We start from the raw sequence: 57,671 nt of genomic DNA, 5'->3' as shown, positions 1-57,671 counted from the left end.
TAGATATTGGGCATTGAAAATTGCTAACTCTTCCCCATTCCCAAAGCCCGATTTACCATACCCAAGAACTCTATCTACAAGAGATGGAGTTTTTTATGTATTTGGTTTCCTTGTTAAGAAGGATTATGATAAACATAATATTTTTATAATTGTTATATCTTATATTAGATTAATCTTATATTAACATAAAATTATAAGAAGTACATAGTAGAACCTATCGAGAAAATATCAATTATGGGAAAACCGTCTTAATGTCGTTAGCGTATGTAATTCTAGGTCTTCTTCAGCAGCAAGAAATGACCGGCTACGACCTGAAAACGAGCTGCTTTGATCAATGCATTGCCCATTTGTGGCCAGCAGATCAGGCACAAATTTACAGAACTCTCGATAAGCTAGTTGAGCAAGGCTGGATTACCTGTACCATTGAGATTCAGCACGATCGCCCCAACCGGAAAGTCTACAGTGTAACGGAGTCGGGAAAAGCTGAATTCGCCCGATGGCTGGGGATTCATCAGCCCTTACCGACTGTACGAGAACCCTTGCTAGTCCAGTTGCATTTTGCAGATCAGTTAGCGAATGAAACCATCATTCATTTACTGGAGCAACAATTGGCAGTTCGAAGCAAAAAGCTTGCTGAATGTGAAACCATTGATTTGCCATCACTCGGTGATGAATCTGCCAACCGTGAGCAGGTGATGCAAAGGCTGGTGCTAGAGTTGGTGATCCGAAGAGAAGAGACTTATATTGATTGGTTAAAGACAGCAATTGATGTTATTAGTCACCAAAAGCCATATCCATCACATTACCAGATTCTTTGACACTCCCTAGCACTAAAGCTCTTGTTATGATAATTCGTAATTATTGGGTTATTACCCTGCTCTAATATTTTCGTTCTGTCTTATTTCAGCAATCTTAGTCCACTCAGGGTAACTAACACTGTGGAACCTTCATGGCCAATAACACCGATGGGTAGGTTAATATTTCCGAGAAAGTTGCCCACTAAAAGCAACATAATGAAACCCAACGCTACAACTATATTTTGTTTTACTATTGCTTGCGATCGCCTACCTAAATGTATCGCTACAGCAATTTTTTCTAACCTGTCTGCCATCAGTACTATATCTGCGGTTTCTAATGCCACATCACTACCAGATACGCCCATCGCTATACCCACAGATGCTTGCGCTAACGCTGGTGCATCATTAATTCCATCGCCTACCATTGCCACAGTTTGATATTGTTGCTGTAGACGGCGGATAACATCTAGTTTATCTTCTGGCAGAAGTTGAGCATATACCCGATCAATTCCGACTGCTTTGGCGACACTGTGAGCAGTTTCCTGATTATCCCCGGTTAACATGACAATTTGTTCAACTCCCAATTTCTTTAACCGGGTAATGGTTGCAGCTGCTTGCGATCTTACTTCATCTGCGATCGCAATTACACCCATCACCTGAAATCCGGCTCCCCTCCTCGCTTGCGGGGAGGGGTTGGGGGTGGGGTTCTTCGCTACCCAAACGACAGTTTTACCCTCTTGCTCCCAAGATTGAACGATTTCTTGTAATTCTTCAGGTAAATTTGTTACATACTGCTGCACAAAAATGGCATTGCCGACAATTATTTGTTGTTCTTGAGAAATTCCGACAATTCCCTGTCCCGGTAACGCTTGCACTTGGACTGCACCAACCCAATTTAAATCACCGGCTGCCTGCACAATTGCCTTACCAATGGGATGTTCGGAAGATGATTCTACACTAGCAGCAATTTTTAATACATCTGATTCTGTGTATTCATTAACTGAAATTACCTGGAATACCTGCACCTGTCCTGTTGTTAGAGTACCAGTTTTATCAAATGCGATCGCTCGGACTTTGCCAATTTTCTCTAACTGCGCCCCATTCTTAAACAAAATCCCCTGTCTTGCACCATTGGCGATTCCCGAAAGCAGGGTGGGCATAATTGCAGCCATCAGCGCACAGGGAGAAGCCACCACAAGGAAAGTAAGGGCGCGATAAATTGTTGTTTCCCAATCCCAGCTCCAGAGAAATGGCGGTAAAATTGCCAGTAATATCCCAGCGACTACAATGACTTTGGCATATCCTTTCTCAAAGCGATCAATAAACTCTTGCGAAGGCGGTGCTTCTGTCTGTGCTTGTTCTACCAAGCGAATCACACGCTGAATTAAACTACTTTGGGCTGGTTTGTGTACCTTAATCTGCAATGCACCATAACCGTTAAGTGTTCCAGCAAATACTTCTTCGCCCACCGTTTTCTCTACAGGTAAAGACTCACCTGTAATTGCAGCTTGATTAAGGGTGCTGTAACCAGATAAAATTATTCCATCAGTAGGAATTAACTCTCCAGGTTTGACGACAATTTCATCACCGACTTTTAGCTGACTGATAGGAATTTCTTCTTCCCTTCCCTGAAGCAAAACCCTTGCTGTATCTGGCGTCAAACTCATCAAACTCCTGATACTCCGTTCAGTTCGCGCCATTGCATAGCCTTCTAATGCGCCACTGATAGCAAAAATCAGAATCAAAATTGCCCCATCAATAATTAGATGATATTCTCTTCGCCATAAACCAAGGCTAGCAGCACCAATGGCGGCGACAATCATCAGTAAATCTACATCGAGTTCTTTTTCTTTGAAAAGGGTAGTCAATCCTTCCCGCGCACTTTCGTAACCACCAATCACGTAAGCAGCAGGTAGCAGGAGGAATGCTAATCCCAACCAGCCGAGATGTAAGGCAAACCATCCGAGAAATAGTAGTAAGCCACACAAAAGGGCTGCTAAGGTATCTGTGTGTTCTTTGGTGAATTGGCTGAAGCGTTGGGGGTAGAGCATGAGAGGTGAATTAACAGGGACTCTCTCAGGCTAAACCTTGACATTAATGTTAATGTCAAGGTTTATAATGATTTTGAAACGCAAAGGGGCGCTGTAGAAGCTTTTGCGGCTTGCCGCAGGCTGGGAAGCGCAAAGGTACGCAGAGTTAAAGCTTTCTCTGTGTTTTTGGAGCGTTTTACAAAAGCGGGATGTGGGTAAATGGGACGATTTAACTGTTAGCTTTAAAATTGCACTAGGAGAAAAAAATCTATGCTGAAGCGAATTTATATTGATAACTTTCGCGGGTTGGTAAATTTTGAGATGCATTTTGACTCGATTAACCTGTTTCTTGGTGGTAATGGAGCAGGTAAATCAACAGTTTTTGAAGTTTTACGGAAAATTCAAATTTTTATAAGTGGTGACGAAAAAGTAGAAGGAATTTTTAAATCTTCTGACTGTACTCGTTGGCAGACTTTACAAATTCAGCGTTTTGAGCTAGAAATTTTTGGGAATGGTGGTAATTATAAATATGAATTTGCTATTAGACATAATCAAGATAAGAGTCATGTTGAATATGAGCGTCTCTGGTTTAATAACCAAGCTTTAATGAAGTCTGAGGAGGGCAAGTTTCAAATTTTTAGAGATGATTACGAAGAGGTTGCCAAAGCTACATTTCCTTCACCATTAGGATCTTTACTATGGTTATTTACGAGAGATAGTGACAGTACAAAGTTGGACTGGTTCATAAAACGTATGCAGCGATTCATTATTGTACAAATTATTCCTAGTCTTATGCTTGACGGTAGCGAAAAGGAAGAAATTCATCTAACTTCGAGTATGGAAAATTTTGTTTCTTGGTATCGCTATATTTCCCAATATCAAGGTAAAGTTGCTGAACTTATCAATGTTTTAAAAGATATATTAGATGGATTTTTAAGTTTTAAGTTTGAGCAGTTCAGTGAAAATTATCGAACTCTAAAATTAAGATTTTCAACAGATAAAGATAGGACAAAGATTATTGATTATCGCTTTAGTGAATTATCCGATGGTCAAAAAGTAGTGATTGCTCTATACACCATTCTCTATTGCACTGAATCTGAAGATTATACACTTTGCATTGATGAGCCAGAGAATTTTTTAGCTCTGCCAGAAATTCAACCTTGGCTAATTCAACTTTATGATTTCTGTATTGACGGAAAAATACAAGCTTTACTAATTTCGCATCATCCTGTATTAATTAATTATCTTCTAGCTTCACCTATAGGTTATTGGTTTGAGCGCCAAAGTAATGCACCTGTACGAGTAAAACCAATTAGTAATCAAGAAGCTGAAAATTCAGGATTACCAATTTCAGAACTGATTGCACGGGGCTGGCTGTATGACCCAGAATAGAGTACAGATAGTAATTTTGTGCGAGGATCTACAACAGCAAGTTTTTGCATATCATTTTTTGAAAAAGCGAGGCTTTAATATAAATCCAAAAAACGTCACAATTAGGACTTTCTCAGCAGGTAAAGGTGCAGGAGAGCAGTTTGTTAGAAAGCATTATGCAGCAGAGGTTAAAGAATACCGGAGAAAAAACTATCGTTCAGGAATGCTAGTAGTATTGATTGATGCAGATACTGCGACAGTAAAGGCAACACTGAAAGAATTAGATAATGCACTGATAAAAAATTCACAGGAACTTCGTAAGGCTGATGAGAAAATAGCAATCTTCGTGCCAAAAAGAAATATCGAAACTTGGATACATTATTTACGAACAGGAAAAGTTGTTGAAGAAGAAGGAGAAAAATCCAAATATCCAAAATTCCCTAAAAATGAGGCAATTTGTAAACCCGGCGTTGAACAATTAGCAAACCAGTGTTCTCAAGGGAGTTTGGATGAAAATGCACCGCCATCTCTTCAGACGGCTTGTGAAGAGTTACAAAGACTTTTGCCCTTGTTGGAGTAAATCATGAATGCTGGTTGCTTAACTATTAAAGAACTTACCGATGCAGTGGGTGGTGGTTTAACTCCGCGCATGGTACGCCACTACCATCAATTGGGGCTACTACCGCAACCAGTGCGATCGCCTAGCAATTACCGTCTCTATACCAAAAAAGATGTCCTCCGCTTGCAACGGATTGTCGCACTGAAGCAGCAAGGGTTTCAGCTAAACCATATCCGCAATATTTTGGAGGTGGAACCAGAGGCTGACACAACTGTTAACCTGATGGGACAACTTCAGCAGCAATATCGCGCGGTGATGCAACAAATTTCTCAACTGCGGCAAACTGCATCAGCATTAGAAGGATTATTGGGGCGCGATCGCCATTGTCAAATTATGCAGGCGGAAGTTTTGGCACAACTCAAGTTACTTGATGTCGAAACTCAAGCTGGATTGGGGGGATTGGAAAATCTCTGGAGTGGTTTGGATGCCGAAATTCATACCCATTCAGAAGCTTTTTCAGAATCGCTACAACGCTTATTACCCGATTTGTCTCACCGTTCGGAAATTGAACAACACTTAATTTCTCAGTTAGTTTTGACTTGTGGCGATGTGAGTTTAGTGTCCTTTGTGAAATTGAGCCGAGATGCGATCGCAGCTAGTCGAGAAGCCTTATCTTCAAGCTGTCAAATTGTTGTCGATACCCAAACGGTTGCTGCTGCCTTGGATCAAACCCGATTATCTCACTTGGGATGTCAGATTGAAACCTTGATTGATAATCCCCATATCACTACCGCCACAGAAGCAGAAGTTGCCTTTTGGCAGCATCGAGAATGGCGAGAAAAATTGCAGCAAGTAAGTCAGGGTTGTGTGCTGGTAGTTGGTTATGCTCCCTCAGTACTTGTAGAAGTTTGTGAGGCGATTGCCAACCAGAAAATTCAGCCTGCATTAATAATTGGAATGCCCATTGGTTTTAGCCATGCTCCGGCAGCCAAGCGGCAACTGATGCTACAAAAGATACCTTATATTACAGTTGAAGGCACTTTGGGAGGTGGCGCTTTAGCTGCTACTGCCCTAAATGCCTTGGTTGAGTCACTGATTGATAAACCAGATTGCCATTGTTATCTCAATTGACAGTGTTGCACCTAAGTGAGAATCGCTGCTATTTATTTTTACATTCCCCAAAACCAATGGCCTAGCGATCGCATATTAGAAAGTTCGGATCTTTACTGGCAATGGCAAAACTCTCTACGTTACGGTTAAGAACGATATAACTGGACTCTACAAACCTATCTTCACCTCAAACCAATACCTTAGCCAAAATAAAAGGATGAAAAGAGAGGAATGCTGTAATAAGCTGTTGCGCCTACAATTTGCATATAATAAGGATGAATATAACTTCGGGTACAGGTTGTTATGCCGGCTATTGGCTTTCAATACAAGCGATCGCTGAAAGATTAGATGTAGATGAATATAAAACTAAGGTAATTTTAGACAAGTGGCGAGAGTTTTTACATTTAGAATCAATAGCGGCAGAAATCCATTATAGTTGCAATTGGGAACCGCATTAACCAGTAGAAGTAACAAGGAATTATGCCTAAATATGTACTTTGGGGAACTTACTGCGAAGACGTTCTCGAAAAACGTGCCCCCCACCGTGAAGCTCATTTAGACGGATTAGCAAAACAAAAAGAATCCGGCGTGCTGATTACCATTGGCCCCACCAAAGATGTCACAAAAGTTTTTGGCATTTACGAAGCCGAAAATGAAGCCACCGTGCGCGAGTTAATTGAAAATGATCCCTACTGGAAAAATGGCATTTGGACTGAATATTCTGTTAAAGAATGGATTCAGGCTTTTTGAATTAGAGAGTGCTAGTTAATAAAATACCCCATCACTGCGGAACGCTTAGGCGAACGCGCAGCGCTAAATGTGCAATCTTATTTGCTTAACAGCTTATGTAGGGACGCAAAGACTTGCGCCCCTACAAATCCCCTACAATTCTATAAATAATTTGGGATAATTTATTTTTTGCAAGTCCCTTAGCCATTTGTTAAGAGTTATTTCCCTTGTCCCCAATCCCGAATCTCCCCACTTATGAAAATTTGGCAGGTTGATTTTTATCGTCGTCCATTGCAAGATGCATCTGGACAAATTTTATGGGAGTTGTTGATTTGTGACGCAACTCGCAGCTTTGAATACGAAGCCACCTGTCTCCAGTCAGCAGCGAATTCGAGTTGGGTGGCTGCTCAATTTGAATTCGCTGCTGGTGAAAAATTGCCAGATGTAATCCAGGTGTTTCGTCCGCAGTCACTAAGTTTAATTGAAGCGGCTGGACGTAATTTAAGTATAAATGTCGAACCTACCCGTCATACTTTGGCGTTAAAGCAGTGGTTACAAGAAAAGCAATATCCTTCAACGCTGGATAAACCACCCCCAGCACCATTGCCAGAAAACCTCTGGGGAGAACAATGGCGTTTTGCAAGTTTAGCTGCTAGTGATGTAGAAACGAGATTTAGCGATCGCCCCATTCCCATTTTGCACATCCCAGAACATCTCAAACCGATCAATTTAGGTTTGGCATCAACAGTCCCTGTTCCTGGTGTAGTAATTTATGGTGGACGGCAATCGATGCGCCTAGCACGGTGGTTGCAGAAAGCCCGTTCTGTAGCATTAAACTACATTTCTGGCGCACCGGATGGCTTAGTATTAGAAGCTGGTTTAGTGGACAGATGGATTGTTGCCACTTTTGAAGATCCAGAAGTTACAACAGCAGCCCAAACATTTGAACAACGCAAACAGCAAAGCCGAGGATTGCATTTTTTGTTAGTTCAACCCGATGATTCTGGGATGACTTATAGCGGCTTTTGGTTGTTGCAGGCAGAAAATTAGTATTAATTGTCAAAAATATTTTTCCGCTTAATTTCTACAACTAAAAAAGATGATAAAAGTCACAATTACCTTAGAAGAAGATATTCTGCGATTTGTAGATCAGTATGCACGGGGGAACCGTAGTGCATACATCAATACACTAAACTTTTTGTTTTTCTTTTAAGCTTTAACATCACTGATATAGGAATTGTATTTGATTTTTGAAATACAATTGGATAACAGCGATGCCGAATAGCCCGTCATAGACATTGCCTGTAGATTTACACTATAAACTAGAGCGATCGCCTCCATCGGAGCAAGCTGATTGCATTCTACACAATGACACTAATGGATTCAATGTTTTACCTGAAAGGCGATCGCCTGTAGATTTACACTATAAACTAGAGCGATCGCCTTTACAACACCATCATTTCACCTTGGAACACGAAACGTCGAGCTTAAAGCTAAAACATTGTCACTTGAAACAGGAACATTCTCGTTTGGAACAGAAATATTCTCACTGGGAACAGAAACGTTCTCGTTTAGAACAAAAACATTGTCACTTGAAACAAGAACGTTCTCGTTCAGAATACGAAAGACCGAGTTCGGAACACGAAAGACCGAGTTTAAGCGATACCTTTCCTACGGAACGCTACGCGAACGGTGAGCTAGCTTCGCTAACGCGCTTTTCAGTTTTATCACGGTACGCTTTGCACAAAACTAGCTTATTCTGGATTTGGGGGGAGGCGATCGCTTGTGGGTTTAAAATCAAAAATAGAGCGCTAGGCTTTACAATATCGTCAAACCCAAAAAAGCCATTTGATCGCATTCTATACAAACCAATATCTAAACCTACCATGAAAACTGATTTTTTTATTGATGAAAAGCTCATAGATGAAGCAATGAAAGTAACTGGGCTTCAGACTAAACAAGAAGTAATTGAACTTGGGTTAAAGACACTAATTAAACTAAAGCAACAAGAAAAAATAAAAGCTTATCGAGGTAATCTCCAATGGGAAGGCAACCTTGATGAGATCAGAACAAATTCATGATTATTGTAGATACAAGTGTATGGATAGACTATTTTAACGGTAGGAAAACCCCAGAAACAAATAAGCTAGATAGACTTTTGGGAGTAGAACCGCTTGCGATTGGTGATCTGATATTGACTGAGGTACTGCAAGGATTTCGTTCTGATGCCGATTATCAAACAGCAAAGGAACTACTGACTTCTTTGACAATTTTTGAAATGTTAGGTATTAATCTTGCTTTCAAGAGTGCTGATAACTATAGAAGTCTCCGAAAATATGGCATTACTATCCGCAAAACGGCTGATGTAATTATCGCTACTTTTTGCATTGAAAACCAAAACTCGCTTTTGTTCAGCGACAAAGATTTCTTGCCATTTGTTCAACATCTTGGTTTGTTTACAGTTTCAACAAAAATATAAAAATTCCAATTTAAGAACATAAAGTTTCCACCTTTAAGGTAGAGCGATCGCCTTGACAAGATCATCATTTACAATTGGATAACAGCGACGCCGAATAGCCTGTCATAGACATTGCCTGTAGATTTACACTATAAACTAGTGGTCTGTCAATTTTGATTTTGTGCGTGAGTAGCCCCAGAATATCTTGCTAGCAAACGATTTCAAAAGTTGGTCACACACAATTTTTAGCTTGACAGACCACTAGAGCGATCGCCTTTACAACACCATCATTCCACCTTGGAACACGAAACGTCGAGCTTAAAGCTAAAACATTGTCACTTGAAACAGGAACATTCTCGTTTGGAACAGAAATATTCTCACTGGGAACAGAAACGTTCTCGTTAAGAACAAAAACATTGTCACTTGAAACAAGAACGTTCTCGTTCAGAACACGAAAGACCGAGTTCGGAACACGAAAGACCGAGTTTAAGCGATACCTTCGGTGAGCTTCTCTACGAGACGCTCCGCGAACGCTAACGCGCGTTTCATTTTTATCACGGTACGCTTTGCATATAACTAGCTTATTCTGGATTTGGGGGGAGGCGATCGCGTAAATATGCTAAATTTTCACGGAAAGTAATTGTGTTGGGATGATTTACCCCTAAACTAAGTTCAGCAATTTCCAAAGCTTGTATGTAAAGGGGTTCGGCTTCGCTGTATCTGCCTTGGGAATAGTAGAGTAACGCTAGGTTGTTGAGGTTAAGTGCGACAGATGGATGTGATTCTCCCAGCAGCTTACGTGTGAGTGCTAAAGCTTGGATGAAAAGGGGTTCGGCTTCGCTGTATCTGCCTTGGGAGTCGTAGAGTGCCGCTAGGTTGTTGAGGCTAGTAGCAACTAATGGATGTTCTTCACCTAGCAGTTGACGGCAGAGTGCTAAAGCTTGGATGTAAAGGGGTTCGGCTTCGCTGTATCTGCCTTGGAAGTAGTAGAGTCTCGCTAGATTGTTGAGGCTAATGGCGATATCTGGATGTTCTTCTCCCAGCAGTTGACACCTGAGTGCCAAGGCTTGGATGTAAAGGGGTTCGGCTTTGCTGTATCTGCCTTGGGAGTCGTAGAGTGCCGCTAGGTTGTTGAGGCTTTGGGCGACAGATGGATGTTCTTCTCCCAGCAGTTGACACCAGAGTGCCAAAGCTTGGATGAAAAGGGGTTCGGCTTCGCTGTATCTGCCTTGAGAGTAGTAGAGTGCTGCTAGGTTGTTGAGGCTTTGGGCGACAGATGGATGTTCTTCTCCCAGCAGCTTGCGCTTGAGTGCTAAAGCTTGGATGTAAAGGGGTTCGGCTTCGCTGTATCTGCCTTGGGAGTAGTAGAGTGCTGCTAGGTTGTTGAGGCTTTGGGCGACAGATGGATGTTCTTCTCCCAGCAGCTTGCGCGTGAGTGCTAAAGCTTGGATGTGAAGGGCTTCGGCTTCGCTGTATCTGCCTTGGGAGTCGTAGAGTAACGCTAGGTTGTTGAGGCTAAGTGCGACAGATGGATGTTCTTCTCCCAACAGCTTGCGCTTGAGTGCTAAAGCTTGGATGTAAAGGGGTTCGGCTTCGCTGTATCTGCCTTGGGAACGGTAGAGTTCTGCTAGGTTGTTGAGGTTAATGGCGACAGATGGATGTTCTTCTCCCAGCAGCTTGCGCGTGAGTGCTAAAGCTTGAATGTAAAAGGGTTCGGCTTCGCTGTATCTGCCTTGGGAGTCGTAGAGTAACGCTAGGTTGTTGAGGCTAGTGGCGACATCTGGATGTTCTTCTCCCAGCAGCTTGCACGTGAGTGCTAAAACTTGGATGTGAAGGGGTTCGGCTTCGCTGTATCTGCCTTGGGAGGCGTAGAGTAACGCTAGGTTGTCGAGGCTAGTGGCGACATCTGGATGTTCTTCTCCCAAACGTTTTTTAGTGACTTCTAGACATTGTTTAGACCAGGGTAAAGCTTGGTTATATAAACCTTGACCATTGTAAAATCTAGCGTTACCGAGGAAAGGCCAAAGTAAATCTTCATTGCTGAGGTATTGAATGAAATGATTCGCTACTTCAGCTATATGAGGAATGGCGGGAGAAATTGCGGTGATTTGCTCAAGGGTGGGCAAGTCAGGAATATCTTTGGCGACTGCTACCATTACCCGACAAAGCGATCGCTTTAGTTCCTCCCCCTTATCTAAACCTGTAAGCTTATATTGGAAAAACTCTCTCAGCAGTGGATGTAATTGATAGATTCCCTCACCTTTGCGCTGGAGTAAATGCAGATTCAACAGCTTATCATCTCTGATTTCTTCTAAATCTTCTCCATCTTCTTCTGGTAAAGACTGTTCCACCAACTTCCAAGGTATAGGTGCGGCGGCAAATAAACTTAATAAACAACCCAGTTGTTTATCGCTGTCCTCTAATTCTTGCCAACTCAACTCAAAGGCTGCTAACACACCTCGTTGTGCTGTCATGTCAGCTTCCGACTTAGATTTAGACAGAGAACGCTCATCTAGTCGCTTGTTCTCCAGCCGCCGCAACATTTCTGCTAAAGATAAATCCTGTTTCCGCGCCAGATAGCGCCCCACTAATTCCACACCCAAAGGTAAATATCCCAGCCACTCACACAACTGATTTGCTAAAGCAAATTCTTTTTCAATTCGCCCCGGTGTTTCTTTGAGTAAAGACTTTAATAACTCCAGCGCCGCTTCTGGTTGCAGCACATCCAAAGATAACTGTGCGATGCGTCCCAAGTTCTGGCGGGTAGTTATCAGCACTTTAAACCGAGAAGGTAGCGACTGTAAGTAAGGCTTGACTTCTTCGTAGTCGCTGACATCATCCAACACTAGCAGCACATCACCTTCACGCCAACGCCGCCAACAATATTGCACTTGCGCGACTATATCAAAATCTTCTGGCGGTTTTAAATCAAGCTGCGTTCTAGCAAACTGCACAACTTGAATGCCTACATCTCCAGTTTTTGCCAGCAACCAGCAAAGCCCACCGTTGTAAGTGTTGCGTTGCTTGCTGGCATATTGTAAAGCCAGTTCTGTTTTACCAACTCCACCCATCCCTGCTATTGCTGCGATCGCAACTTGTTTATTATCCTGCAAAAGTTGGTGAAGATTTTGCAATTCTTCTTCACGTCCGACAAATTCCACTACCCCACTCAGGGGCAAATTTTGCGGTATTTCAGTAGAAACTATCGATTCCCCTTGGGGCGAATTTAGTCAGAAGTTTAAGGTGTTACCAGAAATGGTATTAGTTCCACCTTTAATATTTATCCCCTGCCAATTTTCAATAATAGTGTTCGTCAGTTGAGGTTGTGCTTCATTGGCTACAGCTTCCACAGCTTGAGCAATTTCAGGATCTTTCTTTGCCGCTTCCTCTACCTGCTGCCCAATGAGATAAGCTTGACCATAATCTAAAGATTGTGTTTTAGCCTGTTCGATAACCTTCGCCGTGCTAGGTTCCTTGCGTTTCAGCAGAACTAACAACTTTTCGCCTTCATTCCAAGCCTTTTCGCCGATGATTTCCCCAGTTTTTTCAAAGGCTTTGGTGATTACCAAAGTTGCGATCGCTGCTGCTGTCAGGGTTACAGGCTCCATATTTTACCCATTAACTACGAAATTGCACTGTGAGGTATCCTACCTTAGTGCATCTCCTTTGGAAATAAATAATACAAATTTATTAAGATTGATCTTAGAGGATGTTTTAAAAGTATTTGGCTGTGATTTTAAGCACTTAATGATCCCGGATTTCTCACCACACCTCTTAAAGCCTGTGCAAGTGCCGGGGAGAAGTAATGAGTAAGAAGTAAGAAGTTTTTACTCATTACTCATTACTTCTCTTAACAGGAGTCAGAATCAAGACGCGACGCTCGAATACTCGCTAACGCTCCGCTATCGTGGACTCGCTACCGCTACGCTATCCGCCACTCGTACAGAATTCATACTGAATTCTGACTCCTGACTCCTGAATTCTGTTTAGATAAAGGTATGAGATTAACTTTAAACATCTAACTAAAGGATGTTTACATTTGCCAAAATATAGCAATTCTTTAATATTAAATACTTCTTTAGTAGTAGTCTATTTGCTAAATAAATCGATTGAGAAATATTAAATTTTTCATACAGCTATAAATATTGAATATGCTGATTTATGCAAATGCTTTAAAGTGAAGACTTTTAGTTATATTAAGGAGATTGAAAAGCTTCTATTTTTGTAAAGTTCGATAAATAAAATTAATTTTGGCATCTTAGCGAGATAAGATGAAAAAAGTCAAAGAAAATGAAGATTTATAAGGTTAATAAAACTAATTTTTGGAAATTTAACTTAAAATACTTGTTCCTGTTTTTTAAACAATATATAGGTTCAAAATTTGGTGTATGTAAAAATGGCTTTTAGGAGATATATGAATGTGAAAAAGATTGTGTTTACCTCTGGTGTTATGTTTCGCGTAATCGCAACTAGCATACTAGGTATCATCGGTGGCAGTCTTGTCGGCTGTACAAATGGTTCTCCGAATGTCAATACAGCTATTAACACTAGTGCAGAAAGTAAGACTACCACTGGAAATTCAAAATTACGATCAGTTGCCTTTACCGTTGGTGATTTAAGTAATCCCTTCTTCGTTCTCATGGGACAAGCAGTTGAAGCAGAAGCGAAGAGAATTGGCGGAGAAGATGTCAATGTTATTGTAGCTTCCAGTGCATACGACCTCAACCAACAAGCCAATCAAATTGAAAATTTCACTGCTGCCAATACTGACATTATTGTTTTGAATGCTGCTGACAAAAGTGGAATTAGACCAATAGTTGAAAGAGCAAAACAAGCAGGCAGAATTGTCATAGCAGTAGATACAGGTGCAGAAGGAGGTGTAGATGCCACAATTACGACTAATAATGTTCAAGCTGGAGAAGTTAGTTGCAGATATAATTGCTGACCGTCTTAAAGGTAAAGGTAATGTAGTAATAGTTAACGGCCCGCCAGTGGACTCGGTGATTCAGCGAGTTAATGGCTGCGAGAATGTATTGTCTAAATATCCCGATATCAAAATACTCTCTAAAAACCAGAATGCAGATGGTAGCCGGGATGGAGGACTCAGAGTTATGACTGATTTGCTGACAACCTTTCCGAAAATTGATGCTGTTTTTGCCATCAATGATCCGAGTGGAGTAGGCGCAGAACTAGCAGCTAACCAAGCAAAACGTAAAGATTTCTTTATTGTAGGCGTTGATGGTGCGCCAGAAGCAATCACTGCGATCGCAGAAATAGATGGTTTATATGCCGCGACTGCTACCCAAAATCCACGAGGAATGGCCCAAAAAGCAGTTCAGGTTGGCAATGACATCTTAAATGGGAAGAAACCTAAATCACCTACCATTTTAATTCCAGTCAAGCTGATCACAAAAGATAACGTCAGCACAGAAAAAGGCTGGTAAATAATAATTGTCAATTTGAAATTAAAAGTTATGTCTAATCTGAATTGAGTCTTTCGATGCATTGACAGAGCTTTTGCAAATACCCATGATGTATATATGTGCGCGTGTAGAAAGTTTTGATATATCGCCTTTCGATATTCAGAAGTTTTCGAGATATTAATCACTTTTTAAAACATGATTTAGTGATGATTTCCATCTCATACATATTAAGTGTAATAAGTGTGAGTTGATTAATTTCTAACTCACAAATTCCGAATTTGAGATTATTTTTACAGGTTCTGCTCATGACAACAAATATTGAAACTTCATTTCCTGATGCACCAACCAGCACCCCTGTATTAGAAATGCAAGGAATTACAAAACGATTTCATGGTGTACCTGCGCTTCAAAATGTTAATTTGACGATTTATCCGGGAGAAGTTCACGCCCTCATGGTGAAAACGGAGCAGGCAAAAGCACATTGATGAAAATCCTGGCTGGGGCTTACATTGCAGATGAAGGAGAAATTCGCATCAATGGTCAACCCCTGAAAATTACCGATCCGGCGACAGCACGTAAGGCAGGTAATTAATCTCATTTATCAAGAACTGAATGTTGCACCGAATTTAACCGTTACCGAAAATATGTTTATGGGTAGCGAGTTGCGGCGAGGTCAGTTCTTAGACCGCAAAGGGATGCAACTGGAAGCAGAGAAAGTGTTAGAAAGCCGGGGAGCAAATTTTACCGGGCAGACTGTAGTTAGTACCTTATCGATCGCAGAACAACAGCAAGTAGAAATTGCCAGGGCGCTGAAGGACAAAAGCCGCGTTTTGGTGATGGATGAGCCAACAGCAGCCCTATCTGACCGCGAGAGTGAGCATTTATTTGAGGTAATTCGCAAACTGCGGCGTGATGGCATTGCGATTATTTACATCAGCCATCGGATGGAAGAAATCTATGCCTTAGCTGACCGGATTAGCGTGTTGCGTGATGGTCAATATATTGGCAGTCTGACACGCAGTGAGATTTCTCCCCAGCGATTAGTGCAGATGATGGTTGGTCGCTCCATGCAAGACTTTTACGAACATCAACGGCAAACTAATCCTGGCCCAGTCGTGCTGGAAGTCAGAAATATGAGCGATGCGCGGAAGAAGATTGAGCCAGCTAATTTTAAAGTTCATGCTGGAGAAATCGTCGGTTTAGCAGGGTTGGTTGGTGCAGGACGCACAGAACTATCCCGGCTGATTTTTGGTGCAGACCAGCAAAGCCAGTGGTGAAGTATTCTTGAATGGCAAAAAACTGGAAATTAATACGCCCAGTGATGCCATTTCAGCAGGAATTGGCTACGTCCCAGAAGACCGCAAAGATCAAGGTTTATTTCTAGAGATGAGCGCCCGTAAGAATATTGCCATCAACACACTCAAACAAGATGCCAAAGCTGGAATTGTTAACTGGGGTTCAGTTAATCGGCTCTCAACAGATGCAGTAGAAAACTTTAATATCCGCCTAGCCAATTTGGAAATTAGAGCATTGGATCTTTCTGGTGGTAATCAGCAGAAGCTACTGCTAGCGCGTTGGTTAGCCATTAAGCCGAGAGTATTAATGTTAGATGAGCCAACACGGGGCGTAGATATCGGTGCTAAAAGCGAAATTTACCGAATTATGAGCGAATTGGCAGCGCAAGGTGTAGCTATTTTAATGGTTTCCAGCGAACTGGCGGAGATTGTCGGCATGAGCGATCGCGTCTTGGTGATGCGAGAAGGACAGCTAGTAGGCGAACTGGATGGCAGTCTTGGCAAAGAAATCACTCAAGAAAAGATTATGCACTATGCAACTGGAGCATCGGAGGTATTAGCATCATGAGTCAGACAGTCAGACCACCTGCCAATAAAATACGCAACAATCCCGCATCCCGCAACCGGAAATCAATGAGTACCCTATTGGAAGTTGCGGGTATTCTGCCAATCCTGATAATTATCTGCATCTTATTTGCACTCCTTTCGCCCAACTTCCTCACAGGCGGTAACATCGTTAATATCTTGCGTCAGTCATCAATCAATATTGTGCTGGCGACAGGAATGACCTTTGTGATTCTCACCGGAGGTATTGACCTTTTCTGTTGGGTCAATCTTAGCTGTTTCTGCCGTAGTTGCCTTGTTAGTATCGCTACTGCCAGCTTTAAGTTGGGCAGCCGTGCCTGCTGCATTGCTAGCAGGATTGCTTTTAGGCTTAGTCAACGGCGCTCTCATCACCTTTTTTAGATGTGCCACCTTTTTATTGTTACCTTGGGTTCACTGACTGCCTTGCGGGGTGTAGCCTTCTTGGTTGCCAAAGGTACAACCGTGATTAACCGAGACATCAATTTTGCTTGGGTGGGTAATGATTATATCGGCCCCCTGCCGTGGCTAGTGATAATTGCGCTCCTGACTGTAATCGTTAGCTGGTTTGTGTTGCGGCAAACTGTTTTAGGAGTGCAGATATATGCCGTTGGTGGTAACGAGCGGGCAGCCAGATTAACAGGGATTAAAGTTAATCGGGTGTTGCTATTCGTCTATGGTATTAGCGGATTACTAGCAGGTTTAGCAGGAATCATGAGTGCTAGCCGTCTTTATAGTGCTAGTGGCGTAATCGGTCAAGGTTACGAATTACGATGGCGATCGCAGCTGTTATTCTTGGTGGAACTAAGCTTCACAGGTGGTATTGGTACCATTGCGGCACACTTCTAGGTGCATTAATTATTGGTATTCTCAACAACGGTTTAACCTTGTTGAACCTATCTTATTTCTGGCAACTAGTCGTCAAAGGACTAGTAATTATTTTGGCAGTAACCATTGATAGACTCCGCAGACGTTCTAGACGCTAAAGAATTTCTTTGGGAATTGGGCATTGGGCATTGGGCATGGGGCATTGGGCATTGAGAATAGGGATGAGTCTTTGCACTCCATTAATGAGCCTTTGCACTCCATTAATGAGCCTTTGAACTCCATTAATGAGCCTTTGAACTTCATTAATGAGCCTTTGAACTCCATTAATGAGTCTTTGAACTCCATTAATGAGCCTTTGAACTCCATTAATGAGCCTTTGAACTCCATTAATGAGCCTTTGAACTCCATTAATGAGCCTTTGAACTCCATTAATGAGTCTTTGGTTTCTACTCTCCTGCCCCACAATGCCCAATGCCCAATGCCCCATGCCCCATCCCCAATAATAAATATACAAACTATGACCTCTACTACTACTCGTCGTAAATCCAGCACATTTTATGTAATTTTGATTGCTGGTGCTGCTGCCCTCGGCGGCTTTCTGTTCGGTTTTGACACCGCAGTAATTAACGGCGCGGTTGGCGCTCTTTCTAATGCCTTTAACGCTAACAGTGTGTTAACGGGTCTTGCCGTGTCCCTAGCATTGTTAGGGTCTGCGGTAGGAGCCTTTTATGCAGGGAAAATCGCAGACCGTTATGGTCGAGTCAAGGCAATGGTAGCAGCTTCGGTGTTGTTTACCATCAGTGCCATTGGCTCCGGGATTGCCTTTGGAATCTGGGATTTTATCTTTTGGCGGCTATTGGGTGGCATTGCAGTTGGTACTGCTAGCGTTATCGCCCCAGCTTATATTGCTGAATGTTCTCCTAGCCATTTGCGGGGAAGATTAGGATCTCTGCAACAATTAGCGATCGTAGTTGGGATTTTTATTGCACTTATATGCGACTACTTTATTGCTATGTCAGCAGGTTCAGCCGAGTCGCCGTTTTTGTTTGGTATAGCCGCTTGGCGGTGGATGTTTTGGACAGAAATTCTCCAGCAATACTATATGGAATGTCAGCTTTAATGATTCCCGAATCTCCCCGGTACTTGGTTGCTCAAAGGCGGGAACCAGAAGCTGCTAACGTTCTGTCCAAGATTTTGGGCGGTGATGTGCTGGCAAAAATCGATGAAATTCGGCAGACAGTGCTTCGCGAACGCGAACCCAGATTTTCTGATCTCTTAAGCAGAAATGGTGGACTCCTTCGGATTGTTTGGATCGGAATAGGCTTATCTGTACTACAACAATTCGTTGGTATTAATGTAATCTTTTACTACAGCAGTGTTTTATGGCGTGCCGTCGGGTTCTCAGAACAAGATTCTCTAACAATCACGGTGATTACAGGAGCCGTCAATATTATTACAACACTGATTGCGATCGCCTTTGTAGATAAATTTGGTCGCAAGCCCTTACTTATAGTAGGTTCAATCGGGATGACCTTGACATTGGGGACGATGGCTTATCTTTTTGGCAATGCTCCCCTCGATGCTGCTGGAAATCCTAATCTTACCGGCAGCGCCGGGACTGTGGCTCTCATCGCAGCCAACCTCTATGTATTTTGCTTCGGTTTCTCCTGGGGGCCAGTAGTTTGGGTGCTGTTGGGAGAAATGTTTAATAACAAAATTCGAACTGCTGCACTTTCAATTGCTGCTGCCATGCAATGGGTTGCAAATTTCCTAATTTCCACAACGTTTCCTCCCATACTGCAATATTTCGGTCTAGGTTCTGCATACGGACTCTATACAATTGCGGCAGCTACCTCGTTATTTTTCATTCTCTTCTTTGTTAAAGAAACCAAAGGAATTGAGTTAGAAGATATGTAATTGGCATCCATTTACTACTCTGCCAAGGTACTTCCAAATAAAAAAATATCCCATCGTTTTAAGGGCAGGGGGGCAGGGAGCAGGGAGAGGAACAGTCGTGTTGAGTCCAGAAATTGGAATAATTTATTTCTTGGAAGTCCCCAAAACAACTTGATTGGGTTCGTAGTGAGCGCTCAAGCAAAAAACTAAAGTCCTTACTACGAACTTATCAAAATTAATCTGGTGTAGTAGTTGGGACATTTAAAGCACATAATAGACCAAGCTTTGCATTTATTTGGGATACCTGATGCTATTTTGCAGACATGGGCATAGCTAGCCTGCGATCGCAGGTAGAGGATTATTTTGAGTTGATATTAGACTACGACAAACTACGCGTCAAATTAAAAGCAGTGCCGATGCACAACCTGACTTTTCACGTTATATGGAAAAGCGCACGAAAAACCTAACCCCCTAACCCCCTTCCCTACAAGGGAAGGGGGAAAATTCAAAGTCTCTCTCCTAAAAGGAGAGAGATTTAGAGAGCAATACAGTTCAGTTAAGCAATTTTTTCCTTCTCATTCTTCTCTCTGCGTCGCGCCAGTTGCTTCAAGTCGGGAAACCCGCCCAACGCACTGGCTTCTCTGCGCCTTGGCGGTAGCCTGCGGCAAGCCGAAGCGTCTACGTTAAAAAGTTGACTTTGATAACAGAGTTTTAGCCTTAACTGAACGCGCAACCCAACAAAGCCCCGAAAATGTTGGGTTTCGTTCCTCAAACGCCACGTGCTACAAGTCGGCATAGCCGCCCAACGCAGTGGCTCCTCAACCTACACATTTCAAGGTTTTTGGCGCTAACCCAAGCGTATTGGAATATAACTTGCTTCATCCAGAAAAAGACACAAAATTAATTCGGTAAAAAGCAAAATTATTTCATCACGTAAAAGCTTTAGTTCGAGTGTAATATCTTTCGCTACCAAGTCAGAATTAAACCATTTTCAAGTAATAAGTCAATGCTAAAAATTATTTTTCAAAGCTTTTTTATCGTATTTTTGGCAATTCCAGCAGTTTGGGCAGCACCTCCAGAAGATGATCCTAATGTAGTAGATGCTAATAGGAATTTGCAGGGACAAGTCACTTCTGTTTCCCAGTTTTCTGATGTACAACCAACCGATTGGGCATTTGGTGCATTGCAATCGCTGGTGGAACGCTACGGCTGTATTGCAGGTTATCCCAATTCTACCTATCGCGGGAACCGTGCCTTAACCCGTTATGAGTTTGCCGCAGGTTTAAATGCTTGTTTAGATCGGATTAATGAGTTAATTTCCACAGCTACTAGCGATTTAGTTAATAAGCAAGATTTGGCAGTGATGCAAAAGTTGCAGCAAGACTTTGCCGCAGAACTGACAACTCTGCGCGGACGAGTAGATACTTTAGAGGCACATACAGCAACATTGGAGGCGCAGCAATTTTCTACTACTACCAGGTTGAATGCTCAAATTATTACCGCCGTTAGTGATACCTTTGGTAATAGAGTGGGTGGCGATCGCGATGAATCCAATCTCTACTTTGCAAATCGGGGTCGTCTCAACTTTGAGAGTAGTTTCACAGGCAAAGATTTGTTGAGAGTCCGGCTGGAGTTTGGCAACTTTGCGAATTCCAATGGTACAAGCCAAATAGCCGCAGCCACAGGCACAGGGATGACACGCCTGAACTTCGATTATGACAGCAACAATACACTTTTTGTCCCCCACATCCGTTATTACTTCCCAGTCAGTGAGTCCCTTAACTTCGTTGTTGGCCCTACAGGCATTGGTTACACCGACATTTCCACCACCGTCACTCCCGCCACAATCGCTGATGACGGCAATGGGGTTCCCTCACTTTTTGGATCATACAGTCCCTTATTCCGGCGAGGTGGCGGCGGTGCAGCCGCTAACTGGAACATTACCAAAGACCTGGTTCTCACCTTGGGTTATTTAGCCAGCACTCCCAATGTGCCATCACAGAGCAACGGATTATTTGATGGCGGCTACAACGCCCTAGCGCACTTAGCCTATTATGGTGAACAAGGAGCTATTGGTATTGCCTACTCTCATGGCTATAGCCCTGCTGGACTAGTCGATGTCACGGCTGGGACGGGTAGCGCCCTGTCAAACGCTCCCTTTGGCAATAACATTGCTACTTCCAACGATATTATCGGCGCACAGGGATTCTACCGTTTCTCCCCGAATTTCCAAATCCACGGTTGGGGTGGATATATTTGGGCAAATGCCAAGAGTTCTGGTTTGAGTGATATTTCCAATGGCAGGGGTGGAACAGATGCTCTATTTGTAAACAGTGGCGACAATGCCAATGTCTGGTTTGGCGCGATTGGTGTGTCGTTTCCTGATGTGGGGGGTGAGGGTAACTTGCCGGGAATTCTCTTTGGCATACCGCCGCGTGTCTCTAACAGTGATGTCCGTCAAGACCGAGATAACGCTTATCACATCGAAGCATTTTATCGTTATCGCCTGAACGACAACATCTCAGTGACTCCTGGTTTTTGGGTAATTCTCAACCCGGAAAACGACAGCAGAAATGATACGCAGTATGTGGGTGTGCTTCGGACAACCTTCGATTTTTAACTAAATGTCAGCACAATTCGCAATTCGCAATGACGCTCGCGGACTCGCTACCGCTACGCTAACGCAATTCGCAATTAATGCCCACGGATAAATCCGGGGGCTTAAACCCTGCATTGTTTAAAACTTATCTATCCATAAATGAATTTAGGGGCTTGTACCATCAAGGAAGAATTGGTCATGCTTGTTTTTGGAGAAAAATCATGGTCAAATTAACGTGAAAGCTAGCCTAGAACCGGCTTTTAGATATTGTAGATATTGTCTCCTTGTTTCGTTCCCAGTCTCCGACTGGGAATGCAGTCATAGAGGCTCCGCCTCCCTTGCTGGCGGCAGAGCCGCTTTCGAGTTGCATTTCCAGCCCAGAGGCTGGAAACGAGATTTGAAAAGGCTTTTAGCTTAAGTTGACACCAATGTACATCAACCCGGTGCGAACTCATTTGTTGCTTTTGCAAACCCATTTGTTACTTTAGCGAACTCATTTGTTACTTTTGCGAACTCATTTGTTACTTTTGCGAACTCATTTGTTGCTTTTGCGAACTCATTTGTTACTTTTGCGAACTCATTTGCTGCAAATGCAAACTCATTTGTTACTTTGGCGTATTTTAGCCAATACGCGCTACTTCTGTATATTCCGCTTCATTTGTTCTAACTCATCCTGAGTTTCCCAACTACGGAACTTTTCTTCTAAGTCATCAAACCCACCAGAAAAATTGCTAGTTTTATTCGACCAGCCAACGGTTTCAAAACGCTGCTGGGTTTGCGCTTTAGCACGGGCTGTCTGTGCTTCGGCGGCTTTAGCTTGCACCTCCTGTCGGCGCTGCTGAATTTTTTGCAGTAGTTCTTGAGATTGGTTAATGCGTTCTTTCAGCCCTTGCATATGTCCCCAACGCTGATTTCCTTCGCGTAACAAGGCTGCTTCTCGCTCACCCGCAGCACTCGCCAAATCTTCTCTATTGGCGTTTTTGGCTTTTTCAATACGGATATGCCAACGCTGAATTTCTTGAGCGGTAGACAGAATTTCTTCTTGCGATCGCTTCTCTTGTAATTTTAAATCTGCGATCAGTTTTAATGTGTCTTCCTCTTGCTCACGCAGCTGTTCTAGCAGCGCCTCTAACTCCAAATGTGGATTGTTACGCAAGAATTCTTCTAAACGGTTTTCAAGAAACCGACTCAAATCATCAAATAATCCCACTGCTAGAACTCCAGAGATCGGGTGCGTGACTATTTTATTGTAGTGATTATCTTGTACAGAGAGTCAACATTTTGTCTATTGCTGTGAATATCTCGGAACTTCCGCCGCCTTGTAAGCGGTCGAGTAATAGCATAATCTGGCGTTATTACCACGTTAGTTTGTTTGGGCGCTTGGGTAGTATAAATTACCGAAAAAACTAATTTGGTGTGTGGTAATGTTCAAAACTAATTTATCAGAATCCCGTGCTTGGGGAGCATTTTATACCTCGAAGTTAATGAATCGCCATATTGGGGCGATCGCAGCTTTAATTTTAATTAGCTTACTGAGTTCATTGAGTGGAACACCAATTGACCATACCATCTCTAACGCTTGGGAAGGCTTTCTCTGGGGATTAGCAGATCCAGTAATTAGCTTGGATTGTTTAGTTGGTATTATTGCTATTGGCTTACTCTCATCTGTGTTTGTTCGTGGCGCTGCGATCGCTGGATGTTTTGTTTTCGCAACAGTCTTGGGCATTGTAAGTCATCTATACCAGCTAAATTTACCAGGCACAGAAATAGCCATCGCCATTTCTACCATTGCTTTTGGTACTATGCTGATGATGCCAAATCAACCAAACTTTATAGTGTTTGCTCTGGTAAGCATTAGTGCTGGTTTATTTCAGGGTTACGCTAATGCTGAATCTATTATTGGGGTAGGAATGATGCCAGTAGTTGCCTATATACTAAGCATTACCTTAACTCTGTTTGTGGTTGCGATGAGTGCTAGAGAAATTGGTATTGCAATGGGGGTGGGAGAAATAAACCGAATTTTACCTTGGAAAATCAGCCTTGCTGGTTTCGCTTTATGTGCGATCGGTATCGTCTTTTTGAGCAATTCGATCATTTAAATCACACATTTCAATACAGTAGAATAGACATCTCCAGAAATTAAATATGCGTTAACCAGAACCCTTGTAGAGACGTAGCACTGCTAAGTCTCTACATTTATTTGTGGGGGCGTACAACTAGCTGTGCGCCCCCATTGCTTCTTCAGACGGGACAAAAGCAAGCGTTCTAGTGAATAAGTTGATCTCCCTCTGCGCTAATCTAGAGGCTATATATAGATAAAGGGTTATGACACCTGAAGAAATTGCGGGTACGTTAACAGAATTATTTGGCACATCGGCTGTTAGTGGCATTGCCCCTGGCGAGTGGCAAGTAGACACTTCTACTTTTCGGCTATTGGTGCTGCTTTCCGCAGATAATACTTGGCTGCGAGTTTTACTGCCTATTCTACCCATCCAAGAAGCCCAACCATTTTTAGAACAGTTCCTAGAAGCCAACTTCGATGACACTCAAGAAGTCCGTTACGCTTTGTATGAAGGGGTAATTTGGGGAGTATTTCAACATAACAGTGGCACTTTAGTGAGTGTAGATTTGTCTTATGCAATCAACCGACTTGTATCTCTCCATCAGGCTGGATTAGATAATGTCTTTAATCGACTAATTGAAAGCCGCATCCGGCAAATTATTCAGGCCGCAAAACAGCAAGGACAATCTCTACAAGCTACGATGCAAAGTTTAGAACGCTTTTACGCAGAAGGAATGATGGGCGAAATCAATCAAACCCCAGAGGCGCGAGAAGAAGTCTTAACTGCTTGGCGGCGTCAGTTAGAACGTTTATGGAATGAGGGTTAATTTCAATTTTTCAAATTAAACAAATTTACCGATATATTTATTTATCATGGATATCATTGAAATCCTCAAAGAAGACTATCAAAGATTCCCAGTAAATCAAACTTATAATATTTATGCCCCAGAGGTTTATTTTCAAGATCCTCTGAATAAATTTCGTGGCGTTAAACGTTACAAAGAAATGATTAATTTTATCCAAACTTGGTTTTTAAACCCCAAGATGGACTTACACAATATTCAACGTCTAGAAAATACAATAAAAACCGAGTGGACACTTAGCTGGAATACTCCTCTGCCCTGGAAGCCACGGATCTCTATTCCTGGTTGGAGTGAATTAGGTCTTAACTCTGATGGCTTGATTGTCTCCCATATCGATTATTGGAACTGTTCACGCCTAGATGTGGTGAAGCAGCATTTTTTCTCTTGAAAAAGTCAATAATTTAAATAACTGAATAGATAATTGCTATTAAACTAAAAATAATTAGGTAGTTTAACTGGAATATTTAGCCGGAATAATTATCATGGCTGCTCCCCACTCCGAGTGTGGTTTTGGAAATAGAGGTTTCAGGTTTCCGAAGCCAGCTAATGACAAGATCATATATCCATAGAATCTACTGAGAAAAATCATACTGTCTAATGATTTTTCCGTTTCTTCTTCTGATAAAGCGCCACCTTGGGTGAAAAGCCAGTCCGGATGAGCATTACGATCTCGTAGGTAAGTATGGGCTGTCATCACAGGAGTGTGAATATCATTCCATTCATCAGATAAGTATTGACTGATGAAATTTTTTAAACTACTACCCACATTAAATTTAGACTTACTCTTTTTAGCTTGGAAAGGTTGAGTATCAATATTCCTCAGAACAGCCTCAAGAATTGTAGATACAAGTAGTTCTCTAACTTGCCAGTTTGATTGGTGAGAAGCTTCTATAAGTTGGAAGAAAATATTGCGACAAATATCACTACCCCGTTCATTTCTGGCAATGAATTCAGTGAGTCTGATAAAATACTCTTTCCTTAGAGGAGAAATTTTATCTAAAAGTGATAATAAGTTAAGTGAATAAATAGGCTTTTTTCGTCTAATTTCTATGCGTTCTTTATATCTTAACTGTGCTGTATGCTGAAGTAGGCTAAGTTGTTGGGGAGCATCCACTTTTGGAAGATATACAGATTTTAGGAGAAAATAACAGACAGAAAGAAGCGTGAACCAGGAATCATGAACCAGGATAAACAAGAACGGCTCAAAGCGTGCTTACAAGAAGTGGCAACATTGTTGTATGAAGAAGCAGACAAAAGTAAGCTAACAGACCTGGAAGGCATAGAAAAAACAGTTCGCAGTCAAATATTAGAACTAGTTAGCCCAGAAATAGCCCTTTTTTTATCGAACAAAAAACTGGAACAAAAGTAGGTAAAACCAGGAAAATTAAAAGCTTGGTGGGGGAACTGACTCTTAAAGCCAAACAGTTACAGAAACTGGGTTTGAAGCCCAGAAGTCGGTTAAGCCCATTACTTCAAAAGTGTTGTTTGAGGCTGTCAGCTAACGAATCATACCAAAAAGCAGAAATTGAAGTTGAGGCATTGACAGGAGTGAAAGTGGGTCACTCAACGCAACAAAAATTAGTACTGTCACAAGATTTTGAATTACCACTTGCAAAACAAGCAGTTTCAGAAGTCAGTGTAGATGGGGGAAAAGTCCGACTCCGGGGTAAACCGAAAGCCGGGTGTCACTGGCGAGACTATAAAACCGTAAGACTACAAGGAATTTACTATAGTGCGTTTTTTGATGACAACCAATCATTAGTTGATTATGTCAATAGCCAGCGTCTGGTTAACCCATTAGTATGCTTGGGGGATGGTCATGATGGCGTGTGGAATTTAGTCAAAGAGTTTGGTAAAACAGAGCATTTTCAGCGTTGGGAAATATTGGATTGGTATCACCTCAAAGAAAATCTCTACAAAATTGGCGGTTCTTTAAAGCGGCTTAAAGTTGCTGAAACTCTTTTGTGGCAAGGTCAAGTCGAAGAAACTAAAGCTTTATTTCATAATCGTCGAGGCAAACAAGTTAAGAACTTCATCGCTTATCTTGAAAAACATCGCTCTCGCATTGTCAACTACAGCTATTACCAGGCTGAACAACTTTGTTCTATTGGTTCTGGTGCAGTCGAGTCTGCTATTAAACAGATTGGAGCTAGGATGAAAATTTCTGGCGCACAATGGAATGTTGATAGTGTTAATCAAATCCTCTCAGTTCGTTGTGCTTATCTCAATGGTTTACTGGCTATTTGAGTATTTCTGCCAAAACTGGATGCTCCCATACTATCTTAGTTATATTGAACAAATTTTAATATTTGGATAATATATATATAGTAATCCGGTTTGATTTCTGAAATGATCTATGTGGCAAGGGAACAGGGAACAGGGAACAAAAAAAAGGCTCTTTAAGGTGTACTGAGTTTTTTCAAAAATCAAATATGAAGACACTTCTATTTTATGTTCACGCGTTCCGAACTTGAAATCAAAACCATCCAAGAGTTACGTGACTTATGCCGACGCTACGGTATCAAGCCGACAGGGAACCCACGATACAAAGTTTCTTAGAGGATGTTTGAAAAGTCCTCTTCTTGGTAGCAAAACGTTCTAGATCCCCCTAAATCCCCCTTAAAAAGGGGGACTTTAACTCCGGTTCCCCCCTTTTTAAGGGGGGTTAGGGGGGATCTAAAAGTGTCTAAAAGCACAACGAAATACTTTTCAAACAACCTCTTACATCACTTCTCTGATGGCATTCCCGCAATTACCGCAATTAGCATTACATCAGATGCAAGAAGGAAGAGGGTTAAAGGCTCCCACTTTCACAACTTTTCAGTATATTGGCGCAGCAATAGATGAGATGAGTTCACCTACAGATGAGCAAATAGCACTGATTCGGCTAACGCTGGAAGGTAGGAAAATGAGTTACCCCGATAGATTTGAACAAGAAAAGCTGTTGAAGTAGCACAAAGCTAAGATGCTGGTTGAGCAAGCTTTTGCAATGTTGAGCCAGTAAACAGGCATTATCGTGCAGGATAGCACAACTGTACTGCCCTACGGGGGATTGAAACAAAATCCCTCAATACTTTAGAGTGAATAATAGACTCAACTTCAAAGTGCGATCGCAATGACTGATAAAGAACTCAAACATCTAATTGAGACTAATGCTAAAACAGTCCAAGCTATGTTAGATGAACTGGCGGAAACACGGCAGGAACGCCAAGAACTCCGAGAAGGAATGCTCCAAATTCAGAATGCAGTGTCACAATTAACGAACATACAAGAGAGAATAACCAATTTACTAATTTCTCTTGATGGCGATCGCCCCACAATTCTCAAAAAACTCTCAGCACTGGAAACTAAGCTCGATCAGTTATTGCAGCAAGACCCAACAGACGAGTTAGGTTGAAGAAAAATTCAGAAGTCAGAATTCAGGAGTCAGAATCAAGACGCGACGCTCGAATACTCGCTAACGCTCCGCTATCGCGGACTCGCTAACGCAACTCTTAGAGACGCTACGCGAACGCTATCAGTCGGAGATTCAGACCGCGCAGGAATTGAAGACCACCAAATTTTCAATTTGGTGGGGGTGCAAAAACGCCGATTATTCATCCACCAGTCGTACAGAATTCATTCTGAATTCTGACTCCTGACTCCTGAATTCTGTTCGGTAAACACTCATAATAATGCCTAGACGTGTCGAAACGACATTTATTTCCTTAACAGTCGATAATGTAAATAAATGTAAAAAATTCTCAGTCAGGACAAAAGTATCTATGCGTGTAATTTTAATGACCGGTAAAGGCGGCGTGGGCAAAACTTCCGTTGCTGCTGCAACTGGACTGCGTTGTGCGGAATTAGGGTATCAGACGTTGGTTTTAAGTACAGATCCCGCCCACTCCCTCGCAGATAGTTTCGACATGGAACTCGGACACGCACCCCAAAAAATTCGCCCAAATCTGTGGGGTGCTGAATTGGATGCACTGCAAGAACTGGAGGGAAACTGGGGTGCTGTGAAACGTTACATTACCCAAGTTTTACAGGCAAGGGGTTTAGACGGCGTACAGGCGGAAGAATTGGCAATTTTTACCAGGCATGGATGAGATTTTTGGCTTGGTAAGAATGAAACGCCATTACGATGAAGGTGAGTTTGATGTTTTAATTATCGACTCAGCCCCCACCGGTACAGCACTGCGCTTGTTGAGTTTACCTGAGGTCGGTGGCTGGTATATGCGCCGTTTTTACAAACCATTTCAAAACATCTCGGTGGCACTTCGGCCCCTAGTTGAACCTTTGTTTAGACCAATTGCTGGTTTTTCCCTACCTGATAAAGAGGTGATGGATGCACCTTATGAGTTTTATGAACAAATTGAAGCTCTGGAAAAAGTATTAACAGATAATACTCAAACCTCAGTGCGTCTTGTCACCAATCCCGAAAAGATGGTGATTAAAGAATCTCTCCGTGCCCATGCTTATCTGAGTTTGTATAATGTTGCTACAGATTTGGTAGTGGCTAATCGGATTATACCAAGTGAAGTCCAAGACCCATTTTTCCAACGTTGGAAGGAAAGTCAGGAGCAATATCGCCGGGAAATTCATGATGATTTTCACCCTCTGCCGGTGAAAGAAGTTCCCCTATTTTCTGAGGAAATGTGTGGATTAGCTTCATTAGAACGCCTGAAAGAAACTCTTTATAAAGATGAAGATCCAACTCAGGTTTATTATAAAGAAACAACTCTAAGAGTTGTACAAGAGGAAAACCAATACAGCTTAGAACTTTATTTACCGGGTATTCCTAAAGACCAAGTTCAACTCAGTAAAACTGGAGACGAATTAAACATTACTATTGGCAACCATCGTCGTAACTTAGTTTTGCCACAAGCCTTAGCAGCACTACAGCCATCAGGGGCAAAGATGGAAAACGACTATCTGAAAATCCGCTTTGCTGACAGCACAAAAGTTTAGTTTGTTGGATGTTTTTCTATCAACAAAAGGTTAAAACTGAAGAAGAATTCAGAAGTCAGAATTCAGGAGTCAGAATAAATCAGTGGGGGATTCAGACCCACCACTGATTTAAGACCACCAAATTGAGGAATGAGGATTAAATTAGATCCATAACTTTTTTCTGGGGGCATGGCACTGAAATGCTTTTATGCAGGAAATCTGGAAGTTAATAAATCCTTATTCCTGAAATTTGGTGGGAGTTTTAAACCCGTTTATTCATCCACCACTCGTACAGAATTCATACTGAATTCTGACTCCTGACTCCTGAATTCTGTTTAGATAAAAAGCAAGATTCTTTTCTTGCTAATGACACAGACGCTATTAAACTTGCGTCTTTTTTTATGATTTTTTGGTTAATTATTATAAAAGGTAAATAAATATTTATATTAATGATTTGACCGTAGTTTTACTGAAGACAAATTGATGAAATAAATCTCAAAATATCTTTAGATTTAGTTATGTCAATTTTCAAATTATTAATTTATTTTTCTATAAGCAATGACCTCCAATCCTGAACAAAATTCACCCTTATACCGTCATGAAGAAAGTTTACTGCGCCGCATTACAAACCGTATTCGACGCAGCTTAGAGTTGGAAGAAATTATCACAGTGACAACGGCAGAGGTGCGATCGCTACTAAAAACTGACCGAGTGATGATTTACAAATTTCATACTGATGGTAGCGGTCAAGTGATTGCTGAGTCAATTTACGAAAATCGGTTGCCATCGCTACTGGGGCTGAATTTTCCTGCTGACGATATTCCCCTTGCCGCCCGTGAACTCTTTATTAAATCACGAGTGCGTTCTGTTGTTAATCTTGATACTCAAGAGATTGGTCAAAGTCACCTGCGTGACTTGGAAAATGGAGAAACTATATCAGAGGAAATTCATTACCGCCCTGTAGAACCATGTCATATTAAATACTTGAGTGCGATGGGAGTCAAATCTTCTGTAGTAGCGCCCATTATTTATCAAGAGCAACTTTGGGGGTTACTGGTGTCTCATAATTCTGAAGCACGTCTGATTTCCGAATATGATCTAGAAGCAATACAGATGGTAGTCGAGCAGTTGTCAGTAGCGATCGCTCAAAAGTACCCTTCTCACACAAGTCCGTAAAACAGCCGAACGGGAAGCGATCGTTAACCGCATTGCGACCCTACTACATTCATTACCGACAATTGTATTACAACCAGCCCTAGAAGCGGCTGTTGCTGCCTTAATGGAGTTGGTGGCAGGCTTTGCATTAGAAATGCAGCTTTTGATTCCCATAACAGTAACGCGACCAGCTTAACAGAATGTTTAATACCAGGAAACAGTTGCGCCAAGCTTTATATCTGTGGACAGCAACCTGTGATGCCAGAACAAACCATATATCCACTCATAGAGCAGTATAGCGTCTGGCAGGAACACTACAAGTCTGGGAAATACGATACTTGGGCGATTTCAGATATATATCAAACTCCTAGTTTGCGAAGTTTGCAACCCGCTTTTCAACCAACTAAAATTCGCAGTATGTTGATGATCCCACTTCACTATCGTCAGCAATTGCTAGGTTATTTAAGTATTTTTCGCAACGAAATAGATACAGAAACGCTATGGGCGGGGCAGTATGACAGCGATCAAAGGCAACTGTACCCCCGGCAATCGTTTGAGGTTTGGCGCGAATATAAAAAAGCACAAGCTCAAAAATGGACAGTCGAAGAAATTGATCTAGCTACAAACATCGGTAAACATTTTGCTTCAGCAATTCAGCAGTATGAATTATACCAACAAGTACAAACCTTCAATGAAAATTTAGAAAAACAAGTTAAAAGACGCACAGTTGAGTTACAACGGACAGCTGAACAAGAACAGGCTGTGTTTAAAGTGATTACCGAAATTCGGGAATCTCTTGACACCGATACTATTTTTCAAACAACCACTAAAGAAGTTTGTCAATTAATCAAAGCCGATCGCGTTTCTGTTTATCGTTTCGATGCTAATTGGGGTGGTGAATTTGTCGGGGATTTTGAGGCTGCTAGTCCCTACTGGTCGAATGAGTCCGAACTAGGTATTAATACAATTTGGAATGACACCTACTTACAAGACACACAGGGAGGACGTTACCGCCACAATGAAACATTTGCAGTCGATGACATCTACAAGATGGGGTTTACCCAGTGTCATATCGACATTTTAGAGCAGTTTCAAATTAACGCTTTTGTCCTTGCGCCAATTTTTGTAGGGCAAAAACTTTGGGGTTTGCTAGCAACTTATCAACACACCGGCGCTCGGCAATGGAAAACTTCTGAAATTAACTTTCTCAGTCAGATTGCTGCCCAAATGGGCGTAGCACTCCAGCAAGCTGATTTACTTACTCAGACACGACAACAGACATTAGATTTGCAACAAGCAGCAGAACAACAACGGGTATTGTTTGAAGTTGTTGCCAAAGTTAGGGAATCTCTTGACTTAAATGCAATTTTTCAGACAACCACCCAAGAAATCTGTAAATCACTACAAGCCGATCGAGTTGCCGTCTACCGTTTCCAGGCTGATTGGAATGGTGAATATATCGCTGAGTTTGTGGGGGATGGCTGGGTAAAAGTAGTAGGTTCCAATACTAAGACAGTTTGGAAAGATAGCTATTTGCAGGAAACCCAAGGTGGGCGATATCGTCACAATGAAACCTTTGCAGTTGATGACATCTATAAAGCTGGTCACTCTCAATGCCACGTTACGGCTTTAGAGGAAATTCAAGCAAGAGCCTATGCGATCGCACCTATATTCACCGGGCAACAGCTATGGGGCTTGCTAGTAGCTTATCAGAATTCTGCACCCCGCCATTGGGAATCCTCGGAAATTAAGTTTATTACTCAAATTGCCAATCAACTTGGGGTTGCACTCCAGCAAGCTCAGTTGCATAATCAAACCAAAGAGCAGACAGAAAAACTAGCTCAAACTTTAAATGATTTACAGCAGACTCAAACCCAATTGATTCAAACTGAAAAAATGTCCTCATTGGGTCAACTGGTAGCTGGTGTTGCTCACGAAATTAATAACCCGGTGAACTTTATTTATGGCAACATCAATCATGTCAACGATTACACCCAAGATTTGCTGAGTATACTAGACCTCTATTTGCAAAATACCCCTAATCCCAGTCCTGAGATTCGCGATCGCTCTGAAGAAATAGACTTAGAGTTTATCATGGAAGATTTGCCCAAAACTCTGTCTTCCATGAAAGTTGGAATTGATCGCATCCGGCAAATTGTCTTGGGTTTACGGAATTTCTCCCGCCTTGACCACGCAGAAATGAAGCCGGTTGATATTCATGAGGGCATTGATAGCACCTTGCTAATTTTGCAGCATCGCTTGAAAGCAAAACCAGAAAGTCCGGCGATTAAATTAGTCAAAGAATATAGTAACCTTCCCTTAGTAGAGTGCTATGCTGGGCCACTAAATCAGGTATTCATGAATGTTTTAAGCAACGCGATCGATGCTTTAGAAGATTACAGAGAATCTCAATCAAAAACTCATAGCAGTCAAATTACCATTCGTACTGCTCTCGGGAGAACTCGAAGGTAATGTCAAGAGCATAGTAATTCGCATTACAGACAATGGGCCAGGAATATCTGAATCCTTGAAAGCTAGAATTTGCGATCCGTTTTTTACAACTAAGCCAGTGGGAAAAGGCACTGGCTTGGGGTTGTCAATTAGTTACCAGATTGTCGTAGATAAACATGGTGGTGTGTTGAAATGTGATTCTCAACCTGGGTTAGGTACAGAATTTTGGATTGAAATTCCAATTAGACAAATCAACTAATCATAGAAACAAAAAATCAACTTGCATAGTGCAGATTATCCCTGGTTTAGAAATGAAGAATGCAAAGTTATGTAATAATTTTGGTCTTCTGCAAAAAGTTTGAGTTTTGGAGTGAAAGCATAGTAGATTGATAAATGATAGATAGCTAGAAGCTGATTTATGCTTGACTAAGGTTTAACGCTTAGGAGGATACATGATTATGAATTCGATGAATCCCTCTGAAAACGTCATTAGTTGTTTGCAGACTATCTTGGATGCCACGGCTACAGGAAATTACGATCTTTTTCTTACAGTAGGTGATTCAGACTACAGAGTTGATATAACCAAAGAAAATTTTGACCAAGTTAGTTCCTCACTAATTCCCCGTATGTCTGAGGGCTATACAACTACTTACTTCGGTCATCTCAAACAAGGAGAAACTCAGACCTATTTGTGGAAGCTGAGTTTTGCTGATGATGGACATGAATATATAGTACGTATGGGGATGAAGGGGGACAAGTTAATCTGATATGGATTACTTAATATATATGCATATCTGCTGTGAAAACAAAAATACGCTGTAGGGTAGCAAAGATGTGCTACCCTACAATTCTTTTTAACAAAGTGTAGGGGTTTAAATCCCCGGGTTCTATCAAGCCGCAAGTGTAGTGGCGGGGTCTAAATCCCCGTTACAACACGTAATTGCGAATTGCGAATTGCCGAATTGCGAATTGGTTTAACTTCTAAGTTGCACCGGCATAGCTAAATAGGTCATTTTCAAACCACCCAATGGTGTAAAAATCACTGGAGTTAGGCTTTGATTCAAATGCATTTGAATTTCCGTAGATGGTAACTCTTTGAGTCCTTCCATCAAATATTTAATGTTAAAAGCAATTTCTATATTCTCCCCAGAAATTTGTGCCGGCATTGACTCTCTACCACTGCCCACATCTTGAGCTTCACAAGATAAGGTAATTTCTTGGGCATCGCTGTCAATACTCACCTTGACAATATTATTTTTCTGATCCGCTAGCACAGCAATCCGCTCCAAAGTGCTGACGAATTGTCGCCGTTCAATTGTCACTTGCCGCTCAAATTGACGCGGAATTAATTGTCGATAAGCAGGATATTGCCCTTCTAATGTCCGACTAGTCAAGCGTTGATTTTGCCATGCAAATACAACTTGACCTTGATCGAAATATAAAGCTACAGGTTCATCTGATGAAGCGCTATGAGCTAGCATTCGTTGTAGTTCGCGTAATGCTCTAGCTGGTACTGTCACTTCTACTTGACTAGTTCCACCTAGAGGACGTTCGTTGCTAGTTTCTACCACTGCTAGGCGATGTCCGTCGGTAGCTGCAAATTCTAGGGTATCTTGTTTAACTGTTAAATGCACTCCCGTGAGTACTTGCTTGGTTTCATCACCACTTGTAGCAAACAATGAACCGCGTAATCCCTCAATTAATGCAGCAGTGGTGAGATGGATTACTTCTGTATTTTCAATTACTGGTAGTTCGGGAAATTCTTCAGGCCCCATTGCTCGTACTTGGTAATGTCCACTCTTGGGTGTGAGTGTGACAATTAAACCTTCTCCACCTGGTGTTGCACCTGTGAGGGCTGATTCATCGTCTAGAGTGATTTCGCCTTCTGGAAGACGAGAGGTGATGTCTACAAGTAACTTAGCAGGAAGTGCGATCGCACCACTTTGCCATACCTCTGCGTTAAAGCTGGTACGGATTCCTAAGCTAAGATCAAAGGCTGTTAAGCTTACTTGGTTAGTTTCAGCATCCGCTTGGAGCAGCACATTGGCAAGTACTGGATGAGTTGGTCGTGAAGGTACTGCACGACTAACGAGTGAGAGATTTGTACTGAGATCGCTTTGGGAGCAAACTAATTTCATAAATCAGATTCAGCTGGTGAAAGATATCGTAACATCCTTATTGTTTATAGGCGATCGCTGTTTTTTGGTTAGTGCGTAGATGTAGCCTCCCGTAGGTATTACTGTTAAATATTGAGGGTTAGCAGCATAATGGGCTAGGACTGCCTATTTTGTGACAGAGCGCTGCACAAAGACCTACAATACTAGGTGCAGCCAATTTACAGCGCCCAGTCACAAAGAAGTTACAATCGGTTAAGTACAAGTGTCTGCAAGAACTAAGTTCTAAACAGCTGAGTCTGAGCGTTCTATTTGCTGCCGAATGGTATCAATAGAAGCATTAATGCCAGCTAGTTTGGATTCTAAATCATCTCGCATCCAAATTAAGAATTTTAGTTTCCGCTCTAAGCTAGCTTTGTGCGAAATGGGTTCGCTTCCATAACAAACATTACCCCAAAAAGGAAACATAGTTTACCTCTGTATTTAGCTTTTGTAACAGTGCAATATATTGCACTACTACATTGTGACTAATAATAATCAGACTGGTGTGTGTGACAACCGACCATTATTGGACGTGCTTAACGAATAGTTTAAAGGTTCTGGCAATTTGGCATCACAACTCTCTGAATTGCCGTTTAAATTAAGATATCAACAGAACAGAACAACCACAAATCGCCAGTTGTTGACCCAACGCTTTAGAATAACTCCTCAAGCAACGAAAAGCGCTTGGTCATCGCTCCGCTACAACTGGCTAGTAATTTACTAGAAAATATATAGCAAATCAGCGATCGCTCTCCTCAACTTTAAAAGTTTTCGGTTTATTGACATCAGTCCCTTTGGACGATACGCTGCTGAAAAAGCACGACCCCAAAAGTAAGAAGCCACCACGGAGTACAAGCTGCCACCAAGGTGTAATGGTTCCCTCAAGATTTAAGAGATTGTACATCATTCCTAGCAAAAGTACACCAGCTAGCGTCGGAAACACGCTTCCCTGACCCCCTGCGAGAAAGGTTCCTCCCATAACGGTTGCGGCGATCGCATCCGTTCCCAGCCAAAGGCCGCCACAGGCTGACCCGCCCCTAAACGAACGGCGAGAACGACACCAGCAAGCCCTGAAAGCAGACCACTAAATGTATAAACTAAGAGTTTCACTCCGTTTGGGTTCACGCCCATGAGCCGGGAGGCTTCCTCGTTATTACCGATAGCGAAACGTATGCAAACCTAATCGGCTTCTGTGCAGCATAAACCAAGTCGCAAAATATAAGAGGGCAACTATAAGCACGGGGACAGGGATGGAACCAATGAACCCCCTGCCCAGCCAAACAAGTCCCGATGCTGCCGATGGTACGGCAATTGACCTCTCCTCGGTGATGCTCAACGCCAGTCCGCGTGCAGCACTGGCAGTAAATAACGTCACAACGAACGGTTGGAGCCGCGCACGAGACACCAGAAGACCATTGACTACACCAAGCAACGTGGTGCTGGCAATGCCACCGATAATTGCCACGAAGCTTCCTTGTCCAGCAAGCATTGCTGCGACAACACCGCCTAAAGCAACGAGCGCACCCACAGACAGATCGATTCCTCCACTGAGAATCACCACAGTCATGCCCAGCGCCACGATCGCCAGCATACTATTCTGTCGCATGATGTTCATCAGATTAAGGGGTGTCAGGAAGGTTTCATAGCGAAACGATGCGAAAACAGCCAAACTAAAGAGTATGAGCAGCAGACCTTGCGAGGTGAGAAACTTGGCAAGAGACTTTGTAACAGCCATGACGCGTTAAATCTCCTTAGGACGCTGCAAAAAGATGGCGAAAAGAATGATTACGGATTTGAAAACTAATGACCAAGTAAACGGAATCAGGAGCATATTGAAACTTGTAGAGATTACTTGCATGAGCAAGGCTCCGACAACAGTGCCAAGTATATTTGCACGACCACCAGAGAAAGGTGTGCCGCCAACAACAACAGCCGCGATCGCATCAAATTCTGCGTTGATACCAACCTTGCTCGGATCGCCCATGCCAAGCCTCGCTGTCTCGACGAGTCCGGCAAACCCGGCAAGCAGGGCGCTAATTATATAAACTATATATTTCACCCGCTCCGCACGGATACCCGCAAGTCTTGCGGCCTCCTCGTTGCCGCCAACTGCAACGATATGACGCCCAAAAAGCGTAGAGCGGATACAGAAGAAAGCTGCTACAATAACGACTCCCGCAATCACAACCTGAATTGGGATAGAACCGAGATAGCCCTTTCCCAGCGCTTCAAATGTGGGATGAGTAAAGGGAACTAGCTTACCATCCCCGACAACCTGAGCAATTCCCCGCCATAAGATGAGAGCCGCTAAGGTGGTAATCAAGGCATCAAGTTTCAGACGTGAGATCAAAAAGCCATTGAGCAGACCAACCAGCAAAGCACCGCTCAAGGCGAACAAGATGGCAACAGTCATCCCATACTTAATTAGCAATGCCACAATGACTGAAACCAATGCCATAGTAGAGCCAACCGTGAGGTCGATGCCACGGGAGGCAATGACAAAGGTCATCCCAACGGCAACTAACATTGTTGTGGATACTTGGAGCAACATATTTAAAGTGTTGCTAACTGTAGCGAAACGCGGAGTGAAGACGGCGTTCGCAACATAGAGAATTAGCAGTGCCGCAAATGCACCGAAGTTCGGGTTCCACAGGGTTCCCCAACCCAGATCAGGCTTCTTACTCTTCATTGTTTGTCTTCCTTCTCTTGCTTTGCGTCCTTTGCGTCCTTTGCGGTTCGTTAAAAAAATGGAATTTGATAACGAGTTAAGCCTTAACTAAACCGTATTGATATATAAGGTTTTTCCCCTTTCCTCCAAAACCCGACAAGTATTGTGTCCTGCTCTGTTTCTAACTATTTACCGACGGCTTCTTGACGATCTGCACCTTCCGCCATTGCGTGCAAAATTGTCTTTATATTCTTCTGTTCGCCACTGAGTTCCGCGATTGATTGCCCGTCACGTAGGACGATAACACGTTGCGAACCTTCAACTAGCTCTTCCACTTCCGATGAAATCATCACAACTCCTAACCCTTGCTCTGCTAGTTCGGCGATCAACTGCTGGATCTCGCGCTTTGCACCAACATCGATACCGCGAGTTGGCTCATCGAGGAGAAGAAGTTTTGTATTCTTGCACAGCCATCGCGCCAAAAGTACCTTTTGCTGATTGCCGCCTGAGAGTTCGTGGATCTTCTGCTCGGCGCTGGCTGCCTTGATGTCAAGACGCCGCATGAAACGCTCGACAAGCTCGTTCTGTTGTTTCCTGGAAACGATGCCCCATTGCGTCAGGTTCGGTAGTGCAGCAAGCGTGAGGTTTTCGCGTACCGAAAGCTCAGGGATGATGCCGTCCGCCTTGCGATCCTCTGAAAGGAAAGCTATGCCAGCAGCGATCGCATCATGAGGATCGCGCAAGGATAAAAGACTACCTTCGAGTTTTACGGTTCCACTCTCAAGCGGTTCAGCGCCGAACAAGGCACGCACCGTTTCACTTCGACCAGAGCCGAGCAAACCTGCAAGCCCGACGATTTCGCCATGCCGCATTTCAATGGAGACACCATCAAGTCGTTTTTTATATTTGAGAGCTTCTGCCTGGAGGAGTACTGGCCGATCTAGGATGTTTTGCGACTGTTCTCTAAACGCCGTGACTCCTTTGCTTACTTCTTCTGGCTGGCGACCCAGCATATAGCAAACGAGTTCCAGACGATTGAGCGTAGACAGCGATCGCGTCACAATGTTACGTCCATCACGCAATACCGTCACGCGATCGCACACGGCGTAAAGTTCTTCAAAACGGTGGCTGACGTAGACGATGGATGTTCCTTCCGACTTTAGCCGCCGCATGACGTTAAAAAGAACAGAGACTTCAGTTTCCGTCAGCGAACTTGTGGGTTCATCGAGGATAAGCACCCGCGCCCCAAAGGATATGGCGCGAGCGATCGCCACCATCTGGCGATGAGCAATATTAAGCGAACCAACCACTGAGCGCGGATCTATCTGCAACCCCAGGCGCTCCAAGATATCCGCCGCCCTAGTATTCATGACCCGTCTATCAATGATGCCGAAGCGATGCGGCTCCCTGCCAAGAAAAATATTCTCGGCAACAGTTCGGAAATCCACAAGCTGGATCTCTTGGTAGACGGCGACGATGCCTGCCGCCTGCGCTTCGGTCGGGTTCAAAAATGCAACGCTTTTCTGGTCGTACTCTATCACACCCGAATCTCGTCGATAAGCCCCCGTCATAATCTTGATGAGCGTCGATTTGCCAGCGCCATTTTCTCCGACCAGCGCATGAATCTCGCCTGGCCTCAGTTCAAAATCCACCCCCCAGAGCGCTGGCACGCCGGAAAAACTTTTTTTTATCCCCGTCATGCACAGGACATTTCGAGTCGCCTGATTCATCGGCTTTACCTATCTGACCTTCTTAATTACGAATTACGAATTACGAATTACGAATTACGAATTAGTATGCTTCATCTACGAAATCTTTAGCGTTGGTCACGTCGAAGAGTCTATCCTTGAGAATAATCCTAGTCGGAATTTTCTTGCCGGCAAAATACTCCTCCATCGTGGCGAAAACAAGTGTGCCAAAACGCGGGTTTGACTCGACACTCACGCCAAGCTCACCCCGGATAATCGCCTCAAGTGCGGCTTTCTGGCCATCGATTGAACCGACTATTACATCCTTGCCTGGCTTCATACCTGCGGATTTGAGAGCTTGGATAGCACCTAATGCCATTTCGTCGTTGTGAGCATACACTGCGGTGATGTCGGAACCCTTAGCCTGGATGATGTTTTCCATTACCCTCTGGGCCGCAGCCCGTGAAAAATCTGCCGTTTGCGTAGCGACGATCTTCATGTTGGGATAATTGGCGATCGCATCACGAAACCCCTTAGCCCGATCAATTGCCACAGATGAACCCGCTGTTCCAGTAAGTTCCACAATGGATGCTTTGCCGTCGGTTGCCTGGGCTAGCCATTCGCCAACGCGGCGGCCTTGGGCGATAAAATCCGACCCCAGAAAGCTAACGAAATGTTCGCCTGGTTTTCCTGCCGCTTCACGGTCGATGAGAAAAACTGGTATTTTTGCCGCCCTCGCTGCTTCGAGGGCGGGTGTAAGACCTTCATACTCTCGTGGTGCAAGAAATATGACATCAACTTGTCGTGCGATTAGATCCTCAATGTCGGCAAATTGCTTTGATGTTTGCCCCTGGGCATCTGTCATCAGAAAATCATAAGTTTTTTTACGCTTGGCGGCCTCCTCCTTAATGCTGTTTGTTTCGGCAATGCGCCACGGCCCGATGTTTTCCGTTTGCGAAAATCCGACAATTTTTTTCGTTTTCTCGCGCACACAACCAGACAGCGAAAAAGCCGCAACAGTAATCACAATGTAAGCGCTAAATAACAAGAACTTTGGCATATAGGCTCCGATACCTGAGCATCCAAAACAGGTTTGATTCTTCATAACCTCATCATGTCTGAACGCTACATTGAGCTAATCTCAAAACAAAGACTATAAGGATAAAACGTTGGGTTTCGTTCCTCAACCCAACGACAGATATTATAAGTCAGGACTTACGCAAAAATCGCCGAAAAGCTTAATTTATCGAACAGCCTTCTCTACAAGAGGCTTCCGCCAACGCGAAGCGTCTCGCAGAGAAGACGCCATCGCGCAACGTCTCGTTAGAGAAGAACGCCAAGAATTCGTAGAGCGTGCGTAAGTCCTATAAGTGTTTAACCGAACCTGATATTATTAATTTTGGTATTCAAGTTAATGTGCAATTTTATCTAAACAGAATTCAGGAGTAAGGAGTCAGAATTCAGTATGAATTCTGTACGAGTGGTGGATAGCGTAGCGTTAGCGACGCAGGAGCGTCTGACTCGCTTTCCGCGTCGCTATCAGTGGTGGGTCTGAATCCCCCACTAATTTATTCTGACTCCTGAATTCTGACTTCTGAATTCTTCTTCAATACCATTTCATCTTTTGACTAAAACTCAGGTAAATTATGTTTTACTCATCCACTAAATGGTTTGTAACGATAGGGTTGACTGTAATAGGTTTTGGAGCAAATTTACAAAGTGCAATTGCACAAACACAATATCCATTTTCAACCACTTACAATGCACAAACTACCCTTACGCCCATTACAGAAAATATTTTAAGAATAACAAGCGTTGGAGAGAACGTTGATGCAGCTTATGGTCTAACGAAACTCACAAATATAGGCTATGGGGAATTTAACTCAAATACAGGTGTAATTGTCATTGACTCAGACCCAGCAGAGTTTGGTTTAGACAACTTACCATCTGGCAATTTTGCAATTTCTGATGAAGGAGAAGATAGACTCTTTGGAATTGTTAGTGGTAGCGCTGTACTTGATTTCCCCAATTCTGTGGGAAGTGTGAATAATACTATATCTATTACTGGTGGCACTGGCAGATTTAGCGGTGCTACTGGAACGCTCCGGCTTTTAGAAAGTCTTACACTCGGCAACCCAGACATCACTGCTCCTGTAACAGGTTTGCCTTTAATTTCAGGTTCAATTCAAACATTTCAAACAGTCCCAGAGGCAAATCAGATAACAGGACTCCTTTCTATGGGAGTGATTGGTTTTTTTATATTGAATCGTCGACGCAGATTATCAAAAAACTGTTATGATAAATCTTTTTTATCTGTACTTGAGTGAATAGCTATGTTGAAATCTCGTAGCAAGTCTTCTTCCGCATCTCGCTCTTGCTTAAGTTCTCGAATCATTTCTTGACTAGAACCAATCAGCAAGCCAGCAACTGCACCAACGATTGCGTATTTTTGCTCTAAATCTTTATACATTTGACTCGTGTAAGGGCAAGGAAGCAAACTAGCAGTAATAAAACCAATTCCTGCACCTACAAATGCTGTGACAAAGCCAGAAAAAGCGATTAATTTAGCGTTCATTTGCTTCGCTCCAATGCTTATAACTTTGCTAAATTATCAGAACATACCCTATATTGTCTCAGTGGTTCCCAAAGTTACGGTTTAATCTTTACCTCTTGTAATATAGCGGTTCTGGGTGAGTAGGTACTCAACCCTACCTCTAACGCCCTCCCCGCAAGCAAGGAGGCAGGGCGGTTTTATCAAACAGAGAACTAGCTTTCTAAGTACAGTTTTGGGTAAAAGCGTAGCGTTTTTAATGCAAGCCAATGCGTTCACAATGCAAGTCGATGCGTTCACAATGCAAGTCGATGCATTCACAATGCAAGTTGATGCGTTCACAATGCAAGCCAATGCATTCACAATGCAAGTCGATGCGTTCACAATGCAAGCCAATGCGTTCACAATGCAAGTCGATGCTGTTCACATCCTTTTTTACAAGTTAGTCGGTAGGCGTAAAGCGAGCGTGTCTTTAGACCTGAGATATAAGCGACTCGTGCGGTTTTAACCGCATTCAGAATTAATTTCTAGTCCGTGGGATGGTAAAATATAGCTATGCCACAGGTAGAATAACCGCTAGCACAAATGGATAACCAACCCCAAAACGACTGGCTAGGAAAAAATAATGGATAGTGGCAAGCGTTATACCACGATAAAAAAAGCTAGGATGCCAACGAGCATTCATTCCAGTAAACAAAACTATTAATTGATTAAAGTACGGTAGGGCATACTGGAACTAGAGAATTTATTCTCTAACGCTTAGGGAGATGAAGCCCACTGGGGTTAGCTAAATTAAACTAGATGCTTGGTTGTATAAACGGGCTTCCGGTTTAAGTATTGCCGAAAGGATAGTTGATTTTAAGGCGCGTCCATGAACTAAGAATCTCAGTCGCTTCTCCCAAAGGGAGACGCAAGCGCGAACAGCGCTGAGAGTGTCAATTACTCGAATCATTACGTCTGTTATCATCAGCATTTTGCCTGACAATTACAGATGAATGTTGATGAGCATTCGTCGTTTGCGCACCGTCTTCAACTGGAGTTGGCATCGCTCTTGATTGTCCATCTTCGTTTCCATCTGGCGATGGCGGTTGGGAACGATTAGTAGGTTTATTCTTCAAGAAGCGTTCTTCCAAATTCTTGATGATTACATACAGCACTGGAACAATCAGCAAACTCAAGATTGTCGACCACGAGTAGCCCACCAAATAAGGCTGTTCCTAACGACCAGCGCGATGCAGAACCGGCTCCGGTGGCGATTACTAGGGGGAAAAATCCCAGCAAGGAGGCGCTTGAAGTCATGACAATCGGTCGGAACCGTTCTTGTGCTGCGGTTACGGCTGCTTGTCGAATTGTCATACCTTGTTCAAGGGCTTGATTGGCAAACTCTACTATCAAAATGGCGTTTTTTGATGCTAATCCAATCAGCATTACTAACGCTACGTTTGCGTAGACATCATTCACTAAACCGCGCAAAGCTAAGGCACTCAACGCACCTAACAACGCTAACGGTACAGTCAACAGAATAATCGCCGGATCAATATAACTTTCATACTGAGCAGCCAGTGTCAGAAACACCATAATGATTCCGAAGCCAAAAATCAAAATCCCTAAGTTACCTGCACTTAATTCTTCGCGGGCAGTGCCAATCCAGTCACTGCCAACCCCCTGTATTGCTGCTTCACTCACCGCTTGCTGCATTGCCTGAATCGCCTGTCCACTACTAAAGCCCGACGCTTCTCTACCTTGTAAACTGATGGCGCGAAAGCCGTTGTAATGGGAGATGACAGATGGGCCTGTAGTGGGTGTGATTTTTGCAACCTCACTCAATCGCACCATTTGGTTATTTGCCGATCGCACATAAAGCTGCCGAATATCATCTGGCGATCGCCGATAATTAGCATCTGCCTGAACATATACGCGGTAGGTACGCTGTCCCAAGGTAAAATCGTTGACATACTGCGAACCAATTGCCGTTGAAAGTGTGGTGACGGCTTGTTGAAAATCGATGTTAAGTGCTTCTAAACGAGTGCGATCGAAGTCAATTTGAAACTGTGGTGTACTGGCAGTAAATTGGGTAAAAACGCCGCCTTTGAGCGCCGGTTTTTGATTTGCTTGGGCAATCACCGCTTGAGCATTAGCAAAAAAATCATTGATTGTCAGTCTTCCGTTGGTACGGTCTTCTAGCTGTAACTCAAATCCCCCTAAGGTACTAAAGCCTTGAATCGGCGGGGGACTGACTGCGGTGATAATAGCTTCTGGAATCGTTGCAAATGCCCCATTTATTCGGGCTAAGATTGCAGAGGCGCTTTGATCGGGTTGAGTGCGTTCCTCCCACGGCTTGAGTTTTGCAAAGAACACGCCGCGATTTGAGCCACTACCGGCAAAACCAAATCCCGAAGTGGCAAAAACGTTACTCACCTCTGGTTCTTTTTCGAGAATTTGTTCGAGTTTTGTAATTACTTGATCGGTATAGTTGAGGGCAACTCCATCTGGTGCTTGAATAATACCTAAGACAATTCCCTGGTCTTCATTCGGAACAAAGCCGGTGGGAACATGGGTAAACATAAAATAAGTTGCAGCTAAACCAACCACAAATAATCCGATTACCACATAACGAACGCGAATCAGAAAATTCACCGTCGCTAAATTCTTTTCAATAATCCATTGTAAAATTTGATTGAAACGACCAAAAAACCAACCAAGCGGGCCGCGTGCAGGGCGAGGCGGACGGAGCAAAATTGCCGCTATACTCGGACTAAAGGAAAGGGCATTAAACGTTGAGATGGCGATTGAAAAAGCAATGATCAACGCGAACTGTTGATACATTTTTCCTGTCGAGCCTGGGAAAAATGCCACCGGGATAAAAACTGCCATCAATACCAGCGACGTTGAAACTACCGCTCCGGTAAGTTCATCCATTGCCTCGACTGATGCTTGAAGTGGTCGCATTCCCTGTTCAACTTTGCTGGCGATCGCTTCAACAACGATAATGGCATCATCTACAACTAATCCTGTTGCCAAAATTAAACCAAATAACGTTAAATTATTCAACGAGAATCCAAACACGTAAGCGAATGCTAACGCCCCAATCAGTGAAACAGGAATGGAAACCAGGGGAATAATTGTGGCTCGCCAGTTTTGCAGAAACAGAAAAATCACTAGTACGACAAGAGCGATCGCTTCAACTAGTGTTTTCAATACTTCTTCGAGTGACGCTTGCACAAATCCCACGGTATCGTAGACAATCTCAGATTTTAAACCCGGTGGAAAGTCTTTCATCAACTCATCCATCTGAGCCTGAACGTTTCTCGCCACATCCAGGGCGTTACTACCAGGTAACTGATAAATTGCGATCCCAATGGACGGTTTACCATTATTTCTGGCATTGCTGGTGTAAGTCTCCGAGCCGAGTTCTGCACGACCTACATCTTGGAGCCTAATTAAACTGCCATTACTTCCCGTTTGAATGACTAAATTTTCAAAATCTGACGCATTTTTAAATTGACCATTGACTCGCAACGGAATTTCATAACTTTGACCTGGAGGAACAGGCGATTGGCCTAATGTTCCGGCTCCGGCGAGAATGTTTTGCGATCGCAATGCCGTAGAGACATCTGACATAGTTAAGCCTCGACTTGCCAGTGCATTTGGATCAAGCCATAGCCGCATTGCATACTGCTTTTCACCAAAAATTGTTAAATCCCCAACTCCCGGCGTTCTCAGCAGTTGATCTCGCAAATTCAGATCAATATAGTTACTAATAAACAGCGCGTCATACTCATTATTTTCTGGATAAAGAGCATACACTAACAAAATACTAGTAGAAGATGTTTGCGCCGTCACACCGAATTGTTGCACAGTTGTCGGTAGACGAGGCGTAGCGCGGGCGAGGCGATTTTGGACATTCACTTGAGCAATATCTTTATCCGTTTGTGCCCCGAAATATACTGAGATTTGGCTACTACCTGCTGAACTGTTTGAGGTCATGTACTGCAATCCCTCAACGCCGTTAATTTGTCGCTCCAGTGTAGTTGTTACCGCAGTTTCGACAGTTTCCACATCCGCCCCAGTATAAGAAGCTGAGACTTGAACGCGAATCGGCGCAATATCTGGCAAGTAATTGAGCGGTAGCAATGGAATACACACGCCACCAACAAGCAGAATTAGTAGGGTACAAACGGTAGTTAATATCGGGCGTTTGATGAAGGTATTCGCGATCGAAAAAATCATAAATTATCCTGGATTTATGATACTGGTTGAATTGGTGCGCCTTCTCTAAGTTTGAGAATGCCAGAAGTTACAATCGTTTCGCCGGATTTAAGCCCATCGATAACTTGATAATTTGTGCCTTGAATATCTCCCAGACGCACTAAACGCTGATGCACAACTTGCTGTTGTTGTCCATTTACAGTTTTGTTTTCGGTGACAAACACAAAACTTTGTCCACCAATGCGAGAAATTGCAACGGTGGGAATCAAGATACCTGGTTGTCGATTCCAAATCACGCGAGCTTGAACGTATTGCCCATCGCGCAATCGCCCTTGGGAATTCCGAAAACGGGCTTTGCTCAAAACTGACTGTTGATTAGAACTTACATTTGGAGAAATGTAGCTAATCGCACCTGTACCAAGCACTTGCTGGGTAGTGGGATCGATTAACTGCACGGGTAAGTTCGTTCTTAATTGGGGCAATCGATTTGAGGGTATAGAAAGATTGAGATCCAGTGAATCGTTTTGTGTAAGTGTGGTGATTGTTTGTCCGATGTTGACATAATCTCCAACCTTGACCGGAAATTCACCGACTACGCCAGTAATGGGTGCTACCACTTGCTTAAAATTGAGGCTGACTCGCGCGGCAGCCGTGCTTGCTTGAGCTTGGCGGATATTTGCCTGTGCTTGCCGAACGGCTGCCCTAGCTGCTGCAACTTGCTTTTCGGCTGTTTGGAGGTCTGCTTGAGCAGTTTGTAAATTATTTCGGCCAATGTCTGATTCTTGCCTAGCTACGGCTCCTTCTGTAACTAACTCTTGGGTACGATTGAACTGTGTCCGTTGCAGTTGAACATTTGCAGCTGCTTTGGTGCGTTGGGCTTCGGCTTGTTGTTGCTCTGCTTGAGCAGTAGCCAATGCTGCTTGCACCGAATTAGCAGCTGCGATCGCACTGGTGACATTAGCTTGAGCCTGATCTAAACTCAAAGATGCGATCGGCGTACCCTGCTGCACCCTCTGTCCACTCGAAACGAGAATTGATTCGATTCGTCCCTGGGTTTGGGGTTGTAGCGTAACTTTTTGCTGCGCCTCCAACGATCCAACAAACTCGGAACTTTCTTCGATTGTACCTGCGTCAATTCTCTGAAGTTTCACTGGTAATGGTGGCGGGTTTTGAGCATTTGCTGCCGGCTCGTTTTTTTGACAACCACTCGTCAAAGCTGTGACCATTAGTACGATAACTAATACTGGATTTGCGACTAATCGGTTTAAGTATTTAAGTAGATAATCACGTTTTAACATAAAACAAAATGCTGATCAGCTAAATCTATACACTGCATAACTTTTCCATCTCAAGCCAAGGGAATGAGAAAGCTTAATAACACCAGCTTTAAGGCAGTAGATTTTCTAGGAATCTAGATATTGATCGTTAAATGCATCTTTCATCTGAATCGCGGCTTAACCTCAAACAAACTCATCTTTAAAAATCTCTGGATTAATACTATGTGAGTTTGAGGAATTAAAAAAAATACCAAAGATAGAGATAATTAAGTTTGTAGGGTAGATATCAAAGGTTTTTGAAAATCATAAGTATCTGACTTTTTATTTTCATGTTGAGAAGGAAAATCACCTCCAACCATTCCAGTCTGGTGGGAGTAAGCTTGCTGAAGTCTAGATGTAAATAAGGAAGCCTAAATAGTATGTATAAAAAAATACAAAAGTTTTGCAGTGAAAATTACCAAACTATTTTTTGCTAGTATAATTGCTCTCGCTCTCAGCTTAGTTATAGCGCAATATCTATAATAATTAGGATATTCCGAAGTTTCCCAAAATTGTTATTAATGTCAGTTTTTATGTTTGAACAACAAAGAGAAAATATACAACTTCATGCTAAACAGTTAGCTACTGAAGCTTTACAAAAATCAGAACCATCGGCATGGTTTGAAGTTTTATATGCCGAAGCTCAAGGTGATGCAAAACTAATTCCTTGGGCAAAATTAGCTCCTCACCCTTATCTACAAGATTGGTTAACGAATCATCAACCGTTCGCTTCTGGAAAGAAAGCGCTAGTTATTGGTTGTGGCTTGGGAGATGATGCACAAGCTTTAGCTAATCTGGGATTTGAGGTAACTGCTTTTGATATTTCCCCCACGGCTGTTGCTTGGTGTAAGCAGCGATTTCCTAATTCGACTGTTAACTATGTAGTTGCAGATTTGTTAGCAATTCCCCCACAGTGGCATCTTGGGTTTGACTTTGTTTTTGAATGTCGTAATATTCAATCTCTGCCGTTGAATGTGCGTTCTTGGGTTATTTCTTCAGTTGCCTCTGTCGTTGCTCCTGGTGGTACACTTTTACTAATTACTCGTATTCGAGATACAGAAGCTGAACCCTCCGGCCCACCTTGGCCATTATCAGACTCGGAACTCAAGCAGTTTGAAAGTTTGGGATTACAGCAAGTAGAAAAACTTGAGTTTTTAGAATCTGAGCTTCTTGAGGTTAAGCATGTGCGGATTGAATATCATTTGAGCTTCGGCTAGTACTCCGGTAGAGAGATCATTTAGTGTTAAATTCGTCAATAAGTAGTATTCTTGCAGATAAATGCATTTTTGTCCGGTGAAGCTGGTAACATACTCGTTGTAGTTTGCATTTACGAGTGAAAACGTAAAAACACTCATTTATTAAGGTGATTGCTCACTTGTGGCTAAGTAGAGCAATTACCTACTTTTTATGTTCAGAGTTTTGGGATGAGGGGGCTAGCACTGCAACCATTAAAGTATTGCAACAAATATAATTGGCATAATCAATCCCTGTGGTTAGGGATTAATCATGGCGATCGCTCCTACGGAACTGCGATCGCTTTTCTATACAATTGCTTTCATAGCTTCATAAGTAGGTAGGCATGATTAAATATTAAGATGTCATTGCGAGTGAAGCGAAGCAATCGCAAAGTCTCTGGGATTGCTTCGCTTCACTCGCAATGACGGAACATATTGTATTTATTTACGCCCATTTACTTAGCAAAACATATTCTATCTGCCGCGTGGGTAGTTAGTATAACAAAGTCATCACTACTTGGTAAGATTATAGAGGGTTAAATTTTCTAACCAGCGTTGTATATACAAGAGTTCTGATGGAGTAGTTTAATATTCAATGATTTATTATCTCAACTCTGAGAAATAATACTTACAGCAGTTTTCATGTATTTGAACCACATCTGTCGTAGAGGCGCAACACCTTGTGCCCCTATAGGTTAGTCTATTTAGCTGAAAATAGCTGTAAGCAAATAAAATCTATCTTAAGATATCAATTCTTTGTACAAAAGATAGTTGCTGAGAATATATATATTGTGAGACAAAACATAATAATCATATACTTTACTAGGACTTACGCACTGTACAAACGAATGATCTTGTGTATTAACGTAAATAGGTCGTTTCAGCCTTTTCCAAACCACCCTTTATTAGTTGCGATCGCAAAAAGATAGTTGAAAAATTTAGCTAAAAGCTTTGAAAAGCATACCTGTCATTTCGGCTTTTCTGTCAATGCGTAAGTCCTATTTACTTAAAAAAAAGGAGGCAAAATTTGTCAAAAAACTAATTTGATAACTACAACCTTTTAAAGGGTGAAGCAGAAAATGGCTAGAATTACTGCTCAGATTGAGGAAGTGCTAATTGAGTACCATACTCTAAATAAAATCTCCAAATTTAAAGGCAAGAAATTAATAATGTTGAGTAATAAATGTTACTTAACATATTATATAAAGCCGCAGCTTGTGACTGGCTGATACAACTATTACTAGCCTGTCTCTGAGCCGATTCCAGAAAAAAGTACTGGTACTAGTAACGATCATGACGCGATCTCCAAATTCAGGAAACAATCAGGAACCATCTAATCCTCGTCTGTGGCTCCTGCTTTTAGGACGTACTAGTTTGGCTGTGGGTGTGGTTTTGCTGATTGGAATTGCATTCGGTGCTTGGTGGGCTAGAAGCTATATATATAAAGATTTAGCGCCATTAGTACAGCAAAATCTTCAGCAATTGTTGGGGCGTCCAGTAAAAGTTGGGAATGTTGAACGTTTTTCGCTCTCTAGTCTAAGATTTAGCTCTCTATCGATACCAGCAACCCCCACAGATCAAGATCAGGTGGTAGCGAAAGCCTTAGATGTACAGTTTTCGCCCTTGGAACTTCTCTTCACTCGAAAACTAGCATTAAACGTCACGTTAGTTCAGCCCAATGTCTACATTCAACAGGATAAAGATGGCCGTTGGGTAACAGCCCAAGTTAAGGCTGGGGAAGGACAAGGCTTTATTCAAACCGACTTGGAGACACTTCAAATTCAAGATGGGAATGTAGAGTTATCGCCAGCCTCCGCACCAACTAGACCGAAAGGCTCAGTCATATTAAATCAAGTTGGTGGTATTGCCCGATTTTTTGATCAAAATCAACGAATTGCTTATGACCTCAATGGTCAACTCGCCAGGGGAGGTGCAGTTAAAATCTCTGGTGAAACACAAACAAAAGCTGAACAAACTAACCTCAAGCTACAAGCACAAAATTTGCTAGCTTCTGATATTAGTAGATTAGTTGAGTTGCCAATCGCCTTGCAAGCAGGGCGTTTAGATGCTGACTTAGGGGTTCAAATTCCACCCAAACTGTCAGAAATAGCCGTTACGGGAACGGCTACAGCTAATCAAATTACTGCCAAAATTCCAAATATTCCTCAGCCAATTTCTAATTTCAATGGGAGATTTATATTTCAGGATCAAACAGTTGCTTTAGAAAATCTGAATACGAACTTTGGCAAAGTTCCCATTTTGGCTAATGGAACAATTAATACCCAAACAGGTTTTAATGTCTCTGCTCAAATAAAACCTATTAGTGCGAAAAATATCTTAGATACGTTGAATGTAAATTCGCCAGTTCCAGCTAGTGGCGAAGTCCAAGCAAATATTAAGGTAGACGGCCCACTTCTGCAACCAGTCGTTAGCGGTACGGTAAGCAATACAAAACCTATTCAAGTTGACCGCCTTCAATTTAAAACCGTCAACACTAATTTCCGCTTGAATGTATCTGAAAATGCGTCTCAACTTACCGTCTCTAATCTGAATTTAGTCCCCGCAGCAGGTGGTCAAATTACAGGAAGTGGTCAAGCTTATATAGGAGCCAAAGACAACGTAATCTTTAATGCTCAAGTTGATGGTGTGTCAGGAGATATACTAGCACGTAACTACGGCGTTAATCTACCGATCGCAATTGGGAATGTTTCAGCAAAAGCACAAATTACTGGCTCAATTGGTAAACAGCCCTTAAACCTTGAGATTTCCAATGCTCAGATAACACCGCCAACCGGTGGGAAAATTACAGCCAATGGTCAAATTCAACTGGCTCCTCAAGGTCAGGTAGGCGTAAATATTCAAGCTCAAGGTATACCAGGAAATGCGATCGCTCAAGGTTACAATATTTCAACTCCCCTGAATCTTGGTGGTATATCTGCAAACGCAAAAGTTTCTGGCTCTCTAGGTAGACCATTAAACGTCAATATTGCTAGCGTTCAAGCAAATCCAGAGGTCGGAGGGCAAGTAACAGCTAGCGGCCAACTTCTGCTTGCACCCCAAGGGAGGGTGGCGTTGAATGTCCAAGCACAAAATTTACCTGGGGATGCGATCGCACGAGCCTACAATACTTCACCCGGCATTACCATTGGGAATGTATCGGCAAATGCGAATATTTCCGGCACTCTGAATAATCTGCAAGCAGTAGCGCGGGTGCAAGCGCCTACCGCCACCTATCCCACAACCGGACGAGTTGTTGTTGCTCAACAAGGTGAGAATATCGTCTTTCCAAATGCGGTTTTTAACGTGGCAGGCGGTACAATCAGAGCTACAGGTCAACTTGCACAACAACGCTGGCAAGGGACTGTCAACACTTCTCAAATTCAACTTGACCGTTTCTCACCACAACTGCGAGGACGGCTTAATAGTAATATTGAGTTAGCAGGTACAACAGAATCTTTCCAGCTTGCAGATATTCGTGCCGCCGGACAAATCCGCCTTTCCCAAGGGGTAGCACTGCTAGCACAACCGCTCACCGCTCATTTTCAGTGGAATGGACAGCAGATTATCGTTGAAAATGCAAGTACCGCAGGATTGAGTGCTAATGGTACGATCGCTATTCAAACTCCACCAACTGGCGCACCGGAAATTGCGGGATTTAATTTAAATGTACTGGCACAGAATTTCAACTTACAAAATACTGGTTTTGAAATTCCTGGTGACGTAGAAGTAGCGGGGTTACTTGATTTTAAGGGACAAGTTACAGGTACTCCAGATGTTCCGCAAGCTACTGGCAATATCCGACTGCGGAATTTCCAGGTTAGTGACTTGGCGTTTGACCCGCTTTTAACTGGAAACGTGAATTTTCAAGGAGGACAGGGGGCAAGTCTGCGATTAGCTGGGCAGCAAGACAGGATAGCGCTGAATTTGGGTGCAGATTATCGTCCCACTTCATTTTTAGTTCGACGCGATGGAGCAGTTGCCACAGGTAGAATTGAGGGAGAGAACTTACTCATTAACGCTCAACAGTTTCCCATCGCTCTGATTGGAGGCTTTTTACCGAACAATCAATTGCAACCACTAGCGGGACAACTATCGGGAGATTTAGTTGTCAATCTGAATAATTATGCCATTGCCGGAGACGTTGCGATCGCCCAGCCTCGGATTGGCAGAATTACAGCAGATGAATTTCGCGGCAGCATCAATTATGCCGATGGTACTGCTAGCTTATCTAATGGTCAATTGCAAATTGGAGATAGCAATATCGCCCTCAGTGGCAATGTGCAACCAGGGAATGACCCGCAATTTCAATTTCAAGCTAATTTTCACCAAGCCAGAATCCAGAGACTTTTACAAACGTTTAATATCTTCGACTTTCAAGACTTTGGTACTGGGTTGGAACTACCAAATTTAGCTGGAGCAGAAGTACTTGACACTGAGTCTGTCACTTTACCCGATGCAGATTTGCTCACCCAGCTAGCATATTTCTCAAAAATTGTCGCATTGGTAGCACAACAACAGCAAGAAGAGAGAAATGAAACTGCATCTTTACCCACCCTTGCAGAATTAACGGGTACTTTGAGCGGAGCAATTACAGCGAATGGCTCATTAAAATCTGGGTTAAATGTCGGCTTTAATTTTCAAGGTGCTAATTGGCAATGGGGAGATTACTCCATTAATCAAGTCGTTGCTCAGGGCAATTTTGCCGATGGAATCGTCACACTTTCGCCGTTGAGTGTTGGCATAAATCAAGGACTGGTGGCTTTTTCGGGACAGTTAGGAACTGAGCAACTATCTGGCAACTTGAATGTAGCAAGTTTACCTTTATCGCTTTTACAGCCTTTTATAGAACAATACCCCATAGATATTACTGGTAATATAAATGCCGATGCCACATTGGGGGGTAGTTTACAAGACCCTAGTGCTAGAGGAGAAGTGACATTAGCCAATGCGACTCTCAACAAGCAACCTGTACAAGCAGGACAAGTAAACTTTGATTACAACAATGCTCGATTGAATTTTGATAGTAGCTTACTAGTGACAGGAACGCAGCCAGTTACCATTACAGGTAGCGTCCCTGCTCCGTTACCTTTTGCCGAAGTGCAGCCGGATAGCAATCAAATCAGCATCAATGCCAATGTGCAAAATGAAGGATTGGCATTATTAAACCTATTTACCAACAATCAAGTCGCTTGGGTAGACGGCCGAGGACAAGTAAATTTAAATGTTCAAGGTACTTTAGACCAACCAATTATCATTGGAAACGCCACACTTAATGATGCAACTTTTAGCGCTGAAGCTTTATCTGAACCCCTAACGAATGTCACAGGGACAGCGCAATTTAATGGCGACACAGTGAATGTCCAAGGTATCCAAGGCACTTACAATGAAGGGCAAGTAAGTGCATCAGGCATCCTCCCGATTCTTCAGCCTCAGCAAGGCGTAGTAAATCCTCTCACAGTATCAATAGCAGACAAACTCAACTTTGAAATTGCAGGACTGTATGAAGGCGGTGTTGGTGGCGATATTGTGCTTCGCGGAACAGCGCTAAAACCTGTAATTGGTGGAGAGGTTCAGCTGAGTGATGGTCAGGTGATTATTGGCAACTCGGCTACTGGTGAGAAAAAATCAGCAGCGACAGCAGCGGCTAACGCTAACGTCATAAATAGAGAAGAGTTTAAAATTAATGTCACACCTACAGCAGAGAGTAATCCTAACCCAGTGATTACACCAGAAAGTAGCACTAGGACAGCAACTCCACCCAATTTACCTATAGAGTTTGCAGATTTAAGGTTAATTCTGGACGACGATGTTCGTGTTACCAGTCAATCCTTTCTCGACTCAATACCAGGAGCAGCCGTCTTGAGTCAGCCTCTATTGAGCTTTGATGCAAAAGGCGACTTGACCATTAATGGTACATTAGCGAAACCGCGTCCTGAAGGAGTCATTCGTTTGACAGGAGGACGAGTAAGTTTATTTTCCACTGAGTTCACCTTGGAACGGGGCTACGAACACACTGCGCGGTTTATTCCAAGTCAAGGACTTGACCCTACTTTGGATGTCCGACTGCTCACAATTGTACCTGAAGCATCGGCAACGAATAATCGAATTTTGGAATCACCATTGTCTGCTGAAATCAGCGATGTTTCTGCTATTAACTTTGGAACTTTACGTACAGTTCGCGTTCAAGCCAGGGTCAACGGGCCAGCTAGTGAATTGGGCGAAAATCTGGAACTGACGAGTGAACCTAACCGTAGCCAGGGAGAAATAGTTGCTTTACTGGGTGGCTCGATTCTTGGTTCTTTCGGTCAAGCAGATGCAGGACAAGGGCTGACTAATTTCGCTAGTTCTACCATTTTAGGTGGTTTGCAAGGAACTATTACTGCGATTGGACAGGCTATTGGTTTCAGTGAGTTTCGGATATTTCCCACCCCAATCACTAGTAATGAAAAAACGACAGCTTCAATTCTGAATTTATCAGCAGAAGGTGTGTTTGACATCAGTAGAAATTTATCTGCCTCTTTATCACGCCCTCTTTCTAGCGATGAGTCTTTCCGTTATAACGTGCTTTATCGACTCAATGATGAAATTTTGATGCGAGGCTCAACTAATTTGGGGGATGAAAATCAATTCCAAGTTCAGTATGAAACCAGATTTTAGAGCAATACAGTTTAGTTATAGCTTTGCAATAGATTTAAGGAATTGACAAAAAATAGTTTTGGATAAATTATTTTTATATGTCAACTTCAGCCCAAACCTTTTTAAAACTTCGTTTCCAGCCAGAGGTAATCTCTACAAGCTGGTTCTAGGAAGGTTTTTACCTTAAATTGAGACACCGTAGCCCCGCGATCGCAAAGGGGTATAATGACTAGAGAAGCTCTTATACAGTTAGCAAAGCAATTTCATCATCTTTCTCCCCTGCTCCTACTAAACAATTTAGTTTCAAAAAGTAAATGGTGAATTTTTGACTTGCTAATGCCCAATAATTTATTGAGAAGTTAGGATGAAATTACCATCGAACTTCAGTTGAGATATTTTCTTCTGAGGCAATTAAAAACATCAAATAGCAACGTTTATTCTGTCAAGTTTTACCAATTTTTAGTAAATTTAAATTACCAATCTCATGCCAAATCGTCATTATCCTCCTGCTTACTTACGCTATCTCAAAGCCAGGTTATTGAATCTAGGGCGACCTAGTTTTTGGGTAACTGCAATTTTTTTATCTGTAATCGGACTAGTAACCTGGGAATACTGGTCAAACCCCAATATTTTCGTTTCTAAGCAAAAAACCCCAGCCACTTCACAAAAGCCTGCTGATTCCTCACTCTCAGAAGAAAACAAAGCTATTGCAGCAGATATTGATAACCTACCAGCTTTGTTTAATGATTTTGAGCAAGCACCTCTCTCATTAACTGCAAATACGCCCCAGGAAAAGACTGAGGCAAAAAACAGCAAAGGCTTATTAGAGGATGCAATTAAAAAACAAAATTCTGCTAGTGATAGCAAATTAAATCCTGGTTTAGGTGTTAATACCGACACTTCCCCAGCCATGAAAAATCCCTTTGTAGTACAAACAGAAAATTTATTGCGTGCTGGGACGGTTAATAGTAATAACCAGTTTCTGGGTATTAAAACCTTAAATGCGGCATCTGAACCAACAGAGGGTCAACAAACATCCTCTAGTTTGAGTATTGGATTGACTAATCAAACTAACAAGAATCAAAATACTCTCCCTGTCAGCCCTCTGCAATCAGCGCTCAACCAATCGACAAACCAGAAATTGTCTAGCTTTAATGGTTCTGCAACTCGAACAAATGCGTCGAGTCAAGTATCAGAGGCAGGAACAACGTTAATGCCACCCATCAACAGCTTACCCAGTCAGTCTCTACCAAGCACTGGGTTAACTACTGGGGGACGCTACACATCAACGGGTACAAACTTACCACAAAATCCTGACAATACTATTTACACTAATTTAAATGGTGGTCAGGTAGTCCCTGGTAGTGGGTCAACGGGTACGAACTTGCCACAAAATCCTGACAACACTATTTACACTAATTTAAATGGTGGTCAGGTAGTGCCTAATATAGCACCAGTAACGCCCCCATTCACCTCTACTGCACCAAATAATCTTGTACCTTACTCTAGTCCGAGTCAAGGTGTTGTCAACCCTACAAACCCTGTGGGATATGGAAATTATGGCTTGCAGCAGCCAACACAACACCCACAGTCCAATTATGGAAATTATGGCTTGCAGCAGCCAACACAACAGCCACAGTCTAATTATGGGAATTATATTTTGCAGCAACCAACACAGTCAAATTCCTTATATCTGCGGCAGATTCGAGACAAGTATAGAAGTCCGGGTCAAAACTGATTTTAAGCACGTCGCTTAACTGAATAAATTTTAGTTAAGGAGATTGTGGGCTATTTGGAATAATGGGAACCTCTGGTGTTTCGGGTTGTTGCTGTTGTCGTTGTAAATATTTACTCAGTACATAAGCCATATCTCCACGGGTTACGGGTTTTAATGGAGAAATATTTCCTTGAGCATCTGTGTTAAGAAATCCCTCAGTAGCTACTGTAGCGATCGCTTTTCTAGCCCAAGCTGGGATAGACTTTGCATCTGGATATGAAGCCAGAATTTCATTCACAGAATCATCGGGAAACTGAAAGACACCGTAAGCCTGAGCGAAAATAGCTAGAGCTTC

At 42.7% G+C, this 57,671-nt stretch carries 52 protein-coding genes and 3 pseudogenes (1 of these 55 cut by a window edge); 32 read left to right on the top strand and 23 right to left on the bottom strand.

Annotated elements, in window-relative coordinates:
• Window positions 1-251: 251 nt before the first annotated feature.
• The gene (locus ANSO36C_RS05300) at window positions 252-818 is read left to right on the top strand and encodes a PadR family transcriptional regulator (protein WP_251958691.1); all 567 of its coding nucleotides are present in this window, start codon (window positions 252-254) and stop codon (window positions 816-818) included.
• 80 nt (window positions 819-898) lie between these two features.
• Here ANSO36C_RS05300 and ANSO36C_RS05295 read toward each other — a convergent pair whose 3' ends face one another.
• Entirely contained in the window at window positions 899-2,848 is a 1,950-nt protein-coding gene (locus ANSO36C_RS05295) for a heavy metal translocating P-type ATPase (RefSeq protein ID WP_251958690.1), read from the bottom strand.
• A 249-nt stretch (window positions 2,849-3,097) separates the two neighbouring features.
• On the opposite strand from ANSO36C_RS05295, the gene ANSO36C_RS05290 reads away from it, so the two are divergent.
• The 8 genes from ANSO36C_RS05290 (at window position 3,098) to vapC (ending at window position 9,075) form a co-directional block, all read left to right on the top strand.
• Window positions 3,098-4,219, top strand: a complete 1,122-nt coding sequence (locus tag ANSO36C_RS05290; protein ID WP_251958689.1) for an AAA family ATPase — start codon at window positions 3,098-3,100, stop codon at window positions 4,217-4,219.
• Window positions 4,220-4,235: 16 nt separating this feature from the next.
• Complete coding sequence (locus ANSO36C_RS05285; protein ID WP_251958688.1) at window positions 4,236-4,778, top strand: hypothetical protein; 543 nt, start codon at window positions 4,236-4,238, stop codon at window positions 4,776-4,778.
• A gap of 3 nt (window positions 4,779-4,781) precedes the next feature.
• Complete coding sequence (locus ANSO36C_RS05280) at window positions 4,782-5,888, top strand: precorrin-8X methylmutase (protein WP_251958687.1); 1,107 nt, start codon at window positions 4,782-4,784, stop codon at window positions 5,886-5,888.
• A 254-nt stretch (window positions 5,889-6,142) separates the two neighbouring features.
• Entirely contained in the window at window positions 6,143-6,325 is a 183-nt protein-coding gene (locus ANSO36C_RS05275) for a hypothetical protein (RefSeq protein ID WP_251958686.1), read from the top strand.
• Window positions 6,326-6,347: 22 nt separating this feature from the next.
• Window positions 6,348-6,617 carry a YciI family protein gene (locus ANSO36C_RS05270; RefSeq protein ID WP_251958685.1) on the top strand — a complete coding sequence of 90 codons (270 nt, stop codon included), beginning with the start codon at window positions 6,348-6,350 and terminating at the stop codon, window positions 6,615-6,617.
• A gap of 234 nt (window positions 6,618-6,851) precedes the next feature.
• Window positions 6,852-7,646 (top strand): Tab2/Atab2 family RNA-binding protein, encoded by a 795-nt coding sequence (locus tag ANSO36C_RS05265; RefSeq protein ID WP_251958684.1) that lies wholly within the window; start codon window positions 6,852-6,854, stop codon window positions 7,644-7,646.
• Window positions 7,647-7,894: 248 nt separating this feature from the next.
• Entirely contained in the window at window positions 7,895-8,677 is a 783-nt protein-coding gene (locus ANSO36C_RS05260) for a type II toxin-antitoxin system VapB family antitoxin (protein ID WP_251958683.1), read from the top strand.
• Window positions 8,674-9,075, top strand: a complete 402-nt coding sequence (gene vapC, locus ANSO36C_RS05255; RefSeq protein WP_251958682.1) for a type II toxin-antitoxin system VapC family toxin — start codon at window positions 8,674-8,676, stop codon at window positions 9,073-9,075. The genes ANSO36C_RS05260 and vapC overlap by 4 nt, the downstream gene beginning before the upstream one ends.
• Window positions 9,076-9,635: 560 nt before the next feature.
• Here the strand turns inward: vapC and ANSO36C_RS05250 are convergent.
• Window positions 9,636-12,233, bottom strand: a complete 2,598-nt coding sequence (locus ANSO36C_RS05250; protein ID WP_251958681.1) for a tetratricopeptide repeat protein — start codon at window positions 12,231-12,233, stop codon at window positions 9,636-9,638.
• Between the two features lie 51 nt (window positions 12,234-12,284).
• On the bottom strand, window positions 12,285-12,662 hold the full coding sequence (locus ANSO36C_RS05245) for a hypothetical protein (protein ID WP_229473070.1): 378 nt from the start codon (window positions 12,660-12,662) through the stop codon (window positions 12,285-12,287).
• An 806-nt stretch (window positions 12,663-13,468) separates the two neighbouring features.
• Here ANSO36C_RS05245 and ANSO36C_RS34150 point away from each other — a divergent pair.
• The 6 genes from ANSO36C_RS34150 to ANSO36C_RS05225 all read left to right on the top strand — a co-directional run bounded on the left by ANSO36C_RS34150 (window position 13,469) and on the right by ANSO36C_RS05225 (window position 16,340).
• Window positions 13,469-13,999 carry a substrate-binding domain-containing protein gene (locus ANSO36C_RS34150; protein ID WP_323374565.1) on the top strand — a complete coding sequence of 177 codons (531 nt, stop codon included), beginning with the start codon at window positions 13,469-13,471 and terminating at the stop codon, window positions 13,997-13,999.
• Window positions 13,959-14,498 (top strand): substrate-binding domain-containing protein, encoded by a 540-nt coding sequence (locus tag ANSO36C_RS34145; RefSeq protein ID WP_323374564.1) that lies wholly within the window; start codon window positions 13,959-13,961, stop codon window positions 14,496-14,498. Before ANSO36C_RS34150 ends, ANSO36C_RS34145 begins: the two co-directional genes overlap by 41 nt.
• 284 nt (window positions 14,499-14,782) lie before the next feature.
• Window positions 14,783-14,962 (top strand): hypothetical protein, encoded by a 180-nt coding sequence (locus ANSO36C_RS05235; protein WP_251958680.1) that lies wholly within the window; start codon window positions 14,783-14,785, stop codon window positions 14,960-14,962.
• Window positions 14,962-15,069: a hypothetical protein gene (locus ANSO36C_RS34735; RefSeq protein WP_410174673.1), complete on the top strand. Its 108-nt coding sequence runs from the start codon at window positions 14,962-14,964 to the stop codon at window positions 15,067-15,069. The genes ANSO36C_RS05235 and ANSO36C_RS34735 overlap by 1 nt, the downstream gene beginning before the upstream one ends.
• Window positions 15,038-15,754 carry an ATP-binding cassette domain-containing protein gene (locus tag ANSO36C_RS05230; protein WP_323374596.1) on the top strand — a complete coding sequence of 239 codons (717 nt, stop codon included), beginning with the start codon at window positions 15,038-15,040 and terminating at the stop codon, window positions 15,752-15,754. Before ANSO36C_RS34735 ends, ANSO36C_RS05230 begins: the two co-directional genes overlap by 32 nt.
• Window positions 15,729-16,340, top strand: a complete 612-nt coding sequence (locus tag ANSO36C_RS05225; RefSeq protein ID WP_251960253.1) for an ATP-binding cassette domain-containing protein — start codon at window positions 15,729-15,731, stop codon at window positions 16,338-16,340. Before ANSO36C_RS05230 ends, ANSO36C_RS05225 begins: the two co-directional genes overlap by 26 nt.
• Window positions 16,341-16,528: 188 nt before the next feature.
• On the opposite strand, the gene ANSO36C_RS05220 is transcribed toward ANSO36C_RS05225, so the two are convergent.
• Window positions 16,529-16,747 carry a hypothetical protein gene (locus ANSO36C_RS05220; protein ID WP_251958679.1) on the bottom strand — a complete coding sequence of 73 codons (219 nt, stop codon included), beginning with the start codon at window positions 16,745-16,747 and terminating at the stop codon, window positions 16,529-16,531.
• On the opposite strand from ANSO36C_RS05220, the gene ANSO36C_RS05215 reads away from it, so the two are divergent.
• On the top strand, window positions 16,739-17,203 hold the full coding sequence (locus ANSO36C_RS05215; protein ID WP_251958678.1) for an ABC transporter permease subunit: 465 nt from the start codon (window positions 16,739-16,741) through the stop codon (window positions 17,201-17,203). The two genes, ANSO36C_RS05220 and ANSO36C_RS05215, sit on opposite strands and share 9 nt — an antisense overlap.
• Before the next feature lie 133 nt (window positions 17,204-17,336).
• Here ANSO36C_RS05215 and ANSO36C_RS05210 read toward each other — a convergent pair whose 3' ends face one another.
• The gene (locus ANSO36C_RS05210) at window positions 17,337-17,696 is read right to left on the bottom strand and encodes a hypothetical protein (RefSeq protein ID WP_251958677.1); all 360 of its coding nucleotides are present in this window, start codon (window positions 17,694-17,696) and stop codon (window positions 17,337-17,339) included.
• Here ANSO36C_RS05210 and ANSO36C_RS05205 point away from each other — a divergent pair.
• Window positions 17,661-19,099, top strand: a pseudogene (locus tag ANSO36C_RS05205) (sugar porter family MFS transporter). The gene ANSO36C_RS05210 and the pseudogene ANSO36C_RS05205 overlap by 36 nt on opposite strands.
• A 302-nt stretch (window positions 19,100-19,401) precedes the next feature.
• On the top strand, window positions 19,402-19,545 hold the full coding sequence (locus ANSO36C_RS05200) for a hypothetical protein (RefSeq protein ID WP_251958676.1): 144 nt from the start codon (window positions 19,402-19,404) through the stop codon (window positions 19,543-19,545).
• A gap of 89 nt (window positions 19,546-19,634) precedes the next feature.
• Here the strand turns inward: ANSO36C_RS05200 and ANSO36C_RS05195 are convergent, their stop codons facing one another.
• Complete coding sequence (locus ANSO36C_RS05195) at window positions 19,635-19,850, bottom strand: hypothetical protein (RefSeq protein ID WP_251958675.1); 216 nt, start codon at window positions 19,848-19,850, stop codon at window positions 19,635-19,637.
• 234 nt (window positions 19,851-20,084) lie between these two features.
• On the opposite strand from ANSO36C_RS05195, the gene ANSO36C_RS05190 reads away from it, so the two are divergent.
• On the top strand, window positions 20,085-21,698 hold the full coding sequence (locus ANSO36C_RS05190) for an iron uptake porin (RefSeq protein WP_251958674.1): 1,614 nt from the start codon (window positions 20,085-20,087) through the stop codon (window positions 21,696-21,698).
• Window positions 21,699-22,311: 613 nt separating this feature from the next.
• On the opposite strand, the gene ANSO36C_RS05185 is transcribed toward ANSO36C_RS05190, so the two are convergent.
• Window positions 22,312-22,887, bottom strand: coding sequence for a TIGR04376 family protein (locus ANSO36C_RS05185; protein WP_251958673.1), 576 nt, complete (start codon window positions 22,885-22,887; stop codon window positions 22,312-22,314).
• Window positions 22,888-23,101: 214 nt separating this feature from the next.
• Here ANSO36C_RS05185 and ANSO36C_RS05180 point away from each other — a divergent pair, with 214 nt between their 5' ends.
• The 3 genes from ANSO36C_RS05180 (at window position 23,102) to ANSO36C_RS05170 (ending at window position 24,990) form a co-directional block, all read left to right on the top strand.
• Window positions 23,102-23,776, top strand: coding sequence for a HupE/UreJ family protein (locus ANSO36C_RS05180; protein WP_251958672.1), 675 nt, complete (start codon window positions 23,102-23,104; stop codon window positions 23,774-23,776).
• Window positions 23,777-24,002: 226 nt separating this feature from the next.
• Window positions 24,003-24,566 (top strand): hypothetical protein, encoded by a 564-nt coding sequence (locus ANSO36C_RS05175; protein ID WP_251958671.1) that lies wholly within the window; start codon window positions 24,003-24,005, stop codon window positions 24,564-24,566.
• Between the two features lie 46 nt (window positions 24,567-24,612).
• Window positions 24,613-24,990 (top strand): DUF2358 domain-containing protein, encoded by a 378-nt coding sequence (locus tag ANSO36C_RS05170; RefSeq protein WP_251958670.1) that lies wholly within the window; start codon window positions 24,613-24,615, stop codon window positions 24,988-24,990.
• Window positions 24,991-25,053: 63 nt separating this feature from the next.
• On the opposite strand, the gene ANSO36C_RS05165 is transcribed toward ANSO36C_RS05170, so the two are convergent.
• Window positions 25,054-25,716 (bottom strand): hypothetical protein, encoded by a 663-nt coding sequence (locus ANSO36C_RS05165; protein ID WP_251958669.1) that lies wholly within the window; start codon window positions 25,714-25,716, stop codon window positions 25,054-25,056.
• A gap of 63 nt (window positions 25,717-25,779) precedes the next feature.
• On the opposite strand from ANSO36C_RS05165, the gene ANSO36C_RS05160 reads away from it, so the two are divergent.
• The 6 genes and pseudogenes from ANSO36C_RS05160 to ANSO36C_RS05135 all read left to right on the top strand — a co-directional run bounded on the left by ANSO36C_RS05160 (window position 25,780) and on the right by ANSO36C_RS05135 (window position 33,907).
• A protein-coding gene (locus ANSO36C_RS05160) for an ISKra4 family transposase (protein WP_251955560.1) occupies window positions 25,780-26,849 on the top strand; the annotation gives its coding sequence in 2 pieces (ribosomal slippage) (window positions 25,780-25,936 and window positions 25,936-26,849; 1,071 coding nt in all).
• 490 nt (window positions 26,850-27,339) lie between these two features.
• Window positions 27,340-27,555, top strand: a complete 216-nt coding sequence (locus ANSO36C_RS05155; protein WP_251958668.1) for a hypothetical protein — start codon at window positions 27,340-27,342, stop codon at window positions 27,553-27,555.
• 162 nt (window positions 27,556-27,717) lie between these two features.
• Complete coding sequence (locus ANSO36C_RS05150; protein ID WP_251958667.1) at window positions 27,718-27,999, top strand: hypothetical protein; 282 nt, start codon at window positions 27,718-27,720, stop codon at window positions 27,997-27,999.
• Between the two features lie 367 nt (window positions 28,000-28,366).
• Window positions 28,367-29,555 (top strand): annotated as a pseudogene (locus tag ANSO36C_RS05145) (TRC40/GET3/ArsA family transport-energizing ATPase).
• 537 nt (window positions 29,556-30,092) lie between these two features.
• Window positions 30,093-33,399: pseudogene (locus ANSO36C_RS05140) on the top strand (GAF domain-containing protein).
• A gap of 199 nt (window positions 33,400-33,598) precedes the next feature.
• Window positions 33,599-33,907 carry a hypothetical protein gene (locus ANSO36C_RS05135; protein ID WP_251958666.1) on the top strand — a complete coding sequence of 103 codons (309 nt, stop codon included), beginning with the start codon at window positions 33,599-33,601 and terminating at the stop codon, window positions 33,905-33,907.
• Between the two features lie 207 nt (window positions 33,908-34,114).
• Here ANSO36C_RS05135 and dnaN read toward each other — a convergent pair whose 3' ends face one another.
• From dnaN to ANSO36C_RS05095, 8 genes are all read right to left on the bottom strand, one after another.
• Entirely contained in the window at window positions 34,115-35,278 is a 1,164-nt protein-coding gene (dnaN, locus tag ANSO36C_RS05130; RefSeq protein WP_251958665.1) for a DNA polymerase III subunit beta, read from the bottom strand.
• 261 nt (window positions 35,279-35,539) lie between these two features.
• Entirely contained in the window at window positions 35,540-35,722 is a 183-nt protein-coding gene (locus ANSO36C_RS05125) for a hypothetical protein (RefSeq protein ID WP_251958664.1), read from the bottom strand.
• Between the two features lie 313 nt (window positions 35,723-36,035).
• Window positions 36,036-36,239 carry a hypothetical protein gene (locus tag ANSO36C_RS05120; protein WP_251958663.1) on the bottom strand — a complete coding sequence of 68 codons (204 nt, stop codon included), beginning with the start codon at window positions 36,237-36,239 and terminating at the stop codon, window positions 36,036-36,038.
• Window positions 36,224-36,427 (bottom strand): ABC transporter permease subunit, encoded by a 204-nt coding sequence (locus ANSO36C_RS05115; RefSeq protein ID WP_251958662.1) that lies wholly within the window; start codon window positions 36,425-36,427, stop codon window positions 36,224-36,226. Before ANSO36C_RS05115 ends, ANSO36C_RS05120 begins: the two co-directional genes overlap by 16 nt.
• A 22-nt stretch (window positions 36,428-36,449) precedes the next feature.
• Window positions 36,450-36,902: an ABC transporter permease gene (locus ANSO36C_RS05110; protein ID WP_251958661.1), complete on the bottom strand. Its 453-nt coding sequence runs from the start codon at window positions 36,900-36,902 to the stop codon at window positions 36,450-36,452.
• Window positions 36,903-37,037: 135 nt separating this feature from the next.
• Window positions 37,038-37,985 carry an ABC transporter permease gene (locus tag ANSO36C_RS05105; RefSeq protein WP_251958660.1) on the bottom strand — a complete coding sequence of 316 codons (948 nt, stop codon included), beginning with the start codon at window positions 37,983-37,985 and terminating at the stop codon, window positions 37,038-37,040.
• A gap of 164 nt (window positions 37,986-38,149) precedes the next feature.
• Window positions 38,150-39,694 (bottom strand): sugar ABC transporter ATP-binding protein, encoded by a 1,545-nt coding sequence (locus tag ANSO36C_RS05100; RefSeq protein ID WP_251958659.1) that lies wholly within the window; start codon window positions 39,692-39,694, stop codon window positions 38,150-38,152.
• Window positions 39,695-39,755: 61 nt separating this feature from the next.
• On the bottom strand, window positions 39,756-40,757 hold the full coding sequence (locus ANSO36C_RS05095) for an ABC transporter substrate-binding protein (RefSeq protein ID WP_251958658.1): 1,002 nt from the start codon (window positions 40,755-40,757) through the stop codon (window positions 39,756-39,758).
• 541 nt (window positions 40,758-41,298) lie between these two features.
• On the opposite strand from ANSO36C_RS05095, the gene ANSO36C_RS05090 reads away from it, so the two are divergent.
• Window positions 41,299-41,979, top strand: a complete 681-nt coding sequence (locus ANSO36C_RS05090) for a hypothetical protein (protein WP_251958657.1) — start codon at window positions 41,299-41,301, stop codon at window positions 41,977-41,979.
• Here ANSO36C_RS05090 and ANSO36C_RS05085 read toward each other — a convergent pair.
• The 6 genes from ANSO36C_RS05085 to ANSO36C_RS05060 form a co-directional block, all read right to left on the bottom strand.
• On the bottom strand, window positions 41,946-42,227 hold the full coding sequence (locus ANSO36C_RS05085) for a hypothetical protein (RefSeq protein WP_251958656.1): 282 nt from the start codon (window positions 42,225-42,227) through the stop codon (window positions 41,946-41,948). The genes ANSO36C_RS05090 and ANSO36C_RS05085 overlap by 34 nt on opposite strands.
• A 232-nt stretch (window positions 42,228-42,459) precedes the next feature.
• Window positions 42,460-42,630, bottom strand: a complete 171-nt coding sequence (locus ANSO36C_RS05080) for a hypothetical protein (protein WP_251958655.1) — start codon at window positions 42,628-42,630, stop codon at window positions 42,460-42,462.
• Between the two features lie 360 nt (window positions 42,631-42,990).
• Entirely contained in the window at window positions 42,991-43,155 is a 165-nt protein-coding gene (locus ANSO36C_RS05075) for a hypothetical protein (RefSeq protein WP_251958654.1), read from the bottom strand.
• A complete protein-coding gene (locus ANSO36C_RS05070; RefSeq protein WP_251958653.1) occupies window positions 43,139-43,321 on the bottom strand; it encodes a hypothetical protein in 183 nt (60 codons plus the stop codon). The genes ANSO36C_RS05075 and ANSO36C_RS05070 overlap by 17 nt, the downstream gene beginning before the upstream one ends.
• Window positions 43,311-46,433 carry an efflux RND transporter permease subunit gene (locus tag ANSO36C_RS05065; protein ID WP_251958652.1) on the bottom strand — a complete coding sequence of 1,041 codons (3,123 nt, stop codon included), beginning with the start codon at window positions 46,431-46,433 and terminating at the stop codon, window positions 43,311-43,313. The genes ANSO36C_RS05070 and ANSO36C_RS05065 overlap by 11 nt, the downstream gene beginning before the upstream one ends.
• A 14-nt stretch (window positions 46,434-46,447) precedes the next feature.
• Window positions 46,448-47,710: an efflux RND transporter periplasmic adaptor subunit gene (locus tag ANSO36C_RS05060; protein ID WP_251958651.1), complete on the bottom strand. Its 1,263-nt coding sequence runs from the start codon at window positions 47,708-47,710 to the stop codon at window positions 46,448-46,450.
• 551 nt (window positions 47,711-48,261) lie between these two features.
• Here ANSO36C_RS05060 and ANSO36C_RS05055 point away from each other — a divergent pair.
• The 3 genes from ANSO36C_RS05055 (at window position 48,262) to ANSO36C_RS05045 (ending at window position 57,337) form a co-directional block, all read left to right on the top strand.
• A complete protein-coding gene (locus ANSO36C_RS05055) occupies window positions 48,262-48,945 on the top strand; it encodes a class I SAM-dependent methyltransferase (RefSeq protein WP_251958650.1) in 684 nt (227 codons plus the stop codon).
• Between the two features lie 1,311 nt (window positions 48,946-50,256).
• Window positions 50,257-55,620: a translocation/assembly module TamB domain-containing protein gene (locus ANSO36C_RS05050; protein WP_251958649.1), complete on the top strand. Its 5,364-nt coding sequence runs from the start codon at window positions 50,257-50,259 to the stop codon at window positions 55,618-55,620.
• Window positions 55,621-56,083: 463 nt separating this feature from the next.
• Window positions 56,084-57,337 carry a hypothetical protein gene (locus tag ANSO36C_RS05045; protein ID WP_251958648.1) on the top strand — a complete coding sequence of 418 codons (1,254 nt, stop codon included), beginning with the start codon at window positions 56,084-56,086 and terminating at the stop codon, window positions 57,335-57,337.
• Between the two features lie 34 nt (window positions 57,338-57,371).
• Here ANSO36C_RS05045 and ANSO36C_RS05040 read toward each other — a convergent pair whose 3' ends face one another.
• A protein-coding gene (locus ANSO36C_RS05040; RefSeq protein ID WP_251960252.1) for an S-layer homology domain-containing protein crosses the window boundary here: on the bottom strand, window positions 57,372-57,671 show its end. It continues 375 nt past the right edge of the window; only the last 300 of its 675 coding nucleotides appear in the window; its start codon lies off the right edge, out of view; it ends in the stop codon at window positions 57,372-57,374.

Source organism: Nostoc cf. commune SO-36 (assembly GCF_023734775.1).
Lineage (GTDB): Bacteria > Cyanobacteriota > Cyanobacteriia > Cyanobacteriales > Nostocaceae > Nostoc > Nostoc commune_A.
Note: the sequence above shows the minus strand (reverse complement) of the source record. Positions and strands in the feature narration are given on the sequence as shown.

What these genes read in the sequence shown, in the direction of transcription:
- ANSO36C_RS05300 (WP_251958691.1), top strand. Translation starts at nt 252, where the DNA reads ATGTCGTTAGCGTATGTAATTCTAGGTCTTCTTCAGCAGCAAGAAATG.
- ANSO36C_RS05295 (WP_251958690.1), bottom strand. Translation starts at nt 2,848, where the DNA reads ATGCTCTACCCCCAACGCTTCAGCCAATTCACCAAAGAACACACAGAT.
- ANSO36C_RS05290 (WP_251958689.1), top strand. Translation starts at nt 3,098, where the DNA reads ATGCTGAAGCGAATTTATATTGATAACTTTCGCGGGTTGGTAAATTTT.
- ANSO36C_RS05280 (WP_251958687.1), top strand. Translation starts at nt 4,782, where the DNA reads ATGAATGCTGGTTGCTTAACTATTAAAGAACTTACCGATGCAGTGGGT.
- ANSO36C_RS05275 (WP_251958686.1), top strand. Translation starts at nt 6,143, where the DNA reads ATGAATATAACTTCGGGTACAGGTTGTTATGCCGGCTATTGGCTTTCA.
- ANSO36C_RS05270 (WP_251958685.1), top strand. Translation starts at nt 6,348, where the DNA reads ATGCCTAAATATGTACTTTGGGGAACTTACTGCGAAGACGTTCTCGAA.
- ANSO36C_RS05265 (WP_251958684.1), top strand. Translation starts at nt 6,852, where the DNA reads ATGAAAATTTGGCAGGTTGATTTTTATCGTCGTCCATTGCAAGATGCA.
- vapC (WP_251958682.1), top strand. Translation starts at nt 8,674, where the DNA reads ATGATTATTGTAGATACAAGTGTATGGATAGACTATTTTAACGGTAGG.
- ANSO36C_RS05245 (WP_229473070.1), bottom strand. Translation starts at nt 12,662, where the DNA reads ATGGAGCCTGTAACCCTGACAGCAGCAGCGATCGCAACTTTGGTAATC.
- ANSO36C_RS34150 (WP_323374565.1), top strand. Translation starts at nt 13,469, where the DNA reads ATGAATGTGAAAAAGATTGTGTTTACCTCTGGTGTTATGTTTCGCGTA.
- ANSO36C_RS34145 (WP_323374564.1), top strand. Translation starts at nt 13,959, where the DNA reads ATGTTCAAGCTGGAGAAGTTAGTTGCAGATATAATTGCTGACCGTCTT.
- ANSO36C_RS05235 (WP_251958680.1), top strand. Translation starts at nt 14,783, where the DNA reads ATGACAACAAATATTGAAACTTCATTTCCTGATGCACCAACCAGCACC.
- ANSO36C_RS34735 (WP_410174673.1), top strand. Translation starts at nt 14,962, where the DNA reads ATGAAAATCCTGGCTGGGGCTTACATTGCAGATGAAGGAGAAATTCGC.
- ANSO36C_RS05215 (WP_251958678.1), top strand. Translation starts at nt 16,739, where the DNA reads ATGTGCCACCTTTTTATTGTTACCTTGGGTTCACTGACTGCCTTGCGG.
- ANSO36C_RS05200 (WP_251958676.1), top strand. Translation starts at nt 19,402, where the DNA reads ATGGGCATAGCTAGCCTGCGATCGCAGGTAGAGGATTATTTTGAGTTG.
- ANSO36C_RS05190 (WP_251958674.1), top strand. Translation starts at nt 20,085, where the DNA reads ATGCTAAAAATTATTTTTCAAAGCTTTTTTATCGTATTTTTGGCAATT.
- ANSO36C_RS05180 (WP_251958672.1), top strand. Translation starts at nt 23,102, where the DNA reads ATGTTCAAAACTAATTTATCAGAATCCCGTGCTTGGGGAGCATTTTAT.
- ANSO36C_RS05175 (WP_251958671.1), top strand. Translation starts at nt 24,003, where the DNA reads ATGACACCTGAAGAAATTGCGGGTACGTTAACAGAATTATTTGGCACA.
- ANSO36C_RS05170 (WP_251958670.1), top strand. Translation starts at nt 24,613, where the DNA reads ATGGATATCATTGAAATCCTCAAAGAAGACTATCAAAGATTCCCAGTA.
- ANSO36C_RS05155 (WP_251958668.1), top strand. Translation starts at nt 27,340, where the DNA reads ATGGCATTCCCGCAATTACCGCAATTAGCATTACATCAGATGCAAGAA.
- ANSO36C_RS05150 (WP_251958667.1), top strand. Translation starts at nt 27,718, where the DNA reads ATGACTGATAAAGAACTCAAACATCTAATTGAGACTAATGCTAAAACA.
- ANSO36C_RS05135 (WP_251958666.1), top strand. Translation starts at nt 33,599, where the DNA reads ATGAATTCGATGAATCCCTCTGAAAACGTCATTAGTTGTTTGCAGACT.
- dnaN (WP_251958665.1), bottom strand. Translation starts at nt 35,278, where the DNA reads ATGAAATTAGTTTGCTCCCAAAGCGATCTCAGTACAAATCTCTCACTC.
- ANSO36C_RS05125 (WP_251958664.1), bottom strand. Translation starts at nt 35,722, where the DNA reads ATGTTTCCTTTTTGGGGTAATGTTTGTTATGGAAGCGAACCCATTTCG.
- ANSO36C_RS05115 (WP_251958662.1), bottom strand. Translation starts at nt 36,427, where the DNA reads ATGGGCGTGAACCCAAACGGAGTGAAACTCTTAGTTTATACATTTAGT.
- ANSO36C_RS05110 (WP_251958661.1), bottom strand. Translation starts at nt 36,902, where the DNA reads ATGCGACAGAATAGTATGCTGGCGATCGTGGCGCTGGGCATGACTGTG.
- ANSO36C_RS05105 (WP_251958660.1), bottom strand. Translation starts at nt 37,985, where the DNA reads ATGAAGAGTAAGAAGCCTGATCTGGGTTGGGGAACCCTGTGGAACCCG.
- ANSO36C_RS05100 (WP_251958659.1), bottom strand. Translation starts at nt 39,694, where the DNA reads ATGAATCAGGCGACTCGAAATGTCCTGTGCATGACGGGGATAAAAAAA.
- ANSO36C_RS05095 (WP_251958658.1), bottom strand. Translation starts at nt 40,757, where the DNA reads ATGAAGAATCAAACCTGTTTTGGATGCTCAGGTATCGGAGCCTATATG.
- ANSO36C_RS05090 (WP_251958657.1), top strand. Translation starts at nt 41,299, where the DNA reads ATGTTTTACTCATCCACTAAATGGTTTGTAACGATAGGGTTGACTGTA.
- ANSO36C_RS05085 (WP_251958656.1), bottom strand. Translation starts at nt 42,227, where the DNA reads ATGAACGCTAAATTAATCGCTTTTTCTGGCTTTGTCACAGCATTTGTA.
- ANSO36C_RS05075 (WP_251958654.1), bottom strand. Translation starts at nt 43,155, where the DNA reads ATGATTCGAGTAATTGACACTCTCAGCGCTGTTCGCGCTTGCGTCTCC.
- ANSO36C_RS05065 (WP_251958652.1), bottom strand. Translation starts at nt 46,433, where the DNA reads ATGATTTTTTCGATCGCGAATACCTTCATCAAACGCCCGATATTAACT.
- ANSO36C_RS05060 (WP_251958651.1), bottom strand. Translation starts at nt 47,710, where the DNA reads ATGTTAAAACGTGATTATCTACTTAAATACTTAAACCGATTAGTCGCA.
- ANSO36C_RS05055 (WP_251958650.1), top strand. Translation starts at nt 48,262, where the DNA reads ATGTTTGAACAACAAAGAGAAAATATACAACTTCATGCTAAACAGTTA.
- ANSO36C_RS05050 (WP_251958649.1), top strand. Translation starts at nt 50,257, where the DNA reads ATGACGCGATCTCCAAATTCAGGAAACAATCAGGAACCATCTAATCCT.
- ANSO36C_RS05045 (WP_251958648.1), top strand. Translation starts at nt 56,084, where the DNA reads ATGCCAAATCGTCATTATCCTCCTGCTTACTTACGCTATCTCAAAGCC.